The organism is Psychromonas sp. (assembly GCF_041586535.1).
GTDB lineage: Bacteria > Pseudomonadota > Gammaproteobacteria > Enterobacterales > Psychromonadaceae > Psychromonas.
In genome coordinates this window covers 1-57,671 of record NZ_JBFGZY010000001.1, presented here as the reverse complement: position 1 = coordinate 57,671, position 57,671 = coordinate 1, and the positions used below count along the sequence as shown (strand labels likewise).

The following is a 57,671-nucleotide window of genomic DNA, read 5'->3' as shown; positions in this document are numbered from 1 at the left end:
AAATAAATTTATGAATAAAAAAGTTGTAGAAGTTGCTGAAGATGAAATCAGTAAATCTCAAATTAAACGTGAAGCTGAGGCTCTGAAATTAATTGGACGTGAATTAGTTGAATTAAATAAAAAACAACTCGCCCAGATACCCGGCAGTGAATCGCTTTTCCATGCTATTTCTGTTGCCCATAAAATCAGCGGCAAGCATGAAGCGCTGCGCCGTCAAATACAATATATCGGTAAAGTATTAAGAACGGAAGATACAGAAGCGATACAAAGCACGCTTGATAAGCTCAACAATAAACATCAGCAGCTAACCCATGCAACACAAAACTTAGAGTTATTAAGAGATCAGTTAATTGAGCTGGGCAACAGTAAAATAGAAGAGCTGTTACTGGAGTACCCGCAACTTGACCGGCAAAAACTGCGTCACTTTGTACGTCAGGCAAATAAAGAAAAGAAATTAGAAAAGCCCGCCAAGGCAGCAAAAGATCTGTTTATTTATCTGAAACCTGTTTGTTTATAATTTTATCGAAAGAGAAATGCCGACAACATTTCTCTTTCTGCAGGCTACTTGCTTATTCAGAGATTCACCCGCTAGAGCTTATCTGACATAGGCGGCAATAGAGATAAAATGGCAGATAGAGCCGGATAACACGAACAGATGCCAGATACCGTGGGCATGAGTGAGTTTATTAAGGTGATCGAGAATATAAAACAGGATCCCCGCTGTATAAGCCACGCCCCCGGCCGTCAACCAGATAATACCGGCACTTGGCATAGCCGCTTGTAACTCCGCATAATTAAATGTGCACACCCAGCCCATCAGCAGATAAATAGCTACCTGTAACCATTCAATGCGTTCGGCAATAAAAATATCCGCTAATAAACCGACAACAGCTAATCCCCAGATCAATATCAGCATGATAAAACCGTTACTATCAGGTAACGAAACCAGCATATACGGCGTATAGGTACCGGCGATAAGCAGATAAATTGAGATGTGATCGAGTTTCTGAAATATTTTTTTAAGTCCGGGAGAATGCAGACTATGATACAGGGTGGACATGGTATAAAGCAGAATAAGAGTAGCACCAAAGACAGTGAAGCTGAGCATTATCCGCCAATTGTCTGCCTGAATACTGATGGTTAATAGTGCACCAAAACCAATCAGTGCCAAAACAGTACCAACCAGATGCGTTATGCTATTGAGTTTTTCGCCGTAATACATAATGCTTCAGCCAACATAATAACGAAAACAGAAGGGAATAAATTCAATATTCAGCCGTCGCGAGAAAGCCAAAAAGCAGACAATCAACAAGAGCAACTGCCAATAATAATCCGCCCTTACTTTGCCTAAGTAAATAGGCTGCCCTTATTAATTATATAACAAGAGCAGAGCTACAGAGAAAGTAATAATTATTATAGTTTTTTAATTGGTGCCACCTACAGTCAATTGATCTATTTTTACTGACGGCTGACCCACCCCGACAGGTACGCTTTGTCCCTCTTTACCGCATACACCAACGCCTGGATCGAGTGCCATATTATTAGCCACCATGGATATTTTCTGCATCGCGTCAAAACCATTACCAATCAAAGTAGCGCCTTTAATCGGTGTGGTGATTTTACCATTTTCGATAAGATAGGCTTCAGAAGCTGAGAAAACAAACTTTCCGGAGGTGATATCCACCTGCCCTCCACCAAAGTTAGGCGCATAAATACCTTTTTTAACACTTGCAATTAACTCTTCATGCTCATAGTCACCATTAAGCATAAAGGTATTGGTCATCCGCGGCATGGGCAAATGGGCATAAGATTCCCGGCGGCCATTTCCGGTAGGCGCAACCCCCATTAATCGCGCATTCAATTTATCCTGCATGTAGCTCTTTAATACGCCTTTTTCGATCAATACATTACGTTGGGTTTTAGTGCCTTCATCATCAATATTAAGAGAGCCTCTGCGATCCTTAATCGAGCCATCATCAATAACCGTACAATGTTTTGACGCCACCTGCTGACCGATAGATCCCGCATACGCCGATGAACCTTTGCGGTTAAAGTCCCCTTCTAAGCCGTGCCCTACTGCTTCATGCAATAAGACCCCCGGCCAGCCGGCACCGACGATCACCGGCATCGAACCCGCCGGTGCATCGATCGCCTCAATATTGATCAATGCCTGATGAACAGCTGCGCGCGCATAGCCAAAAGCCAACGCTTCGCCCTCACTGCTATCGGTAAAATAGTCCAAATCAAAACGGCCGCCACCGCCGGCACTACCGCGCTCGCGTTTACCTTTCTTTTCAATTAAAACTGAGCAGCTAAAGCGCACTAACGGACGAATATCCGTCGCCAAGGTGCCATCACTTGCTGCCACCAGAATCTCTTCATAAACAGCATTTAATGAGACAGTGACATCCGTAACCGAAGGATCCAGGGCGCGGGTAAACAGGTCAACTTGTTTTAACAGGGCTATCTTTTTTTCCCTGGATAAACTTAGCAGGGGATCGGACTGGCCATAAATTAATGGCGCAGATGTTGGCATAATAAGCTTGACCTGTTTTTCCTGACCACTTTTTACAATGCTTTTTGCTGCACCGGCCGCATCACTAATGGCTTTTAAGGAAATCTGATCTGAGTAGGCAAAACCGGTTTTTTCACCGGAAATGGCGCGAATTCCAACCCCTTTTTCGATATTATAACTGCCATCCTTGACTATTCCGTCTTCTAATAGCCATGATTCGTGACGGCTTGATTGAAAATAAAAATCTGCATAATCGATCTGTTCGGTATTCAGGCAAGCAAGCTGAGATTCTAAATCGCTAATTTGTAATTGTGCTGGTGCTAAAAATCGTTCGCATACTTTATCGAAAGACATTGATATATCCTCTAAGCTTGTAAAAGCTGGTTAATACTAATCCGACTGATTATCTACTCATTTATACTGGTTAAAATGGATGCCAGCCAGACATAAAACTACGTTTTAGTCTTTGCCATTGATTTGATTCAGAACGTCCGGTTCTTCACCACTTTGTCGCCAGCTAAAACTGCTCAAAATCGTTCCATACGATTTTGTACACTTAGAACAACTGGTTGCTGCAACCAATGCCTTGCTTTCATCCATTTTTTCTTGGTCTAAATAGAGCATTTAATTAATCAAATTGGTATATGTAAAACGGTTATGCGCAAGTATTGGCATAGCTAGTCGAATTTTTTCTAAAGATGATTTTTCAAAGGAGCTTTGAATACTGCCCTCACCATACTTCAATTGTTTAAGTACTTCACCCCAGGGGGAAATTATCATTGAATGGCCATAGGTCTGACGCCCACCCTGATGCTCGCCTCCCTGATTAGCGGCAATAATATAACACTGATTTTCGATTGCCCGCGCTTGTAATAAAGGTAACCAGTGAGCTTGTCCTGTAGTTTGCGTAAACGCGGCCGGTACCAGTAAAACTGCCGCTCCGCGGCTGCGTAATGTTTGAAATAACCCAGGAAAACGTAAATCGTAACAGATAGTTAATCCGACTTTTACAGAATCCTTCCCGCCATCAAAGTCAAATAATTTAACTTCCTGACCGGGAACAAAAGCATCGGACTCTTTGTAAAGCCCTGTCTTATCGGGAACCTGTGCATCAAAAAGATGGATTTTATGGTAATAACTAATCAATTCACCAAGCGGTGAAAACACCAGACAAGTGGTAAATATTTTATCCGCTATTGTACTTTTAATCGGGAAACTACCACAGACTAAATAACATTGATAATGTTTTGCCAAAGCGCTTAACTGCCCCTGGTAATAACCATCGCCTAAATGTTCAGATAACGCGAGATAACTCCCTTTATTTGCGATACACAGAGCATTTTCAGGCAGCAGGACTAACTGCCCGGAAGCGGGAGACAATGCCGCTAATAATTTTTTTAATTGCGCTAAATTTTCTTTTGGATCACTGCCACTTACCATCTGTATTGCAGATAAATTAAACATCTGGTTGTTCCTCGTTAATATGTCCAAAATTTACTCTATAGCGTGGTAAGCAGCGGTGTGCAGGCCATTATTCACTACCATTCTCACTGTTAAGGCCCTTCATCTGCTCTAAAACAGCACTATTCTGTAGTTTTATTTTCCCTTTTAGTCTATTGGTCAGTTTGACCTCCGGGTTGTTCAACGCACCTTTGACGCTAAAATCAACACGAACAATGGTTTCAACAACAGGTTCTAACAGTTTGCTTAACATATACACCGCCGCGCCGCTTAACGGACTGATGACAAATGCGGTTAAAACCGGCAGGCTGGAGGTCACCGCGGGGCTGTAACTAAGCCGATAATTAGTGTCATAGTTTGGCAGGTCAATCAATCCCCGGCCTGAAATTTTCCCGGCAGAGCCGTTTAAATAAAAATCATCATTTTTAACAATACCGTCAGTGATATCGCCCGAAAACTTGAGCAGGTCAAAATTAAAACCTTTGGAAAATACGTTATTGAATTCATTGTTCAGGGTGCGGCGGATCCCGTCAAGACTGAAAATACTTAACAATCGCGCACCGTTGTCATTTACCTCAGTAATCGCACCGTCTGTTAATGTTGCTGAAAAACTACCATTTAAGGAAGCCAGATTAAAAAGCCAGGGTGCTCCAATCCAATTTACAGCGCCACTTAACTCAGACTCAGAATGAATCACAGGACTACTATAACCGAGTCTTTTAACAATATCCAAATTCCCATTGCCGACACTTTTGACAATCAAATTTGTTTTTTTCTGATCCCAAACACCAGATATTTCAGTGAGTTCCTGTTCATCTCCGATTTTAAGGTAATTAATATTCAGATTATTCGCACTTGGAAAGATATGAGCATGCAATGGCGAAAAATTCATATCGCCATAGATACACTCTAAACAACTTAACAGTATTTCCGGATACTCTTTTAATAAATTACGCTTTGCTGAGCTAATCTCCTGTTCAGCAGTCTGGTGCGCATTAATCCTGGATAAATTCATCGATTGGAAATTCAACTTGCTAATATCAGCATCAACACGTATTGGTTCACCATCATAGACCTGCAGCGAGCCTTGTAATTTATTCGAGTTAACCGTCGCATCCCATTTTTTACCATCGTTAACAGCTGATATGGCTAAATTATTGATAGGTTGTGAAAATAACCTGACCTTTTTTACCGCAATATTTATTTCATCCAGCGCAACAAGCCCGCGACTCTCTGAATCTGTTGTTTTATTTGTTTTAAGACTGTCTCTCTGCTGACTGTAGCGTTGCCACTGCTGATACCAGCGGGTGATATCCAGCCTATCCAGACTCAGGTTAACTGATTGCTTATTTTTATTGCTAACTGAGGGGCTATCCTTGCCGATATTTAACTGAAAATAAGGAGTACTTTTTTGTTTTTGCTGATAGTCAAACCCGCCTCTCAGCCATAATTTGTTTTTTATTGTGCCCACAACAGCAGTGTTATTCTCATCTCCTGAAACAACAATTTCGGTCGGCCAGGACTGCAGTGCATTTTTCTCCAGGGGAAGAGGAAGAGCAACAGTGATCCCCCGTGTTGTCGAATTGAAAGCAACATTATACTGATAACCGCCCGACAGAAGGTGTGTAAAGTTGACCTTCGCCGTCCAATCCAACGGCCCTGAAATGGGCAGCGGATTCAGCCAGTTCTGTCCGTTTTTCAGTTTATCCAGTGACCAGTCCCCGGCTACATTCGCCGTGACTTGATAACGCTCCTGCTGCTCTTTGCTATTGAAGGAGATCTGTACCTTCTGCTCCAGGAGCTGCGCATCAAGATTATTCGCAATTAAATTACCGTTGATAAAACTAAACTCACCCTGCACATCCTTTAAGGGAAGGAGTATGTTTTCGGCTAAGTGCAGGTTTATATTATTATTGGCCAGCTTAACCCGTCCGCGCGTTTCAGTGTTCTGCTTTTCACGTTCAAAAGGAATGGTCAGTTGTAATTCCCCTTGTAATTGTTTTTGCACCTCAATCACCGAGAGAGCTTTGCCGATGCTGTTTTTAAGGGGAGAAGCTTTTAAATAGTCACTGATTTTTTGTGCATCGTCACTAATATCGGCATTAATAGTTAAAATGCCCTTGCGGTTTAAATGATCGATACCGGCATTAAGCCCGGCGACGTCTACATCGCCTAATGATGCTTTATGTGCGTTCATGGTCAACCGGTCATTTTCAAATAAAAGGTCTAAATCCAGGTTAGTCAGCCCCTGCCAATTACCATAAAAATCATATTGAGACTCCCGTAATGGTACCCAGGCTTGGAAGATACCGTTGTTGCCTTGATAGGGGTATTGATTTAACGCCCCATACCACAATATCTTAGCCCCCTTTACCTGTCCTTTTTTTAAAGTCGGCTGCAGGTAATTAAAGACATTTTTGCCCATCGCTTTGATTGGAAAATAATATTGTGCATTGCCTGCATCATTAAGATCTGCATAAGTATATAAACTCAGAAAAGGACTTGTATTTTGCGCATGTTGATTTGGAAAAAACAGTGAAAACTCAGTCGTGGTATTAAGATCGCGGGTATTGAATGTACTTTGCTCACTGAATAATTTTAATCCATTTTCGAGTTGCAGCCAGCGCAGATCAAGTTGCGCACTCTGCACCGGCATCTCCCGGCTAAATTGCCCGTCAAAATAGATATTCTGCTCGGGCAAGGTTATATTCAACTGACCTTTAGGTTTAGCACCGACAACCTCAATCTGCGCATTACTTATGCCCGGTATTGCGCCATGAGGCCGGTTGTTAAACTCACTTAAGTGCGCTGTAAAATGCACTTCATCTGCACTGTCTTTAAGCAGTGTTAAATCATCGATCTGAGCTTGAATATCAACAGCGAGCAGAGATTCCATTTTATCTTCTGTCAAATCAGAATGTAATAAATAGAAAGGCATTAACTCTTTAACGTTCACTTCATCAAATTCAAAATAAGCATGCGCCGGATCGCCGTGAGCACTGATATTAAAGCCTTGCCATTTTTTTTGATTATGTGTGATATCAAGATCATAACTGTCTAATAACCACGCATTACCGCTGTTTGTAAACTGCAGTAATCCGCTGTTTATCTGCCAGCGATGGGTTTGGCCTAATTGTACCCAATTCAACCGGGTATTATTTAATTGCAATTGCAGTGCGCGCAGCGAGTTAGATGAGAATTCAGCCCACGCTTTGAAACCTAATACTGCATCAAAAAGTTGTGCATTTTTATTGACTCGCTCATTTAAATAGGGGGCAATATTGAAATTTTCGGCCTCAACATAAAGCTTCCCTAATAAAAGGGCTGTCGGGTTTTCATTTTGTTCGACTAAATCCACCACAAAATCTAATGAGCTATTATCTATGCTGTTGGGAATTGACGCATAACCGGTGCCTTGATGACGCCCCTCTTCGTTTACCCAGTTTAATTTTTCGATAACAATGGTTTTATTACGCCCAAGGTGGTCTTTAAAATGGACTTGACTGTCCTTAACGCCAACCTTGCTCAGCTGCACCAACAATAATTTTTGCAGGGAAGCCAGAGTGATAGACGAAGTTTCTGAATTGTGAGTATTTTCCCGGGGGGATTTAACAGTAATATCAGCCCCCTGCACCGATATCCGGTTAAACACCAGCGCTTGTTCTGTAATACTCTGCCAAAAATTCAGATAAATAAACAGGTGATCGAGCTTAAGCCGATAGGGTATCTCAACAGCATCGATCAGCTCAACATCGCTGACATTTAGCATTAATCCTGAGAAATCAATGCCGGCAGAAACATCGCGAAAGGCTAGATTTAAATTGTATTCTTCTGCTAACCATTGTGTTGCATAGCTCTTATAGTCATCGATTTGGACAAATAAAATACGCACTACGGTTAGCAGCACGGCCAAAATAAACAGTTTAACAGCAATTAATGCATAGAACCGTCTTAACCACTTGAAAATGGAATGTTTCAATTTATCTACCTGCAACACGGAATAATAGAGAGGCAGTCATGCACAACAGCAGTGTAATTTCGGAGCTGCACAAAACAACCCATCACATCACATCATTATCACGTCAAACTGCTCCGGTCCGTAAAGAGGCTCGGCATGTACTTTAACCTCTTTTGACATAAACAAGACCAGTTCGCCTAAGTTATGGGACTCTTCACCCTGTAGCGCCTCGGCAACAGCCGGTGAAGTATAGACGACAAAATGGTCGACCTTATAAGCACGGTTAACCCGCAATATTTCACGTAACACCTCGTAACATACTGTTTCGACAGTTTTAACATAACCACGGCCGTTACACTGTTCACACACGCCGCAAAAAATATGCTCCAAACTTTCCTGGGTGCGCTTACGGGTCATTTCAATTAACCCTAAGGGTGAAAAATCATTGAGGCTGGTTTTAACGCGATCTTTTGCCAGGGCTTGCTCTAAACTGCTAAATACGCGACGTCTATGTTCAACTGACTGCATATCGATAAAATCGATAATAATAATGCCGCCTAAGTTACGTAAGCGTAATTGCCGGGCAATCGCCTGCGTGGCTTCAATATTAGTATTAAATATCGTCTCTTCAAGATTTCGATGACCAACAAAAGCGCCGGTGTTGATATCAACAGTGGTCATTGCTTCTGTCTGATCAATAATTAAATAACCACCGGATTTTAACTCTACCTTGCGCTCCAATGCACGTTGCACTTCATTCTCGACATCGAAGAGATCAAAAATAGGACTTTCACCGCGGTAACACTCTATTTTATCCTCAAGTTCAGGAACAAAATCATGGGTAAACTCTTTGATTAGCTTATAATTGAGTTTCGAATCAATCCTGACTCTATCTATCTCCCCGCCGACAAAATCCCGTAGGATACGAAATGCCAGTCCCAAATCACGGTAAAGTAATCTGTTTTTATTTTTTGGACGTTGGCGACGCGTCAATACCTTCCGCCAAACACGCAGCAGGAAGGCGGCATCATTCACCAGCTCATTTTCAGGCGCCCCTTCCGCAGCTGTGCGGATAATAAAACCACCCAGTTCAGTTTCACAACACCCTTGGGTGATTTTCTTTAAACGTGCACGCTCTTTTTCACTTTCAATACGTTGTGAAACGCCCACATGCCGGCTGCCGGGCATAAAAACCAAATAACGGGAGGGCACGGTAATATCGGTGGTCAGACGGGCTCCTTTTGTGCCAAGTGGATCTTTAATCACCTGCACCATAAGATCCTGGCCGGGACGGACCAGTTGCGCGATATCAGCAGCTTTAAACTTCGCTTTTTCAGAATGGGTAAGACTCTCGGTAAAGGGAACTATATCTGAAGCGTGTAAAAAGGCCGCTTTTTCCAAACCAATATCGACAAAGGCAGCCTGCATGCCTGGCAATACTCTGCTCACTTTACCTTTATAGATATTACCAACAATACCTTTGGTCGCCTGACGTTCTATATGTAACTCTTGCAATACTCCGCCTTCAACCAACGCAACCCGCGTTTCTGTTGGCGTAATATTCATTAATAATTCAACGGACATTCTTTTTTACTTCCTTTAAAATTCTTTCATAATTTTTGTGCCGGATAATATCTAATATCGAAATATTAAGCAGTCATTTATACCCAAACCGTTTATTGCATCTATAAACGGTTTGGGTATAAATACTTTATTTCATCTCTGAATGGCAGCTTAAACAATTGGAGTCGACACCGAGGTAAAGCTTAACGCTTTCTTAATCAAAAACAACGCCATAAAGGCCAACAAGAAAATACTATATACAAAAAAAAATTTTAAAAAAGGCTGCAGATCAAAGAAGAAGGATCCAGTTATAAAATGAGCTCATTAAACGCAGCTGCAGTCAGCAATCAGGATGATTAACAAACAGTGCCTTTATTACAAAAAAAAGTAAAAAGTCACCATTTAACGGTGCTGATTTACCTCTTTTATAAACGTTTTAATAAGCTCGGCTGTTTCAAAAAGGGGAAGTCCGACAACACCGCTATAACTACCCGAAATATTGGTAATAAATTTTCCAGCAATTCCCTGAATAGCGTAACCTGCGGCTTTATCAATCGGCTCGCCGGATTGCCAGTAGTCAGAAATCTCCCGGTCACTCAATTTTTTAAAGCTTACCTCCGTTTTAACCAGGACACTTTTTGAATATCCGTCCTGCCACAATGCTACCGCGGTTAATACATGATGGGTACGTCCGGACAATAATTTCAGCATCTCTTCCCCGTGATGTTTATCGCGCGGTTTTTCTAATATTTTTTGTTCTATGGTAATTATTGTATCTGCACCTAAGGCCGGCTTTTTCCGCTTACTATTTGCAAACCCCGCCTGAGCTTTCTGCAAAGCTAAGCGTAAAACATAATCTTGCGCCGATTCGCCCGCTTGCGGTACTTCTTCTATTACAGCAGGTACCAGGTCAAATGAGACCCCAATTTGGCTAAGAAGTTCACGACGGCGAGGCGAACTCGACGCAAGGTAAATAGAAAATGCCATGATTATACGACCTTAAAGCGGAGACGAATGAAACGCAGCATAAGAAAAAACCATGGCCAAATCAGCATCGAGCTGAATACAGACCAGAAATAAGACTTATGCAAAATAATATCCTGTAAACCAGATGCCATCAAATACAGGATCAGTTTAGAGAACAAAGAAAACAGTCCCGCTATCAGCGTTGTTTGAACAATAGTAAAATAACGAAAAAGCTGGTAATTGGTGATTACTATGTAGGCTAATAACGAAAATAACAACGCGTGCATGCCTAATGTCGAACCTAATAAAAGATCAAATATGACACCGAGAATAAAAGCATGACCTATACTGACCCGGTGTGGTAATGCCAGCACCCAATAAAAAATAATCAGAATCATCCAGTCAGGACGAAAGGCATTGAGGATGCTCGGCAGAGGAAAAATAGCACAGACTAAACCGGCAAAATAGGTCATATAGATGACAAAATAATTACTCAGTAGCGACATTCACAGATTCCGGTGGTGCAGATTTTTTTTCTGTTTCTGCAGCTTTGAGCAGATCTGAAACAGTCTCTGCATCATTTTCTGCCGGTGAACCAGAGGGTTGTGATGACGCAGCGGCGATGGAGAGATTACGCGGCAAATCAGACTCTTTATAGTGATGATCATTCCATAATAATAACAGATAGCGGCTTCTGTCTAAATGAGCGACTGGTGTTGCGTTGACATCAGCATAAAGCGCGCCTTCCTGATAGTTAAAATGACTGACGCGGGCAACCGGGTAACCCGCCGGAAAACGCCCGCCCAAACCGGAAGTGACAAGCAGATCGCCCTCCTGCAAATCCGCATTACTCTGCACAAAAGGTACATTGAGTTTGTTCCAGTCACCACTACCGTGGAGCACGGCGGTAAGATCATTACGCTGAACACGAACCGGAATCCCGTGGCTTACGTCAACAATCAATAAAACCCGGCTGGTTGTGCTGCCGACCTGAGAAACTTGCCCGACGACCCCCTCTTCATTGATCACCGGCTGGCCGACATAAACACCGTGCGCGGCACCTTTATCGATCAAAACCTGATGGGTAAAAGGATCGGATCGTAAGCTCATCACTTCGGTTATCATGCGTTTATTAGTAAATGTTCGCTCTGAATTGAGCAGTTTGCGTAACTGTCTATTTTCATTTTCTAATTGCGTGAGTAGCAGACGGTCAGCTTTAAGATGCAGGTTATCCTTTTCTAGCTGTTGATTACGCGCTTTTAACTCATGACGAGTCATTACGTTATCAGAGACAGCACTGAATAATTTTTGCGGCACATCAGCAACATACTGCACCGGGCTAACCAGAGAGTTTAAATAAATACGGGATGAGGCAAACAGATCAAACTTTCCATCTGCAATAAATAGAAAAATCGAAAAAACTACCACGATGGATAGCCTTAATAAAAATGATGGACCGCGCGTAAAAATTTTTTTCATGGCTGCAAATTAATTAGGAAAAGTCATAATAATAACAGTATTCACCAAGAACTGCCCCATCTGATATATTGTCGAAGTTAGATAATATCAGGTTTCATTGAGTTGAACGACTCAATCGCAACCCAATGAATAACTAAACTAAGACTTCGTTAGCCCTGTCCAAGATAGCCCTTAAAAAGATTAAAAACTATTATTAAGCAGGTTATTAATCGGCATTAAACAGATCACTACCATAGGTGTCGATCATTTCCAGTGCCATACCGCCGCCACGCGCCACGCAGGTAAGGGGATCGTCAGCAACAATCACAGGGATGCCTGATTCCTCTGCAAGCAGACGGTCTAATTCACATAATAATGCCCCACCACCGGTTAACACCATCCCGGTTTCAGCAATATCAGCTGCCAATTCAGGCGGTGTTTTTTCCAGTGCCAGCATAACCGCCGAAACGATTCCGCTTAATGGCTCCTGCAGGGCTTCTAATATCTCATTGCTGTTCAGGGTAAAGCTGCGAGGCACGCCTTCAGCAACATTCATACCACGGACTTCAATCTCTCTTATTTCATTAATCGGGTAAGCAATCGCAATACTGTGTTTAATACGTTCAGCGGTAATTTCACCAATGGTGCAACCATAATTGCGGCGCACATAATTAATAATCGCTTCATCAAATTTATCACCGCCAATACGCACTGAAGCAGAATACACCACACCGTTCAAAGAAATAACGGCCACTTCCGTTGTACCACCGCCAATATCCACCACCATTGAGCCTTTTGCCTCGGAAACTGGCATACCGGCACCGATCGCGGCGGCCATGGGTTCATCAATCAAAAATACATCGCGCGCACCCGCGCCCTGTGCCGATTCACGAATGGCACGACGTTCAACTTGTGTTGATCCGCACGGCACACAGACTAAAACGCGTGGGCTGGGACGTAAAAAGCTATTGTTGTGCACCTGCTTGATAAAATACTGCAGCATTTTTTCAGTGATATAAAAATCGGCAATAACGCCATCTTTCATCGGGCGAATAGCCTGAATATTACCGGGTGTTTTACCTAACATCTGTTTTGCGTCATGGCCAACAGCAGCAACACTTTTACCTGCACCATTTTTGTCTAAACGGATTGCAACAACGGAAGGCTCATCTAATACGATACCTTGATTTTTTACATAAATAAGTGTGTTTGCAGTTCCTAAATCGATCGACAGATCGTTAGAAAACATACCTCGGAACATTTTAAACATGAAAGTTTTCCAATAATAGCGAATAAAGAGATGAAGGAGCGTACTCTACCAATCTAGCTATATTTCATCAAGAAAATAAACTAAATAGACGATGGAATCGTCTATTTAGTTTAACTCTTCCAATCACAACCAGTTGACCTACCGCAGAGCAAGTGCCGTGCGGCGCTTTTATGCATTAAATGCGTTCCGCTGTTTATCCTTCAATACATCGACATACCGCTCAATTTAATCAATCTGTTATAAAAAAAAGAACAATATGTTGAATGTTTATTAAATGCACTTTACTGTTATTTTTATGATCTGAGCAGGTAAAGGAGTAGCGCCGATGTGATCAAAAATACAACGAAAAAAGGCTTTGCATATGGAACGAAGGTAAATGACTTTCTTAACTCAGAGCTCTCCCGCATCGCCGCAAAGGGGCGGGTACTTTGCCTGGCCGAAGATGAAGGAAGTAAGCGAGGTTGTACTGGTCGTTACATGTAAAAAAGCAACAGAATAGAAAACATCGTCCCGAATTCCCCGGAGAAAAAATTTTCAGCCGCAAAAAGAATGGCGATTATTGAGGACCAATAAATGATTGAATCAATGCGCACTCCTTCCGAAAAGCGGGGGTTACCACCCGGCTCGCTTATTCATGTCGGCGATGTTCTCGAATCAAAGACAAGCATCTCTCTGATTGATTACAATAAAGACAAGATTAACGAGTTGGAAATCCAATCCGTAAAAGAGATACTTGAATACAAAGATAATGACAGTGTCACCTGGGTGATTATCGAGGGTTTAACCAATGTTTCTCTAATAGAACAGATTGGCGCAGCATTTGGTATTCACCATCTGGTACTTGAAGATATTCTCAATACCCACCAGCGGCCTAAATTTGAAGAATATGATGATCATCTTTATATTGTGCTTAAATGTCTGCTGCCTGAAGGTGAGCAGTTTACCGTTAATTATGAACAGATAAGTATTCTCCTGCTCGATAACTTTGTTTTTCTCTTCAAAGAAAAAAAAGATGCACTGCTTCACCCGGTTATGCAGCGTATCAGAACCAGCAAAGGACGGTTAAGAAATTTGGGGACAGACTATCTGACCTATGCCATTCTGGATACGGTTGTGGATCAGCATTTTATTTTGATCGACTCACTGGATGAAGCCATTACGTCCCTTGAAGATAAATTATTAACCTCTCCTGCAACACAAAATACGCTCAATAAGATCCAAAAACTAAAAAGAGAAATCATTGGTATCCGAAGACATGTTTCACCGGTCAGAGAGCTACTCTCGGAAATGCTGCGCAGTGAGTCCGAGCTGATAGATGAAAAAACCCATGTATACCTCAGAGATGTGCATGATCATGCCATACGCGTCATGGAGTCCATCGAGTTATATAGAGATATATTAACCGGCCTATTGGATATCTATATCTCCAGTGTAAGCAATAAAATGAACGAAATTATGAAGGTGCTAACTGTATTTGCTTCTATTTTTATCCCTTTAACCTTTTTGACCGGCATATACGGTATGAATTTTGATTATATGCCGGAATTGAAGTGGAAATGGGCATATCCAATTCTGTGGATCGCTTTTATTACCATTCCCGTTTCCCTGCTTGTTTATTTCAAACGTAAAAAATGGTTATAAACTGTATTATCCTTTCGCCAATTGATTAAATTTACCTATGCTTGCCATAGCAATCTGCTCGATGCTTTTATAAAACTGCACCGGCATAATTTTTATCAGCGCGGCACAAAGCAGTGTATTAACGGTTCTGCCCGGCTCCTGCAGGAGAATACTGCTGTTGGTTTTTAATGCTTCTTTGATATAAAACCACGCTTGCTTACTGTCACCGGACTGAATTGAGCGTCTTGCAAAATAGCGATATTGGTAAGCTTTAGCCAATTCATAATAATGTTCAAAAAGTTTAGGGTGCTGCTGTTGATTAAATCCCATTGCCGTTTTCCAGCTCGTAAATTGCGCTTCTAAATTACTCGAAAGGCCGTTTTCATTTACCCGGTAATAGGTTAACGGCTGTGCTATTCCTTCAAACTTCCAGGCACTGTTCAGGCAAAGCCGAGTCCAAAGTTCGATATCTTCAGACTGTTTTAACTGCTCATTAAAATATTCTACTCGCGATAAGCTATCTGCCTCCTTATCGACACCGCCGGCGCTATTATTTTCCAGGCTGCTGCAGTAGTCAGTTAACATGGCTCGGCGTATAACTGGGGCAGAGCCGTTACCTATCGGGTTGCGGCAAAAGATATCCCGCTGAGTAATATTTTTGAGTTTAGGAAATTGCCCAATACCGAGCGGGTTGTCATCTTCATCGACAAATAGCGACGGGCAGTAACTGATCCCGACATCCAAATTGTTATTTAAGTGGGCAACGTGCATTTTCAGTTTATCTTTATGCCAAAAATCATCCGAGTCGAGCAAAGCAATATACTCGCCTTTTGCCTGATTGATGCCGCTATTTCTCGCTCCCGCTAAACCACGATTGGCTTGCCGGATAAGCGTTATCCGCGGATCTGTAAATGCGGCAAGTAATTCAAGGGTGTTATCAGTGCAACCGTCATCCACACAGATGATTTCAAAATCACTGAAACTCTGCAGCAATACAGAGCTAATACAGCGAGTGATATATTTTGCAACGTTGTACATTGGAATAACAACAGAAACTTGTGGTGCCGTTGCACCGTGAGTGATATTCAAACTAATAGACATTTTGTAACCTCAGTAAAATAAGAACGAATAAACATGAACGTACCGGCATCAGGCATTTTTGAGTGCCGGCTTGTTGTGATGAAAACGGTTAATAGGTAAAAAAATCGCGAGGGATATCCCCGCAAGAATCAACATGGCAGATGCCAGTGCAATTGGAGACTCCGGCTGATAAATCAACAAACCGGTCATGCAGATGGCTAAGGTAAAAAGGCGGATGAAATTTTCACATGAATAACAGCGCTGTGCTCTTAACATGTTACATTTAACATCCACAAACAATGTCGCGCACGCAGAGAGACATAAAATGCTGCTCACCGGAATCGCTGCCGTCCAGCTGTCTGCAAACAATAAAGGGATGTAGAAAAAAGCGGCACCCGCCTGAGCAACAAATGCACTGGATACCAACAAGGTCAGCCAATAAATATTGCGGACACGGTGCTCAAAATGACCGTCGCGGTTAAATTTACACAGTTGTGGATAGAGCGCATTATTGAAAGCGCTATTTAACGACTGACTCAATCCAATACCCGCACTTTTGGCAAAGCTATATAAGCCAAATGATTCTGGTGATAGCAGTTTCGCAGCAAAAAACAGATCCAGATGCTGCTGCAGAGCCTTGCCGGATTCAGCAAATATCATTTTCGATGATGAGCTGAGCAGTTTTTTAATCACTTCCCAGTCAAAACCAATAGCAAAATCTTTACTGGGTGCAAAACTGAATATGATTAACCAGGCGATAGAAAAAATGATTTTGCCATAAGCAATGGCCATCACATCTTCACTGATAAAAACCAATGCTGCTATGCTTAAGTTTTCTATCAGAAGACAAAGTCCACTGCACAGACCAACAAAAGCCATATTATTGTTGCGCTGTAATAAAAACACCCGAACGCTTACCAGCGGAAACAGCGCGTAACTGACGGCCATTACCGTCAACAGCTGGGCAACGTCGGGGTTAGCGAAGTACAGTGAAGCAACTTGCGCCAGCAGCAGCTGCAGAATGATTAATAAAATGCACATTAGCCATTGCAGAGACATGGCATTTTTGGCGATAACGGGTAACTGCTCTTCACTGCAGTTTATCACCTGATTACCTGCTCCCGAGCGAAGTAATAAACGCAGAATGTCATGACAGGCTAAGGCCAGCATACCACTGCCATACTGGCTCGGTGTTAAGATTGCCGCCAGAACAATAATAGTCAGCAGCCTAGAACCTTTACCCAGCACTTCGGAACTCAGCAGCCACAGGGCGTTTTTAATAAGCCTGGCAAAATGTTGCTGATAACTCGCCGCCAGATTTTCCAGCAGCTTGTTATTTAGGATGTTTACTTTCATCTGCTTCTCAATAAAGTAATTGTCATTTAACAAATATAAAAGCAAGAAAGGTGCCAGTTTTATTTAAAGATGAAGTTGATAATATACGCAGAGGAAAGATTAGCCGCTTTGCATGCATTGTGCCTGCATCCAATGCAACAAGTATAAAAGAGAAAGCCCGCTGTGTTTTATGCACAGCGGGCTTCAAAATTATCGTTTTATTGCAGAACGAGAATTTCTATGGGAGTGTTTGCAAAATGCAATCGCGCTTTTTATCTGGACCCTGAAGATAAAAATCCGCGTTGCCGGTCAATCACAGCAGGTTTTTATTGACTGATACTGAACTGCTGCAGACCATCCTGATTGCCATCCTTAGTCCATGGAATATATAGCGGATCTGAGCCGTCAAAAAACCACAAAACGGCCACCAGCGCCTGTTTGTCATTGGTCAGGAAAAGCGTTTCGGAAAAGAAACCATCGGTCACCGAGACTTTTAGAAGACAACTTTGGTAATCGACATCATACTCCTCGCCGGTTTGTGTATATTCAGAGCACAGCGTAATAAACACAGTTTCACTGTTTCGCTGTGCAAGCGATGCAGAAAAATACACCGGATAACCAGTCGAAAAATCAAAGCCCGCAGGCACGCTCAAATCAGCAGCGCGCGTGACCACTTGTTCACTACTGCTTTCAAGCGCAACGGCAGAGCTGGCTGTCTGAGATGCTGTTTCTTCACTTGCGCTGCTCTGCACAACGGTATCTGAATCAACAGATTGCGAAGTGCTATCTCCACCACCCCCACCACCGCAGGCAAACAGGAAGAAACTTATAATAATCAACGCGCTGTACTTACTTTTTTTATTCAAAAACATCTTCTTTCCTTATTTATCAAAGGTATTTCTTAAGGTTGCATTGATATCCAGATACCAATCTCCTGCTTCACCACCTGCGCTTTTTACATAGTCAGGGAATGTTGGATAGGCGTAGATAATATCCATATACTCCAGTGGATAGCGCCATTCATTACCGATATGCAGTGCCCAGGGCATACCCGTTTCCGTTTGGAAATACTGCTCAGTTGCGCTGTCCGACATATCATCCCCCTGATTTAACAGACTCTGATCAAACGCCGAGGTGGGTGGATAGTTTTTCAGGTGAATTTCCAAACTGCGCCCGGGTCTGCCGCTAACCTGATCATCGGGACTGGCAAATATAAAGGGATCAAAGGGTGGTGCAGCGAGTTCACTTGTAGTAACCCCTGAGACCATAGGCACAGAGATGGAAAAGCTCATCTGCACAGAGGAACCGCAGCCGCTCTCGGTGCGGTGGAATTTACAGCCTTCTCCCGGAGTGATGTAGTCGGTTACATTATCTGAGACCATCAAAATGGCTTCAGGGCGTCCCGCTTCAAGGGGAGAATTGGTCTGCACCCTGCGGTTGATAAGAAACTCAATATCCTGCTCGTTTACGTCGGCGCGCTCGATACCCGGCAGATGAATGGCAAATCCATTGGCATAGTTAGCCCCCATGGCAACCACCTCACCGATCAACTGCACCCGCACAATCTCATTATTCTTTGTCGATACTGCCGTCCGGTAATAGACCACCAGATCGTTCATATCGTAGTCCCCTACCATTGGCCAGTTGTCTTCATAGGCCAGCGTTGACCAGCCGCTCTCGCTCGGGTAGTAGGTTGTGGCGTCCCCGGACTCGCTAATCTCAATACGATAATCTTCAACCTCACCATCATCTGTACCGCCATTAGCCTCCAGTGCGGGTTCACTGCTGTAGCGAAAACGCGCCCAGGTTTCACCGGTTAGCGCTCTGAAAGGCACATCGTAATAAAGAGCATGCACGCCTTGGCTCAGCGCTTTCTGGGAAAAAATCTGCTCATCACTTTCAAATTCACCATTTTGATCCCAGTCGATCCACGCATTCAGGTAGCCATCGCCAGCTGCAGTAATCTGGGTAATAGCCTTTGTACCGACTTCAATATTAGTAATAAAACTAACACCGTCTTCGTCAGCAGAGCCGGCCTCCTGATCACTTAGCGGATAAAGATAACTGTCGCTTTCACCATCGACTGCTGCACCTAAATAGACGCTGCTGCCGAGCAGACCATGACGGGCACCATTACTGCTGAGCAGTGTACCGTAACTGTCCGGTGCATCACCAAAATCAATGTTTTGATCCAGGTCACCAATAATCGGCGCCATAGCGCAGCGGGCACCGTCATTGTTACTTGATGAAGGGCCTGCCGCGTATAATTCAGCACGAGGCTCGGGATCATCGATGGCAATTCTGTAAACATAACCATCTGCATTGCGACTCAGGTACAGGGTGCCTTCAACATCAAAATAAACCGCGCCAAAAGTACCTGTTTGCCCCACATTACCCAAACTTGTTGCACTGCCGCTGTTCACATCAATACGGTATAACTCACCATTTCGGTCGACACTGTAAGCCGCGCCGTCAAAGGGGTGAAAAGCCATATCATAAATTTTCAGGTTAAGCGTAGCGCCGTCAATCACTTTCGACATCTGCAGATAATCGGGATCATCACTGTCAAGTGGCAAACGGTACAAACCATAATTCGCACCGGGTCGATAGCTGTAATAGACATTTTCATCCACGGCAATATCACCAACGTAAAAACTGGTTGCGGGTATTCCGCTGACATTCAAGGGAGTGACCTGATAATCATCGCCGATTTGTACTACGGTGGAAAACTCCTGACTATAGGCATACAGATAATTATCATGGAAGTTGAATGCGAATGCATTGAGTTGCCCCGTTGTCCCCATCTCCTCAGATAACAGTTGGTAGTGTCCCGTTGCCAGCTGCACACCATAAAGCTGTGCAACGCGGCCCTGAATCAGGTAGGCTTCCGAGGGACAATCACTAAAGGGCTGTGCATAAACACTGTGGCTGATAGAGGTCAGCGTGATAGCGGCAAATATTGATGGCAGTTTCATATCAAACTCCAGTTTCTAAAGTAGGAAAAGATGGGCAGGAAAACTCCTGATGATGGCTCTTAGCCTGGTCAACAAGCCCTGCAAGGCGCTGCGCCAGACTGAGCTTTTTGACATTGCGTATAAGCCCGCTGTGTTTGCCAACTGCCAGTAAAAACCGGCTGGCGAAGAATAAAAAACGGTCATACCACGCAGGTTGAAAAAGTGCACGCAGCGGCCCCGCGCTGAAATGGCGAATATAATCCTGCATATGCGGATCGCTGTTGTTGTTCCAGCGGCTGGAGATCACTTTGATAAATGCTTTGTGATGCGCGTAATGAATAATATGGCCATTTTCTCCCCAACCGACGCTGTCGCACTCAGGCAGAGGTTTTTCCATATTTTCCAGTACATCACGAAAAAAGCTTGTTGCGCTGTGGCTCTGCTGCGCAATCAACACGCCGGAATTGATCCGGCCGCTGTAACCCCGGGCGATAAAAACGGACTTATCCGCTGTTGCCAGAGTTTCCACTCTAGGGGCTCCGGGTTGTATCTTTGCATCGGCATCAACAAACAACACCCAGTCATAATTTGCTTGCAACGCTTCTAACATCAACGCAATTTTCAGCCACGCACACTCTAACCCTAAGGAGGTCAGCAGCGGACGGTCCACGACAACATAACGGTAACCATGACGGGCCGCATAATCACGCTGGCTTTGAATATTCTTGCGGTACTGCCAGTGATAGCCATTTAAGGCGATGGTAAACATTAACGTATTTGTGCTCATGCTCTCTCCTTTGCTGAACAAAGGTATCAAAGCAATGAGCGTGCCAAGGTTTAAAAACAGGCCTGCAGCCCTTGCCCTGAGGTATTTTCTGCAATTTTACTGCTTGCTGACTTTTGCAAGTTGCGAAATATTTCCCGCGTGGCACAGCGCTTTTCTTACTTTGCAAAAAGGGAGTTAAGTGAGGAGAACACCGCTCTGTAAATATAAAGCGCGGCATTTTGGCCAACAAGACAGCTTAGAATTGGCATCACCGATTAAGCCAATCCCCTGCAACTGCATTCTTCATTTACCATTTCCCCCGTTTAGCCGCGCTAATCACATCTGCCAACAACGATTTTCAAAATGAAAAAAATTTGCAAATAATATTTTCATTTTGCGATAAAAACAGCCTTAAAAACCATTAACCTATTGTTTTAATTGACAATAAAAAATTGGAACGGTTATTGCTTTATCTCCCAATACAGGACTTAGCTATTTCATTCAAAATATGCAGAGGTAAAGAGATGACCAACCTATCATTTAACACAAAGGTAAAGCAGCGGGGATTCACCGCTAAACTGTCCGCCAGGTTAAACAGCAGCAACGACCGCGCTACGGATAAGCAGACTAATCCTTATGACGAAAAAATCTGCCGCTTATTTGATTTACCGATCAATAACGTATCTATGGACAAAGCCATTCACTGGGTAGTAACGCAACGTTTTAGCCGTCGCGCTGAAACCGGACCTGCTGAACAAGCTAACAAAACCAGACTGGCATTTTTTATTAATGCCCATTCCATTAATCTGAGTTTTAAACAGCCTGAATTTTATCAAACCCTTAAAAAAGCCGATTGTTTGTTTGCCGACGGTTGCGGCATGCGCCTGGCTTCCAGACATATTGGTGATCCTCTGCTGGATAACGTCAATGGTACCGACATGCTGCCGGAACTTTGCCGTCAGGCCGCTAAAGAGCAAAAATCCATTTATTTTTTAGGCTCGGCTCCCGGCGTGGCAAAACAAGCTGCCCAATCACTTAAGAAAAGCTATCCGGGATTGATCATTGCCGGCCACCAGCATGGTTTTTTTAACCCGCAGGAGAACGGCAACATTATCGCCGCAATCAATCACTCAGAGGCGGATATTTTGCTGGTCGGACTGGGCTCTCCTGTACAGGAAGCCTGGTTAGCAGAAAATGCCGATCTACTGCGCTGCAAAACGGCGCTTGCGGTAGGCGGTTTATTGGATTTTTATTCCGGCAATATGCCCCGCGCGCCGCTCTGGCTTAGAAACTTAGGTCTGGAGTGGTTGTACCGGTTAATGCAGGAGCCGCAGAAAAAATTTAACCGCTATGTGCTTGGTAACCCGCTGTTCTTAATCAGAACCTACCTATTAAACCGGGTAACCCGCCCCATTTCCGATGAAAAAGTTTTGCCGCAGTTAACTCAGCAAACTGACTTAAGTTAAACACTTTAAAGATCACAATATACGAGGCTTAAAATGAATTTATCAATACCGTTTTCAACCAAAGAACAATTAACTTACTCTGGTGCTATTTCTCAGGAAGCGCGGGGATTAAACTTAGCCACTGCTGACTGCAATAGATCAACTAAGGCTAACATAAACCCGCAAAAAGGAATCCCTATGCTGTTACAACAAATTTCAGCATTGTGTTTGTTAACCATTGCAGCCCCTTTGTTAGCCATTGTCGCCTTATGTATCTATCTGGAAAGTCCGGGTAAAGTCATCTTTTCACAGACCCGAATTGGCGAAAACGGCCGCCATTTTAAGTTTTACAAATTTCGCTCTATGTTTGTTGCCGGTGATAAGCGCTATAAACAACCGGATCTTAAGCAAAGCAGCCGCGAGGGTATCTGCAAAAAATTTATCGACGATCCGCGGATAACCAAGGTTGGCAAATTCATTCGTAAATACTCCATTGATGAACTTCCCCAGCTTTTTAATGTGCTGCTTGGGGATATGTCATTAGTCGGCCCCAGACCGGCACTGGCCAGTGAAAGTTATCAGTATAACCGCCAGCAATTTAAACGCTTAGGCTGCAAGCCCGGATTAACCGGTTTATGGCAGGTATCCGGACGAGCCGACACCAGCTTTGCCGAGCAGATTGCGCTGGATTTAAAATACATTAAACAGCAGTCATTTGTATTTGATCTGAAAATTTTACTGGCCACCATTCCCGCGGTGCTTGGTGCCAAGGGGGCTTATTAAAGTTTAATCAGATTTTGCAATATGCGTGGCCATCTCGGGACAGCAGGAATTATTAGAATGCTTTGCAAAATGCAAATGTCCGACTCATCACCGTTGAGACACCGCCCTGCCGGCAGAATATTGCCCATGCACCCTCTCTTTTTAAATAAATTACACTTACATTTCAGATGGTTAAGTTGTTAATAAAATTTTATTAGTTACATGGCACGTTAGTTGCTTAATTAACAGGAGTAATCTTAATTAAACAATAAAACATATTGATAACAAGGATTTTATAATGAAAACAATTAACACATCTTGTCTCCATAGGATTGCTGCTACAGGCAAAGCTAAGGCTGTTATAAAAATTAAAAATCTTGTTTTATTCTTACTGCCCGCTCTGCTGCTCGGCTGCACCCAGACAGATTCGCTTCACTCTCCCGAGCATTCACAGCCCGACTTTTACGGCAAAAACAACGCAACAGGCACGCAGGTCAGCCAGCAAAGCTCGGCTCTGCATGTTTTTGCCACGGCCAAGCAGTGCGAACAGTACCAGGATTTTGCGGCACCTGAGCACTACATCACCGGGGAGCCGATAAAATTAACTGACAATCAACCCGCCAGTTTTCCGACCATCAATGGACAAACCTCTTTGAGCGGTTTGAGTCCCGGCGATATGCTTTCCGTCAGCTTAGAAAACGGTGAAGGGTTTAACGGCAACTATGTAGTCAGCAGTCAGGGCTTGTTAACCATCCCCTTATTAGCGCCGATAAACGTAATGGGTTTACCGAGCAATATTGTTGCTGAAAAAATCTCCATCGCCTTGATCAAAGGGGAAATATTTAAAGCTTCAACGGCAAATGTATCAGTTCAGGTATTGAACTGGTCTGAAATTGAAGTATCGGTATCCGGCGCCGTATTTAATCCCGGCCGAGTGCTGATTAATGACCCCCGTCCGACCAGCAAACTTGAGCAAGTGACTGATGCTTTTGGTGATTATTCAACAAAACGATTATTGTCCGAGGCATTAAGAGCATCAGGCGGTGTGCGCCCTGACGCAAAACTGGATCAGGTGATTTTGATCCGTAAAGGATGGCGGATTGAAACGGACATGACGGGTATTTTAACCGGCGCGCCGGTCAAAGATTATCCGCTTATTGCCGGAGACAGAATAATCGTCCCTACAACGGGCTGTTTTCAATCCAATCTGGTCAGACCAAGTCAGATAACACCTAAAGGTTTCCGTGTGTTTATGTCTAATTTGATCGATTCGGCCGGCAGCAACTCAAATGCAGCAATAGGCAATTTTTCAAGCAGCATGCCATACGGTACACGTTTATTACAATCTGCCATTTCCGCTAACTGTGTCGGCGGCAAACAGTGGACCAATGCTCCCCGCAAGGTAGTGTTAGTCAGCGTCAATCCGTTAACGCAGCAAACCCAGGTTATTGAACGTTCTATTGAAGAGCTGGTAAGAAACCCTAACCGGGAAGCAATCAATCCCTATTTAATGCCCAATGATGCGGTTGCCTGCTACGACTCAGATGTGACCAATTTACGCGACGTAGCCGGCACCATTGCGGATATCATTTTACCTCTGACATTACTGTAATAATTGGAGTTTGTGGATGAAAGATAATAACAAAACAGGTCAGCTGAAGATCCCCAATAATAGAGACAAGTACAGGGGCTACATCTACCGCTGGTTTAAAAAGCCTTATTTGATCGCAGCTTGTCTGGGTTATTTGATGATCATAGCCATGGTTTTATTGTACCTGGGAAAATCTCCAACCTACAGCAGTGAGATGGACTTAGTCTTACCCGGTACCGGCGCCAGCAGTAATGTTAATTTGAGCGAAGTGGGTGAAGTGGTTTCGCAAACCAGCACCCCTTATGCTTCATCAGGCTTTAACCCGCGGGTTAACTATAAAGAGATGCTTTCCAGCCGTTCAGTATTGGAGCGGGCTGCGCTGATGATGGAGATGAGTGTCGAGGATTTTGGTAAACCCAAAATAAAGCTGACCGAGCAAACCTCGATTATTTCAATAAAAATGAAAGGTGACAGTGCTTTTCAGGCCAACAGCAAAGCCAGAGTGTTATATGAGTCCTTACAACAGGAGTTGGACAGATTACGTGCTGATGAGGTATTAAGACGAGATCAAAGTATCAAAGCGGTACTCTCCCAGTACTATTTGAAACTCAATACTGCCCGGGAAAAGATTGTTAATTTCCAGCAAAACTCTGTGGTGGTTGCTGTGGAGCAGCTTGATGAACTGGTCGCCACCCTGACCGGCCTGAATGAAAAGCGGATGCTGGTCTCCTCTGAAATAGAGCAGCTGGACAGTTATATCCGTAAACTGAGTCTCAACCTCGGGGTATCCCCCGCATTGGCCGGGCAGGTTTTTCAGCTGCAGACTGATGCGCAGTTCAGCAGCTATTTAGCCGAATTAGATCAATCTCTGGGCAAGCTGTCGCAATATACCTCCCGTTGGGGAAAAAATCACCCTAAGGTTATCGCCGCGCAGCAACGGGTGAATCAGGTCAACGGCAATTTAAAAGAGCGCAGCATGCAGATGATCGGCATTCATGTCAGTGAAAGCTTTAACTCACTGGATTTAAAAAAACAAACTAACCGTGCGCAGCTGTTTGCCGAACTGATCCAATCGAGCGCCGACAAAGAGGGTAAACAAGCCCTGTTAGCTGACGTCGAACAATCAATCGCTCTGGTTCGCGATAAGTTAAAAATCTATAGCCGCGAAGTGGCTGAACTGGAACGCCTGGAACATGATTTTCACATGGCCGAAGCGGTATACACCTCGGCAGCAGCCAGACTCGAAGCAGGTAAAGCGGATATTTTCGCCTCTTACCCGGTTATTCAGCAACTTACAACGCCCTCTTTTGCGCAGGATATGAGCAGTCCGAATAATGTTATCGCAATTGCAGCCGGCTTTATCGGCATTTTATTTATCAGTTTATTTTTGGTGGCATTATGGCAACGACACTCCTTGATAAAACTACTCTTGAACAGAAGCTAGTCTGGTACGGAATCACCTGCAGTTATCTGTTCTTCTTTATCGGCGGACTGTATGTCATGGGGTCGGTTATCGGCTGGTTTATCCTCGCCCTACTGCTGTTAAGATGGGTGGTTCAGCCGGATCAGATTGCCAACCAGGGGGTTGTTCCCGCGCTGATCTGGCTGTGGATAGTGACTATGCTGATCATGCTGTTAGCGCTTTGGGTTGCCCATGATAACTGGGATCTCGGCACGGTAAAAACCATTAAATCCAGCATCGGCTGGATGAAAGGCTGGGCGTTAATCCCGATATTTTTGTTTATTGGCTATTTTGCCGATATCAAAAGTGAAATGCTAGTCAGAGCGATTTGCAAACTGTGTTTTTATTCTCTTATCTTTGCCCTGTTCTCCGCCTGTATTTATATTGTCGGTTTGTCAGGCAATCTGTTCGTCTCCCCCCTGCAGGCTATCGGAGGCCCCGGAGTGGAGTTTTTTTCAGTCAGTTTTTTTGGTATTAACCCGGAAACAGGGATGCCGAGATGGCGCTTTTTCGGCCCCTGGGCACCTGCTGCGGGTTTTATGGCCTGTATCTATCTGGTGATGTGCCTGCAGGAGAAAAACAGCCGCTGGCGCAACCTTGGTGTAGCCGGATGTGTGGCGATGATCTTATTGTCGCAATCCCGAGCGGGCTTGCTTATTTTTGTCTGTCTGGTGCCGTTAACCCTCTATTTTGACAAATGTCTGCAGCCTAAAATTTTATTATTAATTGGGTTATTGTTGCCGTTATTGATCCTGTTAAGCGAACCGATCCTGCAGGTGGTTTTTGATTATGTTGAACAGATCAAACAAGCAAGGCCCGGGTCAACCCGCGTACGCAGTGCGCTGGCCAATATTGCCGTGCAGCGCTGGGAGAGCGAAGCGCCTATTTTTGGTCACGGCATTGTCGAGCGCGGCCCTAAATTGGTTGAAGGGATGGCGATTGGCTCTCATCACACCTGGTTTGGTTTGCTCTACGTAAAAGGCGTAGTGGGTTTGCTGAGTTTGGCCATCCCTATGCTGGCCACCAGCATTTACCTGTTTTACCTGAGCTTTTATCGGCATCAGGCACGCGTTGCCTTTGCCCTGTTTAGCGTTTTTATTTTATACAGTTTTTTTGAAAACCTGGAAATTCTCGCCTATCTGCTGTGGCCGGCGTTAATTTATATTGGTTCGAGCATCAAACCCTTAACGGCAGCAGAGATAGACCCTTACCGGAGATTACCATCCTGATAAACCTCAGCTCTGGATAACGAAAAACATGGCATCTATATTGCTTAATGTTAATTACAGATGCCATAACAGAGAACTTTATGAAGGATAACAAGATAAAAATGAGCAGATCATCCAATACATTACTGGTGGGTTATTACGGTAAAAAAAACCTTGGTGACGATGCCCTGCTGCTGGCAAGCGCCTGGGCGAATCAGCATATTCTCAATAATCAGCAGCTGACCTGTACTGCCAGCGATGTTATTGATCTGCCCGGCTTTAAGCAGCAAAAACCGACACTGGCGGCAGAGCAGAAATTCTCCGGACATAACCGCTTATTACAGTATAAGCTGGCCTGGCAAAGTGAGCAGGTTATCCTCGGCGGCGGTTCAGTCCTGCATAGCGCACACGACCTGAACATTAAACGCCTGATGTTAAAACTCAGCTCAAAACACAGCTCCAATGCTGTTCCCGAGAAACAGCACATGGCCGTAGGCGTTGGTATCGAAGGCTTTAGCGACCACAAAGCAAAACAGGCCTGTCAACATTTTTTAAATGAATGTCCTTTTGTCGGCCTTCGTGATGAACAGAGCTACCAGCGTGCCAAGCAGCTGGCACCCAAGGCAAATATTGCCCGGACCTTTGATTTAGCACCGGCTCTGTTGTGTCATCCGGCATTAATTGCAGATAAAAAACAGCGCGACAATCACCTCAGTCTATCAGGAAGCGAACAGCAACAGCGCAGCGGTATTGCCATTAACTTATGCTCAGTGCCAACGGATTCACTGGGCAATATTAATCAGGCCGCAGAGCAGCAGCGGGTTTTGCAATATGCAAATCTGATTTGTAAATTGCTCGACACAACCGAGCAGCAGATCACCTTAATCAGTCTGAATGCAGAGCCGATGCTTAATAACAATCGTCTTAACGATGACAGCTTATTGGAAAAGGTAAAGGATTGCGTGGCAGCCAAAACTGCCGCCCCTTTTTTAATGAACCGCCTGCACCTGCTTAAGTATCAGCCGGATCCGATTCATTTAATCAGGACTCTCTCTTCTTTTCAAGTCGTTATAGCGATGCGTCTGCACGCCGCTATTTTAAGCTACATCATCAATACCCCGGTGATAGCCATTAATTATCACCATAAATGCAGCTCCTGGTGTGCGCAGATAGGGTTGCCGATGCGCTATCGAATGTCGGCAGATAATGCCGATACGGACAAGCTTTATGGCACGATAATTGCTGGATTAAAGTATGGATTTAAACCTCCGCTATTACCGGTTAAATCAGCCCTGCAACAATCCCTTAAAAACTGGAGACTGACCGATGAGCAAATCGAATATTTCTGTGATCATTCCGCTTTATAATAAAGCGGCACATATTAGCAAAACCCTGAACAGTATTTATCAGCAGCAAAGCCACGCCTTTGAAGTAATTGTGGTCAATGACGGCTCTACGGATAATAGCCTGGATATTGTTCAGGACTATAAAGCCGCGCATAATCTGAAAAATTTAACCATTATTAATCAGCCGAACAGCGGTGTTTCAATCGCCAGAAATAATGGTGCACTGGCGGCGAAAAGCCCATTTGTCGCTTTTTTAGACGGCGACGATATCTGGTTACCACTGTACCTGACACAGATACAGGCGATGATCGATAACTACCCCGGTGCAGATATGTTTGCCTGTAAATATCAGTGTCAAACTGCGCACAATGCTTATAAAGATGCCAAGATAAAACTGACAGAGAGGCAGCATAGTGAAGGCATATTTGCTGATTATTTTGTTTGCGCCGGCCAGGGGGATCTGCCGTTTATTACCTCAACGGTGACCATCAAACGCAGTTCATTTATTAAATTTGGCATGTTTCCGGTTAATGAGGCCATGGGGGAAGATCAGGCTCTGTTTTCCCAGGTGGCAATTCATGGCCGGATCGCCTACTCGCCGGATATCCATGTTGTTTATAACCTTGCCGCCGACAACCGGGCCTGTATCAGCAACATACCATCTGCTGAACTACCTTTCAGTCGGCGGTTAACGGAAAAAACCGAACAACTGCCAGCCATTAAGCACAATGAGAAACAGAAAAAAGCCATTCTTACCTATTGCGCAGCCCACCTCTGCCATATTGCCAAGCTGAATATTCAGGCGGAACAGTTTAAACAGGCCAGAGCCCTGCTCGCAGATAAACGCTGCTGGTTAAAACCAAAACATAAAATAGGGTTATACCTGTGGTCTTTAATGGCACAAGGTAAAAATCTTGTTGGTGTTGCATTTTAACAAAGTATACAGCGCGGATAACCTTTCACTATTCGGGATTAGACCTGCTTTCAATCCCTTAGCCGAGCAATGGTTAGGAAAAGATCACCTGCTCTGATAAAGTAAATAAAAGATCAGTGGCCAATACTTAATAGATTTATAGGGGAATATTATATGAAAAAGTTTATTTTCTCGCTGTTTTTACTGTTTTACTCCGCCTTGAGCCCTGCTCAGCAGAGCCTCACTTTTGGCATTGTACCGCAGCAATCAGCCGCAGAACTGGCGAAGTTATGGGGGCCTATTGTTAAAGATCTCAGCCGCACAAGCGGTATTGATATTCACTTTGCAACGGCACCGGATATTCCCACCTTTGAAAAACGCCTGTCGGCCGGTGAATATGATATCGCCTATATGAACCCCTACCATTATGTCGTGTTTAATCAATCTCCGGGCTATCAGGCTTTAGCGAAAGCGCGTGACAGGCTTATTAAAGGCATTTTAGTTGTTGCTAAAGACAGCAAAATCAACGAATTAACTGACCTGCAAAACACTACTTTAGCTTTTCCTGCACCCGCGGCTTTTGCCGCGACAATATTAACCCAGGCGGATCTTACCGCCCAGGAAATTGATTTTATCCCCAATTATGTTTCCTCGCATGACTCTGTCTATCTTACCGTTGCTAAAGGCATTTACCCGGCAGGCGGTGGCGTGCTGCGTACATTTGAAAATATACCGGCAGAGTTACGCGGTCAGTTGCGTATTTTATCAACCACAAAAGGTTATACGCCCCATGCGATTGCCATCCATCCGCGTATAGCAGCAGAGGCAGATAAACTGCAGCAAGCCCTGATTGCGATGGAGCAGCGGCAAACAGGCAAAGATTTATTGGACAAAATTAATATAAAAGGTTTTGCACAGGCGGTAGATTCTGACTGGGATGATATTAGAGCGTTAAAACTTCAGCAACTTTCAGCTAAATAAAAGGATAAATATGAGTTTTCGCCTAAAAACAATCCTTTCTATTGCGCTGATCGGGTCTATTTTACTGCTGGTATTGATTCTCAGTATGATCAATTTTCTTAATCAATCGAATCAAACGCAGTTACAGCAACGCGCAGACAGCACCTCTCATCTTTTTGCAAGAACAGTCAAAGACGCTGTTCTTTCAACAGATCTGGCAAGCCTGGATAGCTTTATCAAAGAGATAGTGAATATGCCCGACATGGTTTATGCGCGGATCAGCAATAATCAGTTTGTACTGGCCGAGGGAGGCAATCTCAGTCGCCTGAACGCCTCGAGCACGGGCACAGCAGAACGTTCCGCAAAAACCGATAACATGCTCGCCACACGCGTCGAGATTAGAGAGGCGGGCAGAGTTTATGGCGTGATTGAACTGGGCATGTCAACGGCATCGGTTATCTCTTTGTTATCTGACGCCAGAAACTGGATCATTGTTATTGCCAGCTTTGAACTTGCCTTGATAGTGATCTTCTCCTATGCACTTGGCACCTATCTGACCCGGCAATTACAGCGATTAAAAATCGCTTCTGAAAGCATTACCCAACGTGGTCCGGGTGTACAAATTAAAGTGCGCGGCTCGGATGAAGTAGCACAAATGGCGCATGCTTTTAACCGAATGTCTTCCTCACTCGCCGAAAATTATGAGCAGCTGTCCAACAGCATCAAAACAGAAAAGAGAATGACCGCGCTGGCGGAAAGTAATCAGGCTAAAAATAATGCCATATTAAATGCGTCTCTGGATGCACTAATCACTATCGATGAACAGGGTAATGTGCTGGACTACAACAAGGTAGCAGAGGAAACTTTCGGCTGGACATCGAGTGAAGTTATCGGCAATAATCTGGCACAATTTATCATTCCGGAAGAGCAGCGTGCTGCCCACCATAGCGGCATGAAAAAATACCTGCAGACAAAAAAAGGGCCGGTTTTAAACAAGCGCATAGAGCTCACCGCCCAGCATAAAGTTGGCCATACCTTTCCCATTGAAATTAATATCGCCCCCATCGAAACGCAGCAGGGAACCATGTTTACCGCCTTTATCCGGGATATATCGCCCCGTCTGCAGGCTGAAACTGAATTACGTCTGGCAGCGCAAACTTTTGAATCCAGTGAAGCCATTTTCATCTGTGAAACCAATGGTGCCATTATCCGCACTAACCGTGCATTTTCACGCATTACCGGTTATGAGCATGCCGAAGTGGCGGGAAAAAACCCGCGTATTTTATCCTCCGGTCAGCATTCGCAGGAATATTATCAGGCAATGTGGTTGAGTCTTATTGTCCATGGAAAATGGAGTGGCGAAATTTATAACAGAAGAAAAAATGGTGAAATATATCCGGAGTATCTGAATATTTCCTCGATAAAAAATGGTGATGGTGAAATAAGTCACTATATTGCCCATTTTATGGATATCAGTGAGCAAAAACGTAATGAAGAAAATTTACGTAAAGCACAGCGCGAAGCGGAAAAAAGTAATGAATCAAAAAGTCGTTTTCTGGCGGCAATGAGTCACGAAATTCGCACACCGATGAATGCTGTACTGGGTATTCTCGGTCTGCTTAGAGATACCAAACTGAGCGACAGGCAGTTAGAGTTAGTACAGACCGGACGTGATTCAGGTGAACTGCTGCTAACTATTATCAATGATATCCTCGACTTTACTAAAATGGATATTGATAAATTACAACTTGAAAACAGTGTCTTTGATCTGCACCTGTTACTAAGCAGTTGTAACCAGCTACTCGCCAATCTGGCTCATAAAAAATCCCTGAGCCTGACACTCACCCTCGCAGAAGATCTGCCGCAATTTGTAAAAGGCGATCCCGAGCGGATACGTCAGATTCTTATCAACCTTATTAATAATGCCATCAAATTTACCAAGCAAGGTGGTGTTGCGCTCAGCGCCTCTGTTGATTCTATTGCCGGGGGGATTGTAACCCTGCGTTGCCGGGTTAAAGATACTGGCATCGGTATCCGCAAAGCGCATCAGAACAGCTTATTTGATGAATTTACTATGGTTGACCAAACCCATTCCAGAAAATATGAAGGCACAGGTTTAGGACTGGCTATCTGCAAACGGCTTGTTTCCCTTATGAATGGAAACATTAGTGTCAGCAGTCAATTGGGTGAAGGCAGCACCTTTGCTTTTACCATTGAATTGCAAATGGCTCAGGAAGATGACAGCCCAGCAGTCTTAGCAGTTGAACAAACTGAACATATCCCCTTAGCCAATACACGTATTCTTCTGGCAGAAGATAATCCGGCTAACCAGATGGTTATTAAAAGCATACTTGAATTTGCCAAGCTGCAGGTCGATGTGGTTGGCAATGGTTGTGAAGCATTAGAGGTATTACAGGATCGCCCCTACGATCTTGTGCTGATGGATATTTCGATGCCGGAAATGGATGGCATGACGGCAACACGTGAGATACGAAAACTCAGCGGTGCTGTACGTAATATTCCAATTATTGCCCTCACCGCCCACCATTTAAACGGCGACAAAGAACGTTTTATAGCCGCCGGTATGAATGATTACCTGAGCAAGCCGATAGATCGCAGCGCCACGTTAAGCTGTATTGCCCGCTGGACACCTGACTCGCAAACGTCACAGAAAAATAACCGGGATAGATGTGCTGCGGACGAAAAAACCAGCCTGGACGATGGTGGCTATTTTGTTGATGAGCAGGTACTGCAACAACTGGTGCGCGATACCAATGCTGAAATCGTCCCCGAATTAATCTCATTGTATATAGAAGACAGTCAGGCTAGAGTTGTGCTTATCAATAAAGCGATCACAAAACAGGATGTTAACACTCTGGAATTTGAAGCGCACACCCTGGGCAGTAGCGCGGTTGCCCACGGAAATGATAAACTTCACAAACTGATGCGCAGTGTCGAACACCTTTGTCAACAAAACAATCAACCGCAGGCACTTGAACAGGCACAGCAGATAGCGACAGTAGCCAAAGAATCTTTCCGCCTATTAGCGCAACGCGCTGAGCAGGGATTTGCATAATATAGGACAAATTAATGAGCGATAAACCTAACGTATTAATAGTGGAAGACTCTGCCCCACAAGCACGCTTATATGAACAATATCTGAAAAGTGAAATGATTGACCTGACGGTTGTGTCAACCGGTGCGGGGATGCAGCAGTTCGTAAAAAGCACTCCCCCGGATCTTATCCTGCTGGATTACAAATTACCCGATATGGATGGCTTAGCGATTCTGGACTGGATGAAACAGGAAAATTTCAGCTGTTCAGTGATTGTTATAACCGGGCACAGCTCTGTGGATATCGCCGTGGAGATGATGCGTAAGGGCGCTAATGATTTTCTGGAAAAACCAGTCACAGCCAGCAGATTAAAAACGTCTGTCAACAACCTGCTGGAACGCAACCGCCTGCAGAAGATGGTTAACAATTATCAAAGCACCAAGCGTAATAACTATCATGGTTTTATTGGCTCCAGTCTGGCAATGCAGGCCGTGTACCGCATTATTGATGCAGCGGCACCAAGCAAAGCAACCGTCTTTATAACCGGCGAAAGCGGCACGGGTAAAGAGGTTTGCGCAGAGGCTATTCACAAACAGGGACCACGCGCAAAGCAGGCTTTTGTTGCCATAAACTGTGCAGCCATTCCGCGCGATCTGATGGAGAGCGAAATATTCGGACACGTAAAAGGCGCATTTACCGGTGCATTTTCCGAGCGTAAAGGTGCAGCATCCCAGGCGGATGGCGGCAGCCTGTTTTTAGATGAAATTTGCGAAATGGATATGGAGCTGCAGACCAAATTACTGCGCTTTGTACAAACAGGGACTTTTAAAAAAGTAGGCAGCAATAAACTGGAAACGGTTGATGTACGTTTTATCTGCGCCACCCATCGTAATCCCCTGGAAGATGTGGAAAGCGGACGGTTTCGTGAAGATCTCTATTACCGGCTGCATGTTTTACCCCTGCACCTCCCTCCGCTGCGTGAACGCGGTAAAGACATTATTGAAATTGCAGGCAACTTCCTGCGCAGCTATTCAAAAGAGGAAGGTAAATCCTTCACCCGTTTTTCTCCTGAAGTAAACGCACTGTTTATTGATCAATACAACTGGCCGGGTAATGTCAGACAATTACAAAATGTGATTCGTAATATTGTAGTGTTACACGATGATTCCGTCGTAAAGCTTGCTCACCTTCCCGCCCCTTTAAATCTTTTATCAGATAAAGCGGTCACTACGCAGGCGCAGCAAACAGATAAAACCATAAGCATAACAGATGACGAGCAGAGCATCAGCGGCGCAATAAAACCGCTGGCAGAGGTGGAGAGAGAGAGCATCGAAAATGCAATAAACTTTTGCGATGGTAATATCCCCAGAGCCGCCGCTTTGCTGGATGTCAGCCCGTCAACGATTTATCGTAAAAAACAGGGTTGGGAGGAAGTATAAAAAACAATAAGCATAGCTTTTTTCTTAAATAGCGCCGTGCCCCTGCGCCATGCTAATAAATTGCGCAATATAAGGCACGCTGCTATCCGGCTTTTTAATGCAGGCATAGAGCGTGCTTTTGATCCCCTGCCTGCCGATACGTACTTTTTTGACCTTATATTCTGCCATGTAACTCTCTGCCAGCCACTCCGGTAATACGCTGACGCCTCGACCAAGTTCCACCATCTGCAGAATAATCGCCAGCGATTCAATCTGCTTATGCGCCCTTGGCTGCACTTTTTCCGGCAGTAAAAACTCTCTGAAAATATCCAGGCGCTGCTTTTCGACCGGGAAGGTCAGTAATACTTCTGAACACAATTGCCCTGCCTGCACTTGGTCATAAACGGCAAGCGGATGTGTATCGGCAACCACTAGCACCTGCTCATAATCAAAAAGAGCAATATGATCAAGGCCTTGATGTTGCTCAATATCCGGCGTAATCAGCAAATCAATACGATGATTAAGCAGCCCTTCCAATCCGGAAAATTGAAACTGACGGATAATATCAATATCGATATTAGGTGCAGCCAGGAGAAATTTCGCCACCACCTGGGTTAACCACTCATGACACGGAAAACACTCAACACCAATACGCAATACACCAAGTTGCCCGGCTCCCATCGCCTTTAATGCCTGCTCGGTTTGCTGCAGTGTCGGCAATACCTGCTGCGCGCTTTTAAGTAATAACTCCCCTGCAACAGTTAAACGTAAACGCCGACCGCAGCGCTGCCATAGTTTGACATTGAGCTTTTGCTCCAGATAGCGGATTTGATGGGATAAAGCAGACTGGGTCAAATATAGCGAGTCGGCAGCCTGAGTTAATGTCCCCTTCTCATGCAGCGCAAGCATTATTTTAAGGTGGGACTGCTCAATCATTATGAAATTCCTTCATTAATTATCTACAAATCATCATTATTATTCATAGTTAATTGTAAATACAATCGTTTCCTACTTCAAACATTAGTTAGGGATTGAAAAATGGCTCAGGTACATCACTTAGGTTTTCCGCGCATTGGTAATAAACGGCAGTTAAAGTTTGCTCAGGAAAGTTTCTGGAAAGGTCAGATAACTGCAGATGATTTACAGGAAACCGCCCGTTCACTTCGTCAGGAGAACTGGTTAGCACAGCAGGCATTAGATCTGGACTTGCACACCGTTGGTGATTTTTCACTTTATGACCAAGTGCTGGATACCAGCTTTTTAGTGGGTAATATTCCCCATCGCGCACAACGGACAGAGTCGGATAACTCTCTGGACTGTTATTTCCGTGTCGCCCGAGGCACTTCACAAAAGAAAGCCTGTTGTGGCGCAACACATGGTCAGGCAGATGAAACACAAGCAGGCGAAATGACCAAGTGGTTTAATACCAACTACCACTATATTGTTCCTGAGTTTACCTGTGATACAACATTTCATTTAAATCCGGATAACCTGCTGGAACAGGTTCAACAGTTACAGCAGATCAATAAAAATGTAAAACCGGTCGTTATCGGTCCGGTGACCTATTTATGGCTCGGTAAAGAAAAGGACAACAGCAATAAATTGGATTTATTACCCGCTTTAGTGAAGGTTTATCAGCAGTTATTTTCACTGCTGCAGGAAAAAGGCATTGAATGGTTACAGATTGATGAGCCGATTCTTGTTATGGAATTAGATAAACAGTGGCAAACCGCCCTGCAGAGCGCCTATAACAGCCTGCAAAACAGCGGCCTTAAATTATTGTTAACAACCTACTTCGGTGAGTTAAAAGACAATTTGAAACTGGCTTGTCAACTGCCCGTTGCCGGGTTACATCTCGATGCAATCAACGCACAGCATGAAATTTCTCAGGCAATCTCACTGCTAAATGAACAGCAGGTGTTATCACTGGGGGTAATTAATGGCTGTAATATCTGGAAAACGGATCTTAAAAAGACCTTAGCCTGGTTAACTCCGATTCATCAACAGCTGCAATCAAGACTATGGCTGGCGCCCAGTTCGTCGCTTTTACATGTACCCGTTGATCTTGAAAGTGAAGATAAACTCGATTATGAAATTAAATCATGGCTCGCCTTTGCCACGCAAAAACTGCACGAATTAAACCTGTTAGGGCGTGCGTTAAATCATGGCGTAGAGTCTGTGGCCGAGGTATTAAATTATAATGAACTGACGGTGAAAAGCCGCAGCCAAAGCCAGAGAGTCAACAACCTAAAGGTGCAGAAAAGGGTGCAAAATATCACACCTGCATTTGGCAGGCGCCAACAAAGCTTCGCGGTACGCTCGCGCTTACAACAGTCCTATTTAAAGCTTCCTAATTATCCGACGACAACTATCGGATCATTTCCACAAACGGCTGAAATCCGCTTAACACGTAAAGCTAAACGTGCAGCCGATATTAGCGAAGCACAGTATCAACTTAAGATTCAGGAAACCATTAAAGAGTGTATTGCCGCGCAGGAAGAGATTGGCTTAGATGTACTTGTACATGGTGAAGCAGAACGTAACGATATGGTTGAGTATTTTGGCGAGTTACTCGATGGTTTTGTTTTTACCCAATTTGCCTGGGTACAATCTTACGGCTCCCGTTGCGTCAAGCCGCCTATTTTATTCGGTGATGTGTCACGCCCAAAGGCGATGACCGTTGAGTGGGCTAACTATGCGCAATCCTTAACCCAAAAGCCTGTAAAAGGGATGCTTACCGGCCCGGTTACAATTTTAAACTGGTCATTTGTACGAGATGATCAACCTCTGCAGACAACCTGTAATCAGATTGCATTAGCTATTCGCGATGAAGTTCAGGATCTTGAAAAAGAAGGGATAAAAATCATCCAGATCGATGAAGCCGCATTACGGGAAAAACTGCCGCTAAAGCGTTCACAGTGGCCGGAATACTTAGCGTGGGCAATACAAGCATTCAGAATTTCAGCCAATGGTGTTAAGGATCATACACAGATCCATACCCATATGTGTTATTCGGAGTTTAATGACATTATTGCCGATTTAGCGGCAATGGATGCAGATGTTATTACCATTGAAACATCACGCTCTGACATGGAGTTACTATCGGCATTTACCAACTTTAACTACCCTAATGGGATCGGGCCGGGGGTGTATGATATTCATTCGCCAAATATTCCGAACATTGAGCAGATGGTCTCACTGGTAGAAAAAGCTGCAGTGCATATTCCGGAGCAGCAACTTTGGGTAAACCCTGACTGCGGTCTAAAAACCAGACAATGGCACGAAGTAAAACCTGCGCTCGAAAACATGGTAAAAGCTGCCGCACAACTGCGCGCAAGCTCTCTTGATGTGGCAAATAATAGCATTTTGCTTAATCCGATAGGCAAAACGGTATAGGCGGAATTTATATGAGCGAGGTGAATTGTGATTGTAAACAATCCCGTTTCGCCTCTCCCTTTAGTAAAAATGACCAAGCGGCGCATTTCGTGCAACTAAAAAAACGGAAAAAGCGAAAATAATTTTAGTCAAATTGTTTACTAAACAACCTTTAAAAACATTGACGAGCTTCACACAACACCAGATAATTGCGATCAATATCACACAGTATTATTTTTAAGGAAAAAACATGATTGCCGCTCTAGTTAAACCAATTTCAGCACCATCCACAAATAACCAAGCTAAAATTAATCCATCAATCGCTGACGCTATTGAATTAGTCACTATGTGGGGAGTTGTAGCAACTACTGTTATTCTTTTAGGTCTTGCATGGGTTTAAAACCAAGCCATCAACAAATACACAACTTGCCCCTGACTGGCGTATAAAACGAAACACCGCAGTTAGAAAACGTTAGGTGTATTTACTCCCCTTCTTTCCCATCAATTGAAAAACTCTGCAAAACAATGCTTTTCTCAGCTGTGTTTTGATGCGAATGACGCAGATAATTATCCCTTAGGATATTGCCTGTCTGAAAATGGTTTTCCACTTTTCCGGTGCCGCACGCCTGATATCACTTAAGTATATTTCATGGTGCTTACCACTTATTACCTGACCGCTTTCTTTGATAAATGCATGAACTTTTTCGACCGTTTTACCTATCTCGGAAAATGGACCTATATGCATTATTTGCGCAGCCTTTCCTTCCGCAAATGATTCAAACCTCAGCAATGGCAAAGATAGCGGATTTTTCTTAACTTTTACCTGTCCGACAGCTTCCTGAACTAATGCTTTAGTAATAAAATCCGGCTGCATAATCATCAGCGTCCACTTCCATTGCTCTTTTCTCCCCTGTGAAAATGCACGCATGTCATCAGCCCACCATAGGGCTTCAAGCGGTAAAACCGCCATAATCAATGCCTGTAGCTCCTTTTTTCCTCATGAACTTCAGGTTATATGAAACTGGGTACAAAGCACTAATTGCATCCTGAAATGACTGTGACGTGTTTGGATCACCTTTACCATCAATCATCAGAAAGTTCATCTTAGGTAACTCGACAATTTCCACATTCTTTGCCGATGGTTTATATAGATGTTTTAATTCTTTTTTGTAATCAACCTTTGTCATTTTATTGCTACCTATAAGGTGTAAATATTGAGCTCAACGGCGCATAAAAGGAAGTGCTCAGCATCTCGCTGCTTCCCTTCTACCACTTCCTCAACCGTCTGACTCCTTGCGTCCTCAAGTAGCAGGATATAATTTATTCAATTTTTCCTGAATCAATAATCTTGGTGATTTTTGATTCAGCGTCTATTTTTACTCTGAATTCTGCACGCTGGGAATTTCTCAAATTTTCTCTCCCATCACTGCGAGGATCATCTAAAAAATACCCATTTTTATCGACGAGTTTTGAAGATGACAAACCATTCGCTGTTAACCTTGATTTCAACCACTGGGCATGGCGCTGGGCTTCCGGTAGTTGGGTGACATAAAACAAGGTGTTTTTTGACCTTTCCTGTGACAATTCCATATTGTTAAAATAAGCCTGTTGGCCATTAGGATCTAAGTCTCCCCATATGCTGGATGTATGCCCCTCGATACGTACTTCGGTGATATCTTTACGGAACTTATCAGAGGTAATAACCTTGATATAGCGGGGGAAAAAGTCCGCCAAAATACCCTTGAACCTAGGTGTGAGTGTCGCGTCTCCAATAGAAAATAACGTTCTAGGTTCATTAAACCGAAATGTCAGATCATCACGTAATTCAGCATTCCATTGTTCCAGGTCCGGTTTAAACTCCACGAGCAGGCTTTGACGTAATTCATTGATAACATCCTCGTAAATCACAGCTTCAGATATTACCGCATCAAATTTACTGGCCTTTAAATCATTTTGTTTTTTAATTAATGCCAGTTGTTGGTTAGCCTCTGCCAGGAGCTTGTCTTTTTCTTCCCTTTTAGCCTCGGCCTCCAATAACAATCTGGCTTGCTCGGCGAGCAGTTTATCTTTTTCTTCTCTTATAGCGTCGGCCTCTGATAACAGTCTGGCTTGCTCGGCAAGCAGTTTTTCTTGTTCTTCGCTTTTAGCCTCGGCCTCCAATAACAGCCTGGCTTGCTCGGCGAGCAGTTTCTCTTTTTCTTCGCTTTCAGTACCGACCTCTGATATCAATCTGGCTTGCTCAGTAAGCAGTTTTTCTTTCTCTGCGCTTATGGCATCGGCCTCTGATAACAATCTGGCTTGCTCAGCGAGCAGTTTTTCTTTCTCTGCGCTTATAGCGTCGACCTCTGATAACAGCCTGGCTTGCTCGGCAAGCAGTTTTTCTTTCTCCTCGCTTTCAGTGCCGGCCTCTAATAACAGCCTGGCTTGCTCGGCGAGCAGTTTTTCTTTTTCTGCGCTTGTGGAGTCGGCCTCTAATAACAATCTGGCTTGCTCGGCGAGTGCTCTTTCAGTACTTTCCAGCTTACTTTCCCAGGCAGCCGTTTGAGCGAGATACTCTTGCCGATCAATTTTCTGCAGTTTGTTTTCTTCATCTAAAAACATCATATAAAACACAGCCAGAAGTAGAAAAATCATCATCAGTGCACTCATCAGGTCACTGACTGATATCCAGTCTTCTTCTCCTGTCGTTGCTGTGTTTTTTCTTCCTATTAACTTAGACATTTATTTATTCCTGTCGCTCATCATCTCAAGTTTAGACATGCCTTTCACGAACTGTTGTGGTAGCTGCTTGATTTCAAATATAGAGCCTTCAAATGCTTTGCCCAGTTCTTTTAACCGGGTATTGGTTTCTGAATTCATATCTTGCATTAGTGTACCTAAGGAACCCTGGGCATCCAGTGAATTTTGTAATGCTGTAATGTGCCCAATCAAGTCCTGATTCATATTGAGCAAGAAGCGCCCTAATGTTCCCTCGTTTGTACCGGTAAACGTATCTTGCATACGACCAATTGCAGCGGCATTTTCATGCAGTAAAGTGGACATATCTGCAGATGACTGCACGACATTTTGCATTATATTAGCGATTCCCTCCATACGCTCCAGAGCCTCAGATTGATTCGCACCTGTAACATCAGCCACCGCTTTGGTGTAGGTGTCTATCAGGTTATAATTGGCTTTCATATCTTTAGATATCTGCGCTTTCAAATCTGCCACCGTGGAAATGAGTGATGCCTTATAGGAGTCGGTCATTGCATGCAGCTGTTCGACCAATGCTGCTGATTGCTCCGTAGTAGATTTAAGATCTGCTGCAACATCACTTCTGAGTTTAGCCAATTCCGCTGTGATTTTTAAATTGGAATCTTCAGTTGCCCCAAGAATATCTTTAAGCATAGTTAGCATCGATTTGGCGGACATTTCACTTGCAGCTGAAATTTCTTTGGCTAGATTGACAGCCTGCCATTTTGCCTGTTCGATCAAGTTGTCGGCAATGTCGGATAACTCACCGAGGGTACCCGTTGCCGCTCGAGTTAAACCGGAAAACAGAGCCTCCATCTGTTCTCTGGACACTTTACGCTCTTCTTCTGTTCCGGCTCCAATATCTTCTTTAAGACCGGCAAATGCATCTAATATACTTCCAGCCTGAATCGCTGAATTTTTAGACAACCCTTCATTTAATTCTTGTAATGCGGAGATAACAGCAGCATCTCCGGTTCGACTACTCTCTTTTAGACTAGCTAAAACGCCGGATAAGTTTTCTGTTTGCATTGCAAAATTTTCGGCCTGTGCTTCATTCAACGCCTTTAATTCTTGTAATGTAGCAACAACTGTTTCATTTTCAGCTAGACTGCTTTGTTTAAGATCAGTTAATGCACCTAATAAACTTTCTGCTTGTATTGCCGAGTTTTTAACTAGCTCTTCATTTACCCCCCTTAGGGCCGCGACTAGCGTTTCATTTTCAGCTAGAGTACTTTGTTTAAGATCAGTTAATGCACCTAATAAACTTTCTGCTTGTATTGCCGAGTTTTTAACCAGCTCTTCATTTACCCCCCTTAAGGCTGCGACTAGCGTCTCATCTTCGGCTCGATTGGTGTCCTTGAGGGTCGCTAATGCAGCTAATAAGTTCTCAGATTGCATTGCCGAGTTTTTAGCCAGTTCCTTATTCAATTCCTTCACTGCGAAGGTAACAGTTCCATCTTCGACTTGATTACTTTCTTTAAGAGCAGTTAATGCCTCTAACAAACTTTCTGTTTGTTTGCTTCTTGCTGTAGTATCTTCTCGCAACTCGCCCACTAAGCCTTGTATCTCAGCCTTAACAAGGTGTTGTTCATCTGCTGAGTTTTTGGCAAGCTCATCTTTTAAATTATTTAATGCGCTAAGAAAGGCTTCATCTATTTTTATCTCGCCAGCAGATATGTAATCTTGCTGTCCCCGGAGGGCAGTGGATAAGCCAGCTTCCAGCTTATCACCCAAAGCATGTATAAATTCCCCCAATTCATTGATAACAGGGTTCTTACTATCATTTGCATGGATTTTTTCTATATTATTTAAAGATTGGGTCATTGACTTTAATGATTCTACTGTGTTGATCTCCATTTCATCTGCAACATAGCGTTCTTCTAAAGGCGCAACAATAAACCTCAGTTTGTGAATTAAAGAGGCTAATATACCGACAACAGACGACCAGAAAGCCAATTTAATACCACTGAGGAATATCGGGACACTCCCTACAATATTATTAGCATTAAAATCCATTAGCCCGATGGTTATACCTAAAAATGTTCCGAAAATACCGAAACCGGTGAGTATGGAGGGTGCTGTTATTACATTTCTTAGAGTCGGTCTCATAAGAAAATAGATTAGCAGTAATATTATTATTGCCGAAATAGTGAGGGTGAAAAACATTGTTATTGTAGGAGTCATAGTAGTTAGCCTTACTCATTCTTACCATTAAAGATATTTGTATCAGCCAATGTGTTAAAATAATACCTGCATCAGGATTTATGTAGCACATGTAAGGTAAGTTAAGCAGAAGTTGCTGAAAATTCAAGGCAGGAACTGGGCATTTTTTGAGCACAATTAAGTATTCCAATGCTACTGGAGGTTGCCATTAATTATCAACAGACAAGTTTCCAAATGACAGAGTAACAAATATAAATTATTCACTGTGGACTGATACGGTAAGTTATACCAATTCCGTTAATTAGATGATCTATTTAACAGAATTGGTATAAGATCAGCTATAGGTCAACATAGCGGGATTGGATTGGCGCAGTGTTGCATCATGCTCTGCACATTCACAACAATGCAAATAATCGGTGAAATACTCCGGCCTTATCTCGTTGCCGAACAATCGCTCTGCCTGATCAATGAAATCCATAATATTTTTTCCATTCACCCTGCTAAGCGATTACAGTGCTACCAGTATTGCCGCACAGCAACAAATAAAGCGCTCATCCAGTTGTTCTAATCTGTCCCTTTCACCAGAGGAATGCCGTTTGTACCGACGGGAATATAAACAGTGGTATGATTGGGTGATTTTGCCATGACAAGTTGCGCATTAATTGCCTCATGCTGAAGATAATTTGCCGTCAGTGTGGCGTTAATTATTTTTTGAGCTTCCGCGATACCTTTCGCTTCTTCAACCCTGATTGCGGCATCCTGGCGGGCTATCTCTTTTTGAGTGGATTTTTCAGAAAGTAACTGCTGTGCCGCCAGCTTTTTCTCTACGGCTGTAGCCACTATCGCCGGGTAATTAATATTCCCGACCACCACACTTTTCAAATTAAAAGGAGAGTCTGCTAAATACTCATTGAGTTTAGTTTTTACCTCTGCCGCTATTGCATCACGGTTTTCTTTAAGAGCACCACTATTATACTTCTGCACGGAGTTACGAACGTAAGTTCTAAATGGCTCCCTGACAAATCGCTGAAACCATTTTTCTCCGCCAAACTGTTCCACCACACGCTTTATTGTCTTGGGTTTGATGGAAATAACTGCATGAAAATTAAAACTGATGTTTAAATCGTCTTTAGCGAGAATTTGAAAGTTTTCCGTGTAGGTATTGGGCCTGACATCAATGTTAATCACTTTATTTCGCCATAAAGACACTCCGAAATTACTTGGCCCGGTTAATACACCGCGATAGCCGCCGGAGCCAAATATACGCGGATCTTCATACACATAACCTTCGTGACCCGCCGGGGTTCCCGGATTTGAAAAAGAAGTTACTGAAATAACAGTAATGACTCCCAACATTACCAAACCCGCAAACAAACTTGCCAATAAATCGGTTTTTTGATTCATTTTTATCCTCCCTGAAATCTGCGGCCTTATCCTCAGGCGCTTTATAGTTGATGTTTTTTATCCCTTTTATTTTTCCCCTGATGCTGATGGCAACGCAGATTCCAGGCCAGAAAAGCGCTGCCGTCTTATGATGTTACGGGTAATCTTGCAAACCTCTAATCCCCCCTGTTAGTGTGCTTGACCAGCCAGTAAGAGATCCCCAATGCAATTATCACCAAGGCAATACCGACGATCTGTTCTGAACTCACCAGTTTAAGATCCAATACAATAACCTTACGGGCAACCGCCATCAGAGCAGTGGCAATAACCAGTTCTACCGGAATAATATTAGAGCCAAGGTACAAACGAATATTAGTAAAAATTTCAACCGCTATCAGTACTACCATAAAGGCACCAAAAGTCTGCAGTATATCTTCGATTTTAAGCATGAAATAGGGAGGAGACTTAAGCTTAAGATATATAACATAGATAACATCGACAACACTCCAGAATATGACCAGTACCATCAACACGGCGAGTATTTTTATCGCTACTCTTATCGCCCTATGTAATATTTTTAATAACGGATCAGAATGATTCTCCGGAATCTCATCATGCTTCATATGCTTTTCCAAGGTAGTGAGGGCCAAATAGTACGATAATAATCAGCTATATAGGATGGCACTGAGCACGCCAGCCTAACAGTGATCTTATTTAAGATTCACACTAGCTGTATCGCGTTTATTTATCAATATGTTCTGCAGTCATTGAGTAAAAACGTGACGATTGGCACTGGTACTCCCCATAATCAAGTGATCAAAACCGTTGATGATTAAATAAGCTCTCTTGAAAAAACTGAGTTCTTCGCTTAACTGCACCTGAGCAACGCTTACGCACTATCCTTTCTTTATTAAATTGTCAGCGAAGTCTTAAACTATGCACTAATATTAACTCGAATTTATTCAGGACAGGTTCAATCAGATAGGAGATTAATATGGATATGGCCAGTCTTTTAAAAATGGGCGCCACAGCATTTAGCAACAGTAAAATGAGTGGTGACGCGGGTAGCGGACTTAATTTAGATATGATTTCAAATGCATTGTCCAATCTGATAGGAGTTGACGCAGATGGCGGACTGGATATCGGTTCCTTACTGAATAAAATGCAGGGCGGCGGTATGGCGGAGATGGCAGCGTCCTTTCTGGGAAATGGCGATAATGCGGAAATGAGTGTGAGCAATATTATTGATTTATTCGGTTCTGGTAAAATTGCTAGCTTCGCTTCAGAGCTTGGATTGAATGAGTCAGAAGCAGTCGGAGGCCTACGCGACGCAATACCTCGAATGATAGATCAGGCAAGTAGCGGCGGTTCAATAATCGAATCAGTCGGCGGGCTCGATGGTGCGATCGGTATGATGAAGAAGTTTTTCGGTAAATAATGCCAATATGCAGTTGCCCGGGTTATTTTCCTGTATGCCAGCAGCCGGTGTTCCGCACTGCTTACCCTAACCGTCCGAAAAAAGTCATACGCGCCGACTCTGAAAGCGATATACCTGGCAGGGTGTTGTAGGCAAGTACCGCCAACATACGGGTACGACTATTCATTACCGGAGTGACTCTGTGCATCGCGTTACGACCTCGAAATAAGACGAGTGCGCCGGTGTCCATTGCTAATGTTTTTGTTTCGACCTCACCATCGAGAATTTTCTCAGAAAGCCTGTAGTTCATATCGCCACTATCGGCATCACGCACATCCTTCACATACTCAAATACACCTCCATTTTCAGGGCTCTGTATCATTAAGGTGATAGCGAAAGAGGAATTGTCAAAATGCCAGCCTAACTCCAGCCCTTCATTAGCATAGTGAAGATTGATTGATGACAATGGCTCTGCGTATTCATATAGCGCTTGTTGATCGAGCAGCGCACATAAAAACTCACGAAACTCAGGCGCATCATATAACGTGTGTAAAGCAGAGCCCGAGGGGATCTGATCCTTTGTAATACAACCTTTTGATGATGAAACCTGACGATTTCGAGGATGCGCTTGTGAATATTGCGGATCAGATTCAGTGAGATAAATATTATGCATATTGGCCGCGTAATAGGCCAGATGTTGGTTTTCTTCACCTTCGCGCAGAAGAGATGAAATGATCGATGGCTTTAAAAAATCACCTATAACCAACACTCCGTTTTCGTCTAACGTTTGCTTGTATTTGCGACGAAAGCTATCACTATCTAAAGGGTTTTGTTCGAAGTTGATTACATCTGTTAGTGCCCGCTGCATTTAAAATCCGCCTCATGATTAATGTTTACTGCGTTACTCGACCAACGTTTTTTATAAAAATCGTTATAAAGAATCAGCTTCTTATATTCATATCATTACTTAACCTCAACTCTGGATAATGGAATCGAAATTCCCTTTAATATCAAAATATTAAAGATTTACATTATACAGTGCTGTTAGTTTTGTGTAGTTCAAGGCAAATCATCGAAGCAATAGCTGGCTATTGGGAGATGATTTAACGCAGAAAGGAACGAAAATTCCGGCATTGAGCCCTACCTGAGTCAATAAAGATAACTTCATCTATTATAATGCCCACTATCCAGGGTTGAGGTTAAGTAATGAAATAATGCAAAATGAAAGGCCTCTTGCATGACCCATTGAATTTATGTGCCAAAAAGTGCGCTTTTGTAAAATTCACACCAAATTGGTGCTAAAATATCAGCCTATTTGATTCCAAATCCAGTAACACGATGATTAATATAGATAAAACATATAATTTATATTTGGCATAATTCTTCCATGAAATTATCTAGTCTGTGACTTTTTAGAAAAAGCCGGTATTTAATTTATACACTTCTTCCATTTATGATGGCATTTAGACACTAAGGTGTAGTAATCAAGTAGGCAGGCAACACACAGTGCAAAGCCAAAAGTTCAGAGCAAAAATTGAAAGCCAAAAACGTCCTAACATATAATTCACACTTACAGCAATAAAGTCAGGGCTACATTCAAGCAATTTTGGGATAGCGATAATGAGGGTGTCAGAAAGACCGTATCATGAGCAAATCCTATTGGAGTTATATGATAAACGCATTAATCCCTATTTCCTCATTACTCATTTCTGATGCATTTTTATTAATTGGCCACGGACTGTTACTGACCTTATTACCCATAGCAGCCAGCGCAGCCGGATTTTCCGACACTCAAGTAGCATTAACAGGCTCTGCCTATTTTTTAGGGTTTGTATCTGGGTGCTTAGCAACACCTTTGATGTTGAAAAGAGTGGGTCATATTCGCAGCTTTGCAGTACTGGCGACATCTTATTCTGTTGTGATCTTAATCTTCCCCCTATTGCCTCAGTTTTATGGCTGGCTGCTACTGAGGTTCTTAATAGGTTTCGCCATTTCAGGCCTGTATATGATCATCGAAAGCTGGTTGAATGGCAACGCAAACGCACAAAATCGAGGTTCGATACTCTCCATTTATACGACTTTAAATTTAGTAATGGTTATGTGTGGGCAGCAACTGTTCAATTTGGGTAGCGAGCAAGACGCAGTGCTATTTAGTTTAGCTGCAATATTAATATCAATTGCGATCATACCAGTCTCACTCACCCGATCTGCCGCACCTGCTGCCGTTCATCAAGTAAAAATAAATTTTTCCAAGGTATGGCAACATTCACACATCGCACTAATTGGCGCAGTTGTTGGTGGTTTAGTGACAGGCGCATTTTGGTCTTTAGCACCGATCTATGCAAAAGATAATAGTTTTGACAGCACTCAGTTGGGCATATTTTTATCCGCGACTGTGCTTGGAGGTGCATGTTTTCAGCTGCCACTAGGCAGAATTTCTGATAAGTTTGATAGACGAAGTGTACTCATGTATATGGCGTTGGTCGGTTCTGCAGTGTCCTTATTATTCGTTTGTCTGCCCTACTATGTAACAACATTTGCAGGCTGGCCGGCAACCATTTCCGCGTTTTTCTGGGGAGGAACCTGCATGACGCTATACGCGATCTGTCTGGCACATGCGAACGATAATGCGACATCAGATGAATTTGTTGAAATAAGCAGCGCGATGTTAATCACCCTGGGCCTATCCTCCTCAATTGGCGCTCCGTTGGCATCAGTCTCGATGGGGTTAATCGGTGCCGATGGCCTGTATGCTTTTACCGGCGCATGTCTTATTTTATTTTTTATTATCGTATTATTCAGAAGACGTAGTCACGTATCACCGGCTAATTTAGAAACAAAAGAAGAGTTCCGTACTGTCACTGATATGGCAGGTCCTGCCGCTTATGAAATGGATCCACGCACTGAAATCGATGCAACGCAGGAAAAAGAATAAATTTTTCAGTCAGCAGGAATAACCGGGTCGGATGGAAAAATGAAGGACACCCAATCCTTTGAAAATTCAGTGTTAATAAAAAACTAAAGCAGTCACCACTAGAGCGCCAAAAAGATTTGGCTGTCCTGCAATTTGGTGCTTGCCATTCGGATTATCTTCCCCTCAATCAGGGCGAACTCCACTATCTTGCAAGTGAGCGGGTTTGCCAGCTTTGCTGGGCAAACAAAAAAGCCCTGCAGTGCAGGGCTTTTTAATTAGCGATTATAATAAGTTAGCAGGTGACGGAAGCTAACTTCTCAAAATAATCAGGAAAAGTTTTTGAGGTACATTTAGGGTCGTTAATTGTTACCGGCGTACCGCTTAATGCCACCAGTGAGAAGCACATCGCGATGCGGTGATCATCATAGGTATCGATTTCTGCATGGATTATTTTTTCCGGTGCAGTCACTTCAATAAAATCATGTCCCTCTACCACATTAGCGCCGACTTTACGCAATTCAGTCGCCATCGCATATAAACGATCGGTTTCTTTTACCCGCCAGTTATAAACGTTGCGAATCACCGTAGTTCCCTCGGCAAACAGAGCTGCCACGGCAATAGTCATTGCGGCATCAGGAATATGATTCATATCCATATCAATCGCTTTTAACTGCCCTTTGCTGGCTTTAATATAATCATCGCCCCACTCTATTTTTGCGCCCATCGCTTCCAAGGCATCGGCAAATTGAATATCACCCTGAACCGATTTTTTGCCGATACCCGTTACTTTAATGCTGCCGCCGGCAATCGCCCCTGCTGCTAAAAAGTAAGAAGCAGATGATGCGTCGCCTTCAACCAGATAAGAACCCGGTGCGCTGTAGGTCTGTCCGCCTTTAATCACAAAACGCTGGAAGTTGCCGTTCTCATTTTCAACATCAATACCAAAGTCATGCATAATTTGCAGGGTAATTTTAATGTAAGGCTTGGAGACCAATTCACCGACTATCTCAATTTCCGTATCTTCAGAGGCCATTGGAGCCGCCATTAAAAAGGCGGTCAGAAATTGACTTGAAACACTACCGTCAATTTTGATATTACCGCCTTTAAGTCCGGTGCCTTTGATTTTAAGCGGCGGATAGTTTTCATTACCAAGATAAGTAATATCAGCGCCGGCCTGCTGTAATGCGTCTACTAAGCTGCCAATCGGACGCTCAAACATGCGCGGCTCACCGGTCAGCAGATATTCCCTCTGTCCGAGACACAGAGCTGCACACAACGGACGCATCGCGGTACCCGCATTGCCTAAAAAGAGCTCAAGCTGACCTAATTCAGCACTATTAAAGGGGCGTCCTAATCCTTCTACCACACACTGTTTTTTATCATCTGCAAGCTGATAATTTACACCGAGTTTTTTTAACGCGTTAAGCATATGGCGAATATCATCACTGTCCAGTAAATTGGTCAGTGTCGTTGTACCTTTGGCTAAAGCGGCTAATAAAAGCGCGCGATTAGAAAGGCTTTTAGAGCCCGGCAGGTTAATTTCACCGTCTACCTTAGCGATTGGTTGTAATAATAATTGTTCCATCTTATCCTCTATTTTTTATCCAGCTTAAGCACTTTAACTAAGGCTTGTTTAAAACGTTGATTTTCTGCATGGCTACCAATACTGATACGCAGATGCTCAGGTAAACCATATCCGCCTATCGGACGGACAATCACCCCTTCCTGCAATAAATCCTGATATACAAGATCTCCGGACTGCCCTACATTGACGGTAATAAAGTTACCCATTGAAGGGATATACTGCAATCCGTATTCGCTCAAGAATGCAGTTAAATCCGCCATGCCCTGATTATTTAACAGCACGCTTTCCTGCAGATAATCTTGATCCTGAAGAACCGTTTCTGCCGCCTTAAGCGCTAAGGCGTTGCAGTTAAAGGGTTGGCGAACGCGGTTAAGAATATCTGCAATTTGCGGGTTTGAAACGCTGTAACCGACACGTAACCCGGCGAGACCGTAAGCTTTTGAGAAAGTACGGGTAACAATTAGGTTGGGAAACTGTTCAATTAAAGCAATCGCATTACCGCGGCGATCCTGCGCGGCATATTCAAAATAGGCTTCATCCAATACCACCAGCACATCTTCGGGTACCCTGCTCAGAAAAGCGCTAATTTCGTCCGCCTCTAAAAAAGTCCCCGTCGGGTTATTGGGATTGGCGATAAAAATAAGTTTTGTGGCAGGGCTGATGACCGCCGCCATTGCGTCTAAATCATGACCGTAATCTTTAGCCGGTACAACAACCGCCTTAGCGCCAATGGCTTGTGTCACAATCGGATAAACAACAAAAGCAAACTGTGCGAAGATGACTTCATTTTCCGGATTAACAAAAGCACGCGCAACCAGTTCAAGCAGATCATTTGAGCCATTACCAAGAGTCACCTGATTTAAGTTTATCTGATATTTATCTGCGAGAGCCTGCTTCAGGTAAAAGCCATTTGCATCAGGGTAGCGGGTTAACTCAGCCAGTTCTTTTTGCAGTGCAGCTTTGACTTTTGCACTAAGGCCTAAGGGATTCTCATTGGAAGCCAGTTTAACAATATTGCTAATGCCCAATTCACGCTCTAATTCTGACGTTGGCTTTCCTGCCTGATAGGGGTGCAGTTTTTGTACTCCGGTATTAGCAAGCTTTAAAAAATCACAGCTCATCTTTTATCCTTAATTTCAGATAGTAATTTGTATTAAACGATATGCTTAGGTAGATAACTCAGGTTAAGTGTAATAACTTATTTTTTGTCTAAAAAATAATATGTTACTGTTTCAGTCCGCATTGTTAGGGGCTGTTGATCTAAACAAAATCAAAAGATGCGGACTGAAGTCCGCGCCCCAAGTGATTCAAGAAAAGATAATAATTTCCCTACAATTTGTTATTACCCGAGCCAAGTCCACAAGCATGTAAAACTATTTTTATATTCAATCCATTTGGAAAGTGATGCAGTCTGGCCGAGTAGCGTATCTCTCTTCCCGGCCCGTCTGATTACGCATATTTGGCTTCAAATGCTGCCATAAAATCAACCAGAGCCTGAACACCTTCAATCGGCATCGCATTGTAGATACTGGCACGCATGCCACCCACTAGTTTATGACCTTTTAGTGTCAATAATCCGGCTGCTTTTGACTCGCTTAAAAATGCTTCATTGAGGCCATCGTCAGCAAGCTGGAAAGGGATATTCATCCGGCTGCGCACTGATTTATCAACATTATTGCGATAGAAATCAGACTGATCGATAAAGTTATATAATAATTCTGCTTTAGCGATATTTTTCTTTTCCATCTCCACTAAGCCGCCCTGCTCTTTTAGCCATTTAAAGACTAAACCCGCTAAATACCAGGCATAGGTTGGCGGCGTGTTATACATTGAATCAGCATCAGCCTGCACTTTATAATCAAAGATAGAAGGGATAGCTTGACGGGCTTTACCAATTAAATCTTCACGCACAATAACAATCGCCAAACCTGACGGACCGATATTTTTCTGCGCCCCGGCATAGATAACGCCGAATTTAGAAACATCAATCGGACGCGATAAGATCGTTGAACTCATATCCGCAACTAATGGCACCACACCGGTTTCAGGTGTTTCAAAAATTTCGATACCTTCAATGGTTTCATTGGGACAATAGTGAACATAGGCAGCACCTGCATTCACTTTCCACTCCGCGCAGGGTTTCACACCTATTTTGCCATCCGCGGTTTTAATCAGGATATTGGTTTCCGTCACGCGGGCGTGTTTTTTTGCTTCATCAACCGCTGACTTTGACCACTGTCCGGTCAGTAAATAATCCACATCAACTTTACTATCCAGCAGGTTTAACGGCACAGCTGCGAACTGTCCGCGCCCACCACCATGACAAAACAGCACTTTATAATTATCAGGTACTGCTAATAAATCACGCAGATCCTGTTCTGCCTGTGCAGCCATCTCAATATATTCCGGGCTGCGGTGGCTGACTTCCATCACCGAAACGCCAGACCCCTGCCAGTTACAAAACTCTTGTTGTGCTTTTTGCATTACTGCTTCAGGTAGCATGGCCGGGCCTGCGCAGAAATTAAATATTTTGCTCATTTATTTTCTTCTTCTAGGATATCAATTAAGTGAATTAGATTTTCTGGGGTCATAAAACTAGCATTAATTTAAAGATGAAGAAACAGCTAGTTAACCTGAACTCTGGATAATGGGCATTATAATTGATGAATTTCTCTTTTTTAGCTCAGGTAGCGCTCAATGCCGGGGTTTTCGTCCCTATCAAGGCAAGTTTGTGAAGTAATACTCAGCTATTTCAAGCAAACTTAACGTAGAGAGAGGCGAAAATAACGGTGTTGAGGAATGTCGCTTATCCAAAGATCAGGTCAGTTAACCATGACAATTATTCGTCTGGAGAAACAAAAAAACGGCAAAAGCCGTTTTTTTATTAATAAAGCAGAACTAATCGTTATGCTTCCGTTGAATCATCAGCAGATGTTTCAGCAGTAGACTCGGAACTTTCCTCGACCATTGCTTCACCCTCTTCATAGACGGGCTCATCTTTTATTTCATCAATACGCTGCAGAGCAACGATTTTTTCATCTTCTGCGGTACGGATCAAGGTAACCCCCTGAGTATTACGTCCAACCACAGAAACCTCACTGACGCGGGTACGTACTAAAGTGCCCTTATTGGAGATAAGCATGATTTCATCGTTTTCATCAACCTGCACAGCACCAACCACTTTACCGTTACGTGCACTCACTTTTATTGAGATAACACCCTGGGTAGCGCGGCTCTTAGGCGCGTAATCAGCAAGAGGAGTACGTTTACCATAACCATTTTCAGTGGTGGTTAAGATATGCCCGGTTTCATTAGGCACAATCAGAGAAACGACTTTTTCACCGTCTTTGAGTTTAATACCACGTACACCCGTCGCCGTACGTCCCATTGGACGGACACCTTTAAACTTGATCTCCTGTTCGCCATTTTCATCCAGTATCGGCTGACCATCTTCATCAACAGCGGGTATTTCTTCCGCTTCTTTAAAGCGCACCACTTTACCGGCATCGGAGAAGATCATGATTTCGTTTGAGCCGTCGGTGATATCAACACCGATCAACTCATTATCTTCATTTAAGTTAATCGCAATCAGACCACTTGCGCGTGGACGACTATAAGCACTTAATGCAGTTTTCTTCACCGTACCGTTTGCTGTCGCCATAAACACAAATTTATCATCGGCATATTCACGTACCGGTAAAATAGCGGTAATACGTTCGCCCTCTTCAAGGGGTAGAATATTAACAATAGGACGACCACGTGCCTGACGTGATGCCAATGGCAACTGGAATACTTTCAGCCAGTATAAGCGGCCGCGGGTAGAGAAACATAAAATAGTATCATGGGTACTGGCCACCAGCAGTTTTTCAATGAAATCTTCATCTTTCATCTTAGTGGCTGCTTTACCTTTACCGCCACGACGCTGTGCTTCGTAATCGCTTAACGGCTGGTATTTAACGTAACCTTCATGGGAAAGTGTCACTACCACATCTTCTTCAGAAATCAAGTCTTCCATACACAGATCAGTTTCACTGGCGGTAATTTCTGTACGGCGGGGATCGGCAAAGTTGGCTTTGATCTCTTCTAACTCTTCACGGATAACTTCCATCAAACGTGCCGGGCTTTCTAAGATGAATAATAATGCGGCAATAATATCAAGCAGTTCTTTATATTCACTTAATATTTTTTCATGCTCAAGACCGGTTAATTTTTGTAAGCGTAAATCCAGAATAGCCTGCGCCTGCACCTCGGTCATATAGTACTGATTATCACGCACACCGAATTCAATCGCCAAGCCATCGGGACGTGCAGCATCGACACCGGCTGCTTCAAGCATCGGGGCAACGTGTCCAAGATCCCAGCCACGCGCCTGTAAAGCGATTTTAGCTTCACCGGGTGTTGCTGAATGGCGAATCAATTCAATAATGGGTTCGATGTTAGCTAAGGAGATAGCCAGACCTTCCAGAATATGGGCACGTTCACGGGCTTTTTTCAGTTCAAATACAGTACGACGGGTAACCACTTCACGGCGGTGTAAAACAAACGCTTCGAGCATCTCTTTCAGGTTAAACAGCTTTGGCTGGCCGTGGTCAAGGGCTACGGCATTAATACCGAAGGTCACCTGCATCTGTGTTTGTGCGTAAAGGTTGTTTAAAACCACTTCGCCCACTTCGCCACGCTTAACTTCGATCACCATACGCATGCCGTCTTTATCCGACTCATCACGTAATGCGCTGATCCCTTCTATTTTTTTATCTTTTACAAATTCGGCAATTTTTTCAATTAAACGTGCTTTATTGACCTGATAAGGCAGTTCATGCACCACAATCGTTTCACGACCGCTTTTTTCATTAACTTCGATCTCAGCCTTAGCGCGTACCTTTATTTTGCCTCGACCGGTGTGGTAAGCATCAATAATACCTTTACGGCCATTGATAATAGCGGCTGTCGGGAAATCAGGTCCGGGAATAAACTCGATTAACTCATCAATAGTAATATCTGCATTGTTAATTAATGCCAAACAACCGTCGATCACTTCGCCCAGATTATGCGGGGGAATATTGGTTGCCATACCTACTGCAATACCCGATGTCCCGTTAATTAACAGGTTAGGGATTTTGGTCGGCATAACTTCAGGGATCTGCTCGGTACCGTCATAGTTAGGTACAAAATCAACAGTTTCTTTATCTAAGTCAGCTAATAATTCATGTGCAAGTTTCTGCATACGAATTTCCGTATAACGCATTGCAGCCGCGCTATCTCCATCGACCGAACCAAAGTTACCCTGGCCATCAACCAGCATATAACGTAAGGAGAAATCCTGTGCCATACGAACGATAGTATCATATACGGCAGTATCACCGTGCGGGTGGTATTTACCGATAACATCACCGACAATACGTGCCGATTTTTTGTAAGGTTTATTCCAGTCATTACGTAATACATTCATGGCAAATAAAACACGGCGATGAACAGGTTTAAGACCATCGCGTACGTCCGGCAAAGCTCGCCCTACAATTACGCTCATTGCATATTCAAGATAAGAGTTCTTTAATTCATCTTCAATGTTAATCGGAGAAACGTCTGATGCAAATTCGCTCATAGAGGCCTAAATCCTTATTTTATTAGTATATTGGTTGAATTTTTGTGAGTTAAGCATTCTAACACATATTATTGATGAAGAGATAAATTCAACGGCATTTTTCAGTTAATATGCGCTTAGAATTAATCTATGGCACAAATAAACCGTATCACGCCATTTGTGGTGTTTTTTCATACAAAAAAATAATTAACTAAATCCCCTGTAAGGGGCTAATTTTTGTTATTTAACGACCCTGTCCATATTGACAGCGTGCAAATGTAATAAAGCAAGCGTTACCTGCAATTAATTTTGCTGAATCGCCTATTAATATCAGAACCGGTTTTGCATATCCTCCTGCAGGAGATGCTTCAATACAGATAATGGCTGCATTTTATAGGCATTATGCTAATTCTCGACTTCTACTTCACTGAATTGTTTTATCTTTTTTAGCCGTTATAATGCCTCATCTACAAAAATCGGGTAAAAATGCATGCCAGTCAATAAAAGTACAACTGCACATAATGTCGATGCAAAAGAAATTGAAAAATTCTCAGCAATGGCTGAACAATGGTGGGATTTAGAAGGTGATTTTAAACCGTTACACATGCTTAATCCGACGCGTTTACGCTATATAGAGCAGGGTGTTGACGGTTTATTTGCCAAATCTGTTGTTGATGTCGGTTGTGGCGGCGGTATTCTTGCGGAAAGTATGGCAAAACAAGGTGCTGATGTGATCGGTATAGACATGGCGCATGCTTCTTTACAAATTGCTCAATTACACGCATTCGAGACGCAGACAAAAGTACAATATCAGAAAATAACGGCGGAAGAGTTTGCCCTCCAGCATGCGGGTCAGTTTGATCTGGTAACTTGTATGGAGATGTTAGAGCACGTTCCGGATCCTGCATCGATTGTGCAAGCCTGTTGCGATTTGGTCAAACCGGGTGGCACGGTTTATTTTTCGACTATTAACAAAACCCTGAAAGCATATTTGCTGATGATTGTCGGTGCCGAACATTTGCTGCAGTGGGTACCTAAGGGCACCCATGAGTATGAAAAATTTATCCGCCCTTCGCAGTTATTAGCGGCCATTGATAATACTGCATTAAACTGCGAAGATTTGTGCGGTGTTGAATTTTCCCCGCTGCAGGATAAGTTTATGATAACCGGCAATGTTAATGTTAACTACATGTTAAGATGCAAGAAACCTTTATAAAACAATAAGCAGTTGAAGCTCACCCAGCTAAAGCAAGGTGATTCTTGTCGTCAATGGTTTAGGCATTGCAACATTAAGTTGCGTTAGTCTTCTAAAACCTCTTACAAGCGTTTAACGTGTCGGCACTACCTGCCGCCACGAATTTTTAAGCGAGTAGTCTTAGCCCTTCATTGTGAATATTAATAGCCGCATTAT

The 57,671-nt window shown here is 43.5% G+C and carries 46 protein-coding genes; 18 read left to right on the top strand and 28 right to left on the bottom strand.

Annotated elements, in window-relative coordinates; all coding sequences use genetic code 11:
- Positions 1 to 10 precede the first annotated feature (10 nt).
- Positions 11 to 517 carry a ribosome biogenesis factor YjgA gene (yjgA, locus tag ABZA00_RS00230; RefSeq protein WP_372880126.1) on the top strand — a complete coding sequence of 169 codons (507 nt, stop codon included), beginning with the start codon at positions 11 to 13 and terminating at the stop codon, positions 515 to 517.
- Between the two features lie 78 nt (positions 518 to 595).
- On the opposite strand, the gene ABZA00_RS00225 is transcribed toward yjgA, so the two are convergent.
- The 10 genes from ABZA00_RS00225 to ABZA00_RS00180 all read right to left on the bottom strand — a co-directional run bounded on the left by ABZA00_RS00225 (position 596) and on the right by ABZA00_RS00180 (position 13,191).
- A complete protein-coding gene (locus ABZA00_RS00225; RefSeq protein WP_372880125.1) occupies positions 596 to 1,222 on the bottom strand; it encodes a hemolysin III family protein in 627 nt (208 codons plus the stop codon).
- A gap of 201 nt (positions 1,223 to 1,423) precedes the next feature.
- On the bottom strand, positions 1,424 to 2,869 hold the full coding sequence (gene tldD / locus ABZA00_RS00220; protein ID WP_372880124.1) for a metalloprotease TldD: 1,446 nt from the start codon (positions 2,867 to 2,869) through the stop codon (positions 1,424 to 1,426).
- Between the two features lie 105 nt (positions 2,870 to 2,974).
- The gene (locus ABZA00_RS00215; protein WP_372880123.1) at positions 2,975 to 3,139 is read right to left on the bottom strand and encodes a hypothetical protein; all 165 of its coding nucleotides are present in this window, start codon (positions 3,137 to 3,139) and stop codon (positions 2,975 to 2,977) included.
- On the bottom strand, positions 3,140 to 3,979 hold the full coding sequence (locus tag ABZA00_RS00210) for a carbon-nitrogen hydrolase family protein (protein WP_372880122.1): 840 nt from the start codon (positions 3,977 to 3,979) through the stop codon (positions 3,140 to 3,142).
- Between the two features lie 67 nt (positions 3,980 to 4,046).
- The gene (locus ABZA00_RS00205) at positions 4,047 to 7,955 is read right to left on the bottom strand and encodes a YhdP family protein (RefSeq protein WP_372880121.1); all 3,909 of its coding nucleotides are present in this window, start codon (positions 7,953 to 7,955) and stop codon (positions 4,047 to 4,049) included.
- 87 nt (positions 7,956 to 8,042) lie between these two features.
- Positions 8,043 to 9,518 (bottom strand): ribonuclease G, encoded by a 1,476-nt coding sequence (rng, locus tag ABZA00_RS00200; RefSeq protein ID WP_372880120.1) that lies wholly within the window; start codon positions 9,516 to 9,518, stop codon positions 8,043 to 8,045.
- A 381-nt stretch (positions 9,519 to 9,899) separates the two neighbouring features.
- Complete coding sequence (locus tag ABZA00_RS00195; RefSeq protein ID WP_372880119.1) at positions 9,900 to 10,484, bottom strand: nucleoside triphosphate pyrophosphatase; 585 nt, start codon at positions 10,482 to 10,484, stop codon at positions 9,900 to 9,902.
- Between the two features lie 2 nt (positions 10,485 to 10,486).
- Complete coding sequence (gene mreD / locus ABZA00_RS00190) at positions 10,487 to 10,969, bottom strand: rod shape-determining protein MreD (protein WP_372880118.1); 483 nt, start codon at positions 10,967 to 10,969, stop codon at positions 10,487 to 10,489.
- On the bottom strand, positions 10,953 to 11,942 hold the full coding sequence (gene mreC / locus ABZA00_RS00185) for a rod shape-determining protein MreC (RefSeq protein ID WP_372880117.1): 990 nt from the start codon (positions 11,940 to 11,942) through the stop codon (positions 10,953 to 10,955). The genes mreD and mreC overlap by 17 nt, the downstream gene beginning before the upstream one ends.
- Positions 11,943 to 12,147: 205 nt before the next feature.
- Positions 12,148 to 13,191, bottom strand: coding sequence for a rod shape-determining protein (locus ABZA00_RS00180; protein WP_372880116.1), 1,044 nt, complete (start codon positions 13,189 to 13,191; stop codon positions 12,148 to 12,150).
- 327 nt (positions 13,192 to 13,518) lie between these two features.
- Here ABZA00_RS00180 and ABZA00_RS00175 point away from each other — a divergent pair, with 327 nt between their 5' ends.
- Together ABZA00_RS00175 and corA are read left to right on the top strand one after the other, a co-directional pair.
- The gene (locus ABZA00_RS00175) at positions 13,519 to 13,674 is read left to right on the top strand and encodes a hypothetical protein (protein ID WP_372880115.1); all 156 of its coding nucleotides are present in this window, start codon (positions 13,519 to 13,521) and stop codon (positions 13,672 to 13,674) included.
- A 90-nt stretch (positions 13,675 to 13,764) separates the two neighbouring features.
- Positions 13,765 to 14,832 carry a magnesium/cobalt transporter CorA gene (gene corA, locus ABZA00_RS00170; RefSeq protein WP_372880114.1) on the top strand — a complete coding sequence of 356 codons (1,068 nt, stop codon included), beginning with the start codon at positions 13,765 to 13,767 and terminating at the stop codon, positions 14,830 to 14,832.
- 6 nt (positions 14,833 to 14,838) lie between these two features.
- Here corA and ABZA00_RS00165 read toward each other — a convergent pair whose 3' ends face one another.
- The 5 genes from ABZA00_RS00165 to ABZA00_RS00145 form a co-directional block, all read right to left on the bottom strand.
- Positions 14,839 to 15,912: a glycosyltransferase family 2 protein gene (locus tag ABZA00_RS00165; RefSeq protein ID WP_372880113.1), complete on the bottom strand. Its 1,074-nt coding sequence runs from the start codon at positions 15,910 to 15,912 to the stop codon at positions 14,839 to 14,841.
- Between the two features lie 48 nt (positions 15,913 to 15,960).
- Complete coding sequence (locus ABZA00_RS00160; RefSeq protein ID WP_372880112.1) at positions 15,961 to 17,247, bottom strand: oligosaccharide flippase family protein; 1,287 nt, start codon at positions 17,245 to 17,247, stop codon at positions 15,961 to 15,963.
- A 305-nt stretch (positions 17,248 to 17,552) separates the two neighbouring features.
- Entirely contained in the window at positions 17,553 to 18,098 is a 546-nt protein-coding gene (locus ABZA00_RS00155; RefSeq protein ID WP_372880111.1) for a hypothetical protein, read from the bottom strand.
- A 9-nt stretch (positions 18,099 to 18,107) separates the two neighbouring features.
- On the bottom strand, positions 18,108 to 20,201 hold the full coding sequence (locus ABZA00_RS00150) for an LruC domain-containing protein (RefSeq protein ID WP_372880110.1): 2,094 nt from the start codon (positions 20,199 to 20,201) through the stop codon (positions 18,108 to 18,110).
- A gap of 1 nt (position 20,202) precedes the next feature.
- On the bottom strand, positions 20,203 to 20,967 hold the full coding sequence (locus ABZA00_RS00145) for a hypothetical protein (protein ID WP_372880109.1): 765 nt from the start codon (positions 20,965 to 20,967) through the stop codon (positions 20,203 to 20,205).
- A gap of 503 nt (positions 20,968 to 21,470) precedes the next feature.
- Between ABZA00_RS00145 and ABZA00_RS00140 the strand changes: the two genes are divergently transcribed.
- The 10 genes from ABZA00_RS00140 to ABZA00_RS00095 all read left to right on the top strand — a co-directional run bounded on the left by ABZA00_RS00140 (position 21,471) and on the right by ABZA00_RS00095 (position 35,127).
- Positions 21,471 to 22,412, top strand: coding sequence for a WecB/TagA/CpsF family glycosyltransferase (locus ABZA00_RS00140; RefSeq protein ID WP_372880108.1), 942 nt, complete (start codon positions 21,471 to 21,473; stop codon positions 22,410 to 22,412).
- 177 nt (positions 22,413 to 22,589) lie between these two features.
- Positions 22,590 to 23,174: a sugar transferase gene (locus ABZA00_RS00135; RefSeq protein WP_372880107.1), complete on the top strand. Its 585-nt coding sequence runs from the start codon at positions 22,590 to 22,592 to the stop codon at positions 23,172 to 23,174.
- A 277-nt stretch (positions 23,175 to 23,451) separates the two neighbouring features.
- Entirely contained in the window at positions 23,452 to 24,765 is a 1,314-nt protein-coding gene (locus ABZA00_RS00130; protein ID WP_372880106.1) for a polysaccharide biosynthesis/export family protein, read from the top strand.
- A gap of 16 nt (positions 24,766 to 24,781) precedes the next feature.
- Positions 24,782 to 26,188, top strand: coding sequence for a GumC family protein (locus tag ABZA00_RS00125; protein WP_372880105.1), 1,407 nt, complete (start codon positions 24,782 to 24,784; stop codon positions 26,186 to 26,188).
- Positions 26,143 to 27,435: an O-antigen ligase family protein gene (locus ABZA00_RS00120; RefSeq protein ID WP_372880104.1), complete on the top strand. Its 1,293-nt coding sequence runs from the start codon at positions 26,143 to 26,145 to the stop codon at positions 27,433 to 27,435. The genes ABZA00_RS00125 and ABZA00_RS00120 overlap by 46 nt, the downstream gene beginning before the upstream one ends.
- 101 nt (positions 27,436 to 27,536) lie before the next feature.
- On the top strand, positions 27,537 to 28,781 hold the full coding sequence (locus tag ABZA00_RS00115) for a polysaccharide pyruvyl transferase family protein (protein ID WP_372880103.1): 1,245 nt from the start codon (positions 27,537 to 27,539) through the stop codon (positions 28,779 to 28,781).
- On the top strand, positions 28,741 to 29,694 hold the full coding sequence (locus tag ABZA00_RS00110) for a glycosyltransferase family 2 protein (RefSeq protein WP_372880102.1): 954 nt from the start codon (positions 28,741 to 28,743) through the stop codon (positions 29,692 to 29,694). The genes ABZA00_RS00115 and ABZA00_RS00110 overlap by 41 nt, the downstream gene beginning before the upstream one ends.
- 153 nt (positions 29,695 to 29,847) lie before the next feature.
- On the top strand, positions 29,848 to 30,654 hold the full coding sequence (locus ABZA00_RS00105) for a phosphate/phosphite/phosphonate ABC transporter substrate-binding protein (protein WP_372880101.1): 807 nt from the start codon (positions 29,848 to 29,850) through the stop codon (positions 30,652 to 30,654).
- A gap of 10 nt (positions 30,655 to 30,664) precedes the next feature.
- Complete coding sequence (locus tag ABZA00_RS00100; protein WP_372880100.1) at positions 30,665 to 33,709, top strand: PAS domain S-box protein; 3,045 nt, start codon at positions 30,665 to 30,667, stop codon at positions 33,707 to 33,709.
- 14 nt (positions 33,710 to 33,723) lie between these two features.
- On the top strand, positions 33,724 to 35,127 hold the full coding sequence (locus tag ABZA00_RS00095) for a sigma-54-dependent transcriptional regulator (protein WP_372880099.1): 1,404 nt from the start codon (positions 33,724 to 33,726) through the stop codon (positions 35,125 to 35,127).
- Between the two features lie 24 nt (positions 35,128 to 35,151).
- On the opposite strand, the gene ABZA00_RS00090 is transcribed toward ABZA00_RS00095, so the two are convergent.
- The gene (locus ABZA00_RS00090) at positions 35,152 to 36,042 is read right to left on the bottom strand and encodes a LysR family transcriptional regulator (RefSeq protein WP_372880098.1); all 891 of its coding nucleotides are present in this window, start codon (positions 36,040 to 36,042) and stop codon (positions 35,152 to 35,154) included.
- A gap of 102 nt (positions 36,043 to 36,144) precedes the next feature.
- Between ABZA00_RS00090 and metE the strand changes: the two genes are divergently transcribed.
- On the top strand, positions 36,145 to 38,502 hold the full coding sequence (metE, locus tag ABZA00_RS00085) for a 5-methyltetrahydropteroyltriglutamate--homocysteine S-methyltransferase (RefSeq protein WP_372880097.1): 2,358 nt from the start codon (positions 36,145 to 36,147) through the stop codon (positions 38,500 to 38,502).
- Between the two features lie 229 nt (positions 38,503 to 38,731).
- A complete protein-coding gene (locus ABZA00_RS00080; protein ID WP_372880096.1) occupies positions 38,732 to 38,881 on the top strand; it encodes a hypothetical protein in 150 nt (49 codons plus the stop codon).
- A 174-nt stretch (positions 38,882 to 39,055) separates the two neighbouring features.
- On the opposite strand, the gene ABZA00_RS00075 is transcribed toward ABZA00_RS00080, so the two are convergent.
- The 7 genes from ABZA00_RS00075 to ABZA00_RS00045 form a co-directional block, all read right to left on the bottom strand.
- The gene (locus ABZA00_RS00075; RefSeq protein WP_372880095.1) at positions 39,056 to 39,451 is read right to left on the bottom strand and encodes a GyrI-like domain-containing protein; all 396 of its coding nucleotides are present in this window, start codon (positions 39,449 to 39,451) and stop codon (positions 39,056 to 39,058) included.
- The gene (locus ABZA00_RS00070) at positions 39,432 to 39,668 is read right to left on the bottom strand and encodes a hypothetical protein (protein ID WP_372880094.1); all 237 of its coding nucleotides are present in this window, start codon (positions 39,666 to 39,668) and stop codon (positions 39,432 to 39,434) included. Before ABZA00_RS00070 ends, ABZA00_RS00075 begins: the two co-directional genes overlap by 20 nt.
- 133 nt (positions 39,669 to 39,801) lie before the next feature.
- On the bottom strand, positions 39,802 to 41,202 hold the full coding sequence (locus ABZA00_RS00065; protein ID WP_372880093.1) for a hypothetical protein: 1,401 nt from the start codon (positions 41,200 to 41,202) through the stop codon (positions 39,802 to 39,804).
- Positions 41,203 to 43,401, bottom strand: coding sequence for a hypothetical protein (locus ABZA00_RS00060; RefSeq protein ID WP_372880092.1), 2,199 nt, complete (start codon positions 43,399 to 43,401; stop codon positions 41,203 to 41,205).
- 313 nt (positions 43,402 to 43,714) lie between these two features.
- A complete protein-coding gene (locus tag ABZA00_RS00055; RefSeq protein WP_372880091.1) occupies positions 43,715 to 43,858 on the bottom strand; it encodes a hypothetical protein in 144 nt (47 codons plus the stop codon).
- An 86-nt stretch (positions 43,859 to 43,944) separates the two neighbouring features.
- Positions 43,945 to 44,736: an SPFH domain-containing protein gene (locus ABZA00_RS00050; RefSeq protein WP_372880174.1), complete on the bottom strand. Its 792-nt coding sequence runs from the start codon at positions 44,734 to 44,736 to the stop codon at positions 43,945 to 43,947.
- A 203-nt stretch (positions 44,737 to 44,939) separates the two neighbouring features.
- Positions 44,940 to 45,386, bottom strand: a complete 447-nt coding sequence (locus tag ABZA00_RS00045) for a phosphate-starvation-inducible PsiE family protein (protein WP_372880090.1) — start codon at positions 45,384 to 45,386, stop codon at positions 44,940 to 44,942.
- A gap of 371 nt (positions 45,387 to 45,757) precedes the next feature.
- On the opposite strand from ABZA00_RS00045, the gene ABZA00_RS00040 reads away from it, so the two are divergent.
- The gene (locus ABZA00_RS00040; RefSeq protein ID WP_372880089.1) at positions 45,758 to 46,201 is read left to right on the top strand and encodes a YidB family protein; all 444 of its coding nucleotides are present in this window, start codon (positions 45,758 to 45,760) and stop codon (positions 46,199 to 46,201) included.
- A gap of 61 nt (positions 46,202 to 46,262) precedes the next feature.
- On the opposite strand, the gene ABZA00_RS00035 is transcribed toward ABZA00_RS00040, so the two are convergent.
- Complete coding sequence (locus ABZA00_RS00035; protein ID WP_372880088.1) at positions 46,263 to 46,949, bottom strand: 2OG-Fe(II) oxygenase; 687 nt, start codon at positions 46,947 to 46,949, stop codon at positions 46,263 to 46,265.
- Positions 46,950 to 47,849: 900 nt separating this feature from the next.
- On the opposite strand from ABZA00_RS00035, the gene ABZA00_RS00030 reads away from it, so the two are divergent.
- The gene (locus ABZA00_RS00030) at positions 47,850 to 49,115 is read left to right on the top strand and encodes an MFS transporter (protein ID WP_372880087.1); all 1,266 of its coding nucleotides are present in this window, start codon (positions 47,850 to 47,852) and stop codon (positions 49,113 to 49,115) included.
- Between the two features lie 271 nt (positions 49,116 to 49,386).
- Here ABZA00_RS00030 and aroA read toward each other — a convergent pair whose 3' ends face one another.
- The 4 genes from aroA to gyrA form a co-directional block, all read right to left on the bottom strand.
- Positions 49,387 to 50,679 carry a 3-phosphoshikimate 1-carboxyvinyltransferase gene (aroA, locus tag ABZA00_RS00025; protein ID WP_372880086.1) on the bottom strand — a complete coding sequence of 431 codons (1,293 nt, stop codon included), beginning with the start codon at positions 50,677 to 50,679 and terminating at the stop codon, positions 49,387 to 49,389.
- Between the two features lie 8 nt (positions 50,680 to 50,687).
- Positions 50,688 to 51,800, bottom strand: coding sequence for a histidinol-phosphate transaminase (hisC, locus tag ABZA00_RS00020; protein ID WP_372880085.1), 1,113 nt, complete (start codon positions 51,798 to 51,800; stop codon positions 50,688 to 50,690).
- A gap of 328 nt (positions 51,801 to 52,128) precedes the next feature.
- Entirely contained in the window at positions 52,129 to 53,217 is a 1,089-nt protein-coding gene (serC, locus tag ABZA00_RS00015) for a 3-phosphoserine/phosphohydroxythreonine transaminase (protein ID WP_372880084.1), read from the bottom strand.
- 367 nt (positions 53,218 to 53,584) lie between these two features.
- On the bottom strand, positions 53,585 to 56,281 hold the full coding sequence (gyrA, locus tag ABZA00_RS00010) for a DNA topoisomerase (ATP-hydrolyzing) subunit A (RefSeq protein WP_372880083.1): 2,697 nt from the start codon (positions 56,279 to 56,281) through the stop codon (positions 53,585 to 53,587).
- Positions 56,282 to 56,750: 469 nt separating this feature from the next.
- On the opposite strand from gyrA, the gene ubiG reads away from it, so the two are divergent.
- Positions 56,751 to 57,476, top strand: a complete 726-nt coding sequence (gene ubiG / locus ABZA00_RS00005) for a bifunctional 2-polyprenyl-6-hydroxyphenol methylase/3-demethylubiquinol 3-O-methyltransferase UbiG (protein ID WP_372880082.1) — start codon at positions 56,751 to 56,753, stop codon at positions 57,474 to 57,476.
- Positions 57,477 to 57,671 lie beyond the last annotated feature (195 nt).

Bases quoted from the DNA above. Each gene is read 5' to 3' on its own strand.
- yjgA (WP_372880126.1), top strand. From the start codon at position 11: ATGAATAAAAAAGTTGTAGAAGTTGCTGAAGATGAAATCAGTAAATCT.
- ABZA00_RS00225 (WP_372880125.1), bottom strand. From the start codon at position 1,222: ATGTATTACGGCGAAAAACTCAATAGCATAACGCATCTGGTTGGTACT.
- tldD (WP_372880124.1), bottom strand. From the start codon at position 2,869: ATGTCTTTCGATAAAGTATGCGAACGATTTTTAGCACCAGCACAATTA.
- ABZA00_RS00215 (WP_372880123.1), bottom strand. From the start codon at position 3,139: ATGCTCTATTTAGACCAAGAAAAAATGGATGAAAGCAAGGCATTGGTT.
- ABZA00_RS00210 (WP_372880122.1), bottom strand. From the start codon at position 3,979: ATGTTTAATTTATCTGCAATACAGATGGTAAGTGGCAGTGATCCAAAA.
- rng (WP_372880120.1), bottom strand. From the start codon at position 9,518: ATGTCCGTTGAATTATTAATGAATATTACGCCAACAGAAACGCGGGTT.
- ABZA00_RS00195 (WP_372880119.1), bottom strand. From the start codon at position 10,484: ATGGCATTTTCTATTTACCTTGCGTCGAGTTCGCCTCGCCGTCGTGAA.
- mreD (WP_372880118.1), bottom strand. From the start codon at position 10,969: ATGTCGCTACTGAGTAATTATTTTGTCATCTATATGACCTATTTTGCC.
- mreC (WP_372880117.1), bottom strand. From the start codon at position 11,942: ATGAAAAAAATTTTTACGCGCGGTCCATCATTTTTATTAAGGCTATCC.
- ABZA00_RS00180 (WP_372880116.1), bottom strand. From the start codon at position 13,191: ATGTTTAAAATGTTCCGAGGTATGTTTTCTAACGATCTGTCGATCGAT.
- corA (WP_372880114.1), top strand. From the start codon at position 13,765: ATGATTGAATCAATGCGCACTCCTTCCGAAAAGCGGGGGTTACCACCC.
- ABZA00_RS00165 (WP_372880113.1), bottom strand. From the start codon at position 15,912: ATGTCTATTAGTTTGAATATCACTCACGGTGCAACGGCACCACAAGTT.
- ABZA00_RS00160 (WP_372880112.1), bottom strand. From the start codon at position 17,247: ATGAAAGTAAACATCCTAAATAACAAGCTGCTGGAAAATCTGGCGGCG.
- ABZA00_RS00155 (WP_372880111.1), bottom strand. From the start codon at position 18,098: ATGTTTTTGAATAAAAAAAGTAAGTACAGCGCGTTGATTATTATAAGT.
- ABZA00_RS00150 (WP_372880110.1), bottom strand. From the start codon at position 20,201: ATGAAACTGCCATCAATATTTGCCGCTATCACGCTGACCTCTATCAGC.
- ABZA00_RS00145 (WP_372880109.1), bottom strand. From the start codon at position 20,967: ATGAGCACAAATACGTTAATGTTTACCATCGCCTTAAATGGCTATCAC.
- ABZA00_RS00140 (WP_372880108.1), top strand. From the start codon at position 21,471: ATGACCAACCTATCATTTAACACAAAGGTAAAGCAGCGGGGATTCACC.
- ABZA00_RS00135 (WP_372880107.1), top strand. From the start codon at position 22,590: ATGCTGTTACAACAAATTTCAGCATTGTGTTTGTTAACCATTGCAGCC.
- ABZA00_RS00130 (WP_372880106.1), top strand. From the start codon at position 23,452: ATGAAAACAATTAACACATCTTGTCTCCATAGGATTGCTGCTACAGGC.
- ABZA00_RS00125 (WP_372880105.1), top strand. From the start codon at position 24,782: ATGAAAGATAATAACAAAACAGGTCAGCTGAAGATCCCCAATAATAGA.
- ABZA00_RS00120 (WP_372880104.1), top strand. From the start codon at position 26,143: ATGGCAACGACACTCCTTGATAAAACTACTCTTGAACAGAAGCTAGTC.
- ABZA00_RS00115 (WP_372880103.1), top strand. From the start codon at position 27,537: ATGAGCAGATCATCCAATACATTACTGGTGGGTTATTACGGTAAAAAA.
- ABZA00_RS00110 (WP_372880102.1), top strand. From the start codon at position 28,741: ATGAGCAAATCGAATATTTCTGTGATCATTCCGCTTTATAATAAAGCG.
- ABZA00_RS00105 (WP_372880101.1), top strand. From the start codon at position 29,848: ATGAAAAAGTTTATTTTCTCGCTGTTTTTACTGTTTTACTCCGCCTTG.
- ABZA00_RS00100 (WP_372880100.1), top strand. From the start codon at position 30,665: ATGAGTTTTCGCCTAAAAACAATCCTTTCTATTGCGCTGATCGGGTCT.
- ABZA00_RS00095 (WP_372880099.1), top strand. From the start codon at position 33,724: ATGAGCGATAAACCTAACGTATTAATAGTGGAAGACTCTGCCCCACAA.
- ABZA00_RS00090 (WP_372880098.1), bottom strand. From the start codon at position 36,042: ATGATTGAGCAGTCCCACCTTAAAATAATGCTTGCGCTGCATGAGAAG.
- metE (WP_372880097.1), top strand. From the start codon at position 36,145: ATGGCTCAGGTACATCACTTAGGTTTTCCGCGCATTGGTAATAAACGG.
- ABZA00_RS00080 (WP_372880096.1), top strand. From the start codon at position 38,732: ATGATTGCCGCTCTAGTTAAACCAATTTCAGCACCATCCACAAATAAC.
- ABZA00_RS00075 (WP_372880095.1), bottom strand. From the start codon at position 39,451: ATGGCGGTTTTACCGCTTGAAGCCCTATGGTGGGCTGATGACATGCGT.
- ABZA00_RS00070 (WP_372880094.1), bottom strand. From the start codon at position 39,668: ATGACAAAGGTTGATTACAAAAAAGAATTAAAACATCTATATAAACCA.
- ABZA00_RS00065 (WP_372880093.1), bottom strand. From the start codon at position 41,202: ATGTCTAAGTTAATAGGAAGAAAAAACACAGCAACGACAGGAGAAGAA.
- ABZA00_RS00060 (WP_372880092.1), bottom strand. From the start codon at position 43,401: ATGACTCCTACAATAACAATGTTTTTCACCCTCACTATTTCGGCAATA.
- ABZA00_RS00055 (WP_372880091.1), bottom strand. From the start codon at position 43,858: ATGGATTTCATTGATCAGGCAGAGCGATTGTTCGGCAACGAGATAAGG.
- ABZA00_RS00050 (WP_372880174.1), bottom strand. From the start codon at position 44,736: ATGTTGGGAGTCATTACTGTTATTTCAGTAACTTCTTTTTCAAATCCG.
- ABZA00_RS00045 (WP_372880090.1), bottom strand. From the start codon at position 45,386: ATGAAGCATGATGAGATTCCGGAGAATCATTCTGATCCGTTATTAAAA.
- ABZA00_RS00040 (WP_372880089.1), top strand. From the start codon at position 45,758: ATGGATATGGCCAGTCTTTTAAAAATGGGCGCCACAGCATTTAGCAAC.
- ABZA00_RS00030 (WP_372880087.1), top strand. From the start codon at position 47,850: ATGATAAACGCATTAATCCCTATTTCCTCATTACTCATTTCTGATGCA.
- aroA (WP_372880086.1), bottom strand. From the start codon at position 50,679: ATGGAACAATTATTATTACAACCAATCGCTAAGGTAGACGGTGAAATT.
- hisC (WP_372880085.1), bottom strand. From the start codon at position 51,800: ATGAGCTGTGATTTTTTAAAGCTTGCTAATACCGGAGTACAAAAACTG.
- serC (WP_372880084.1), bottom strand. From the start codon at position 53,217: ATGAGCAAAATATTTAATTTCTGCGCAGGCCCGGCCATGCTACCTGAA.
- gyrA (WP_372880083.1), bottom strand. From the start codon at position 56,281: ATGAGCGAATTTGCATCAGACGTTTCTCCGATTAACATTGAAGATGAA.
- ubiG (WP_372880082.1), top strand. From the start codon at position 56,751: ATGCCAGTCAATAAAAGTACAACTGCACATAATGTCGATGCAAAAGAA.